Genomic DNA, 56,767 nt, shown 5'->3' on the forward strand with positions numbered 1-56,767 from the left:
GGGCCGGGAACCCGGCCCGCCGCATAGGCGGAACTGCACCAATACTTTTATTACGGGAGGACTGGAGTCCAAATGGCGAACTACACCGCTGCTGATATCAAGGCTCTGCGCGAGCGCACCGGCGCCGGCATGATGGATGTGAAGAAAGCTCTGGACGAGGCCAACGGCGACGCCGACAAGGCCATGGAGCTCATCCGCATCAAGGGCCTGAAGGGCGCCACCAAGCGCGAAGGCCGTTCCACCGCCGAAGGCCTGGTTGCTGCCAAGGTCATCGACGGCACCGTCGGCGTGATGATCGAACTGAACTGCGAGACTGACTTCGTTGCCAAGTCCGCCAAGTTCATCGAACTCGCAGACCGCGTTCTGGCCGCAGCTGTGGAGTCCGGCGCCGCTGACGCCGAAACCCTCCTGGCTTACAACGTCGACGGCAAGCCGCTGTCCGAGGTTGTTGTTGAAGAAGGCGCAATCCTGGGCGAGAAGGTTGTTGTCCGCCGCGTGGCACGCGTCGAAGGCAAGACCGTCGATGCCTACCTGCACAAGACCTCCAAGGATCTGCCGGCACAGGTCGGCGTCCTGTTCGCTGTTGACGGCGAAGGTGACGCAGCTTTCACCGCAGCCCACGACGTCGCGGTCCACACCGCTGCTTACGCTCCCACCTACCTGACCCGCGACGAAGTTCCCGCGGACATCGTAGAGAACGAGCGCCGCATCGCTGACGAGACCGCACGCGCCGAAGGCAAGCCGGAAGCTGCACTGCCGAAGATCGTCGAAGGCCGCCTGACCGGCTTCTTCAAGGAGATCGTGCTGCTCGACCAGCCGTTCGCCAAGGACGCCAAGAAGACCGTCGCCACCGTTCTGGACGAAGCCGGCGCCAAGCCGACCGCCTTCGCCCGTTTCCGCGTCGGAGCCTAAGGCACCGAAACGGCGCGCACGCACAGCGGACGCGAAATGATGGCATAGAGGGGGTGGCCACCGAAAGGTGGCCACCCCTTTTGCCTGTCCAAATCCCCTTATTACCCTTGAATTAGCTGACAAGTTCACGCACCAGCACTGCCCCGGGAGGCATCATGGACCACGCCCTGACAGAAACCGACACTCCGCGCCGCCGCGTGCTGCTCAAGCTTTCCGGCGAGGTGTTCGGCGGCGGGAAACTGGGCGTCGATCCGGAGACTGTCCGTTCCGTAGCAAAGCAGATCGCCGCAACCGTCGGAGAAGTTGAAACCGCTATCGTGGTGGGCGGCGGCAATTTCTTCCGCGGAGCAGAGCTTTCCCAGAGCGGCATGGACCGTTCCCGCGCAGACTACATGGGCATGCTTGGCACGGTGATGAACTGCCTCGCTCTCCAGGACTTCCTGGAGCAGGCAGGCGTGGAAACCCGCGTGCAGAGCGCCATCACCATGGGCCAGGTTGCCGAGGCCTACATCCCGCGGCGGGCCATCCGCCACCTCGAAAAGGGCCGGGTTGTCATCTTTGGCGCCGGCGCCGGGCTGCCGTACTTCTCTACGGACACCGTGGCCGCACAGCGAGCCCTGGAAGTACACGCTGACGAAGTGCTGATGGCCAAGTCCGGCGTGGACGGCGTCTACACTGCGGACCCGAACAAGGACCCCAACGCACAGCGGCTGGAAACCCTGACCTACGACGACGCCCTCCGCCAGGACATCCGGGTCATGGACCAGACTGCCATGACCATGTGCAAGGACAACGACCTCTCCATGGTGGTCTTCGGCATGGAAGGCGAAGGCAACGTCACCCGCGCCATCCGCGGCGAGAAGATCGGTACCGTCGTCTCTAACTAGAGATTCCTTCCGGTGCGGCTTCCGTACCGGCACCCGCGCCGGCATCGCCGCAGGTGCCGGCCCGGGAGCCGCGCGGGTTAGGATGGTAGAAGAGCCCAATTACGCCCCAATTAAGCCACTGCACGGGAGGATTCCGGCACTGGCATTTCCCTGCAATGAGGAGACACCGTGATCGAAGAGACCTTGAAAGAGGCAGCCGACAAGATGGACAAGGCTGTGGAGGTTGCCAAGGAGGACTTCTCGACCATCCGCACCGGCCGCGCCAACCCCGCACTCTTCTCCAGAGTCCTGGTGGACTACTACGGTTCCCCGACGCAGCTGCAGCAGCTGGCCTCCTTCGCGACCCCGGATGCCCGCACCCTGCTGATCACTCCGTACGACGTAACCGCGCTGCGCGCCATTGAGCGCGCCCTGAGCGACTCCGAAGTGGGAGCCAACCCGTCCAACGACGGCAAGGTCATCCGCGTGATCATGCCGGAACTGACCCAGGACCGCCGCAAGGAGTACGTGAAGATCGTGCGCGGCAAGGGCGAAGACGCCAAGGTCTCCGTGCGCAACATCCGACGCAAGGCCAAGGACGCCCTGGACCGCCTGGTCAAGGACGGGGAGATCGGCGAGGACGACGGCAACCGGGCCGAAAAGGACCTGGACGCACTGACCAAGGCTCACACCGACTCCATCGATGAGCTGCTTAAGCGCAAGGAAGCCGAGCTGCTCGAGGTCTGATGAACCAATCCCAGCCTTCCACCCAGGCTGGCGGTACCCCGTCTCCTGAGGCAGACCCGGCAGCGAAGGGCACGGACATGAGCGTTCCCGACGGCCGCAGGGCCCGCAGCGCGGCTGCCCGCACCCGCAAACCACGCAAGCCCTCCAAAGCAGGACGGAACCTGCCCGCGGCCATCGCCGTCGGCGTCGTCCTGCTTGGAGCGCTGCTGGTTGGCCTGCTGTTCTCCCCGGTGGCGATCGCAGTGATCGCCGCCGGTTTCTCCGCCGTCGGCGTGTGGGAGGTTTCCCGTGCGCTGGAGGTGCGCGGTATCAAGGTTCCGCACGTGCCGGTGCTGGTGGGAGCGGTGGCTGTACCGCTGGCTGCCTACTTTGGCGGCACCGAGGCGCTGGCTATGGCCCTTGCCGGAACCGGCATAGCAATCCTGCTCTGGCGCACCATCGACACGGCACAGGACGCGCTGCGCAGCATCCTTGCCGGGGTGTTTGTGGTCCTGTGGATCCCGTTCCTGCTCAGCTTCGCGCTGCTGCTGCTCCGTGAACCCGAGGGGCAGACCCGCGTCGCCGTCCTGCTGCTGCTGGTGGTCTCCAACGACACGTTCGGCTACCTGGTGGGTGCCATCTTCGGCAAACATCCGATGGCGCCGAAGATCAGCCCCAAGAAATCCTGGGAAGGCTTCGGCGGATCCGCTGCGGGGGCCACCGTGGTGGGTATCCTCTCATCAGTGTTCTTCCTGGACCAGCCGTGGTGGTTCGGCCTGGTGCTGGCCGTGGCCACCGTTGCCGCTGCAACGGCCGGGGACTTCTCCGAGTCCATGATCAAGCGAGAGCTCGGCGTGAAGGACATGTCCAACCTGCTTCCCGGCCACGGAGGCGCCATGGACCGCCTGGACTCGGTGGTCTTCGCCTCGCCCGTGGTGTTCCTGCTGTCCGTGCTGCTGGTTCCGGGCGCAATGTAGCGTTCCCCGGGGAGTCCTGCCGGGTCCCGGGCCGGCCAACACGTAAGATATTTTCGACGGTCCCGCATCCCGTGGCGGAAGAAGACTTGACACCAAAGGATTAGCTGAACATGAACGATGCGCGGCAGGCCAGTGCCCCCTTTGAGCGTGTGAGCCGCAGGGAGTACGGCTACAACGTCCGCCAGGTCGACGACTTCCTGACCAAGGCCCGGAACTATTACAACTCAGAGACACCGGGAGCAAAGGTCATCACCAGCCGCCACGTCCGTTCCATGGCATTCGATCCGGCCAAGGGAGGCTACGAGGCCCAGGCCGTGGACGCCGCCCTGGACCGGCTGGAGGATGTCTTCGCCCAGCGTGAGCGCGACCGCCTGATCCAGGAGAAAGGCGAAGAAGCCTGGCTGCTGCAGATCGGCCGCACCTCCGCCGTGCTGCGCGCCCGCCTGCACCGCAAACCGGGGGAGCGGTTCCGCCGCCCCACGAAGAAGCGCGCGCACAGCTACAACGTGCGGGACGTAGACGCGCTCTGCAACGAACTGCTGGGCTACTTTGAGCACGACCGGCCGCTGAGCGTCGACGTCGTCCGCCGAGCCGTGTTCCGCGAAGCCAAGGGCGACGCCGGGTACGAGGAAACGCAGGTTGACGCGTTCCTGGACCGCGTCGTCGAACTGATGGCTGCGATCGACTAACACCGTCCCAAACCTTCGAGAGGCCAGTTACGGCTCGTATCAGCACTGAAACGAGCCGTAACTGGCCTCTCGGCGTGTTGGCGAAAGGGATCAGGGGCGGAGGATGCGCTCGGGGGTGTGCAGGCGGGCCAGGAATCTGCCGGTGCCGGCCGGAATCCCCCCGGGACCGCGCAGCGATACCAGGACCGTGACGGCGAACGCCGCAGGAACGGTCCACGCCGCAGGCTGCTCCAGCCAGACCGGCACAGCGGTCCCGCCGACGGAGATCACACCGCCGGCGATGATTGCCCCGCCGCACAGCACCGCACCGGTGAGCATCCCCGACACCGCACCTGCAGCAGTCAGGCGGCGCCACCAGATTCCCATCAGCAGCAGCGGGCACAGGGTGGAGGCCGTAAACGCGAAGACCATGCCCACGCTGCCGGCCAGCGCCTGCGTGTTCGTCAGCAGCGCCAGGCCCAGCGGTACGGCGCCGGCCAGCAGCGTTGCCATGCGGAAGCCGCGGATGCTGCCGCGGAAGAACTCCTGGCTGATCACCCCTGCCAGGGATACGATCAGCCCGCTGGACGTGGACAGGAACGCGGCGAAGGCCCCGGCGGTGACAAACGCCGCCAGCAGGTCGCCGAGCGCTCCGTCGAACACCTGCGCCGGCAGCAGCAGTACCGTCGCATCGGCATTGCCCTGCTCCGCCAGCTCCGGCAGATACGTGCGGCCCAGGATGCCGTAGAGCGTCGGGAAAACGTAGAAGATGGACAGCAGCCCCAGCACGATCAGGGTGGTGCGCCGCGCGGAAACCCCGTCCGGGTTGGTGTAAAAGCGCACCAGCACGTGCGGCAGGCCTAGGGTGCCGCACAGCAGTGCGATGCTCAGCGAGACGTTGCGGTACACCGAATCCGCCACCGCGGCGTCGGACCCAAAATCGAAGGCCGCCCCGCCGTTGGTCCAGGACACGCCGTCCGCTCCCAGCCGGAAGAGGATAAAGAGCACCGGCACTGCCAGCGCCACGAGCTTGAGCCAGTACTGGAACGCCTGCACGAAGGTAATGGAGCGCATCCCGCCGCTGAGCACACTCAGGCAGACAATGACGACGACGGCGGCAGATCCTGCCCAGCCCGGCAGTCCGGTGGTCAGGCCCACGGTCAGGGCCGCGCCGTGCAGCTGGGGCACGATGTACAGCCAGCCGACGGCCACCACCAGCAGGCTGGTCACCCTGCGTGCCGGGAGCGAGTCGAGCCGGGCACGGGCGAAGTCCGGAACCGTGTAGGCCCCGGACCGGCGCAGCGGAGCGGCGACGAACAGCAGCAGCATCAGGTAGCCGGCCGTGTAGCCGATCGGAAACCACAGGGCGTCCGCCCCGGAAACAAGCACCAGCCCGGCAACGCCCAGGAAACTGGCGGCGGAGAGGTATTCACCGCCAATAGCCGAGGCGTTCCACCACGGCTTGACCGTGCGCGAGGCGACGTAGAAATCCCCGGTGGTGCGGGATATCCGCAGCCCGTACGCGCCGATGAGCAGGGTTGCTGCGGTGACGGCCGCCAGTGCGGCATAGCCCACGCCGGGGCTGACCTCCCAGTTCACTTACCTGCTACCCCTCATCCAGCAGGTCCTGGAAGCGTTTCTCGTTCCGGTTGGCGCTGCGCACATAGAGCGCTCCGCTGATGATCACCAGCGGGTACACGCCAAAACCCAGCAGAACCCACGGGACCGGAATCCCGAACAGCTCCAGGGCACCGATCTGCGGGTAGGCAGCCAGCAGCAGCGGCACGCCCAGCAGGATCAGGCCAAACCCGCCTGCCACCACCAGGGCCAGGCGCAGCTGGGAACGGATCAGCGAGGAGAGGAACACCTCGCCCACCTCAGACTGCTCGTCCAGCTCCCGGGCCACCGGAAATGCGGGCGGTACGGCACCGGGACGCGGGGGAGCGGTAACCCGGACACGCTGCGGACGGTTCTCGTTCATGCCGAGGGCCGGACCCGTCCGGAGGCGAGGGTGCTGCGTACGGTCGGCAGGTGCCGGCGGCTGACCGGCAGCTCGTCGGCACCGATCCGGATGCTGGCCCGTCCGGCGCTCAGGCGCACCTGGGTGATCTGGCCCCGCGCAACAAGGTAGGAACGGTGAATCCGCAGGAACCCCGCGTCAGCCCACTGTGCTTCCAGCTCCGCCAGCGGAATCCGGACCAGGTAGCTGGTCTCGGCGGTGTGCAGGCGGGCGTAGTCGCCCTGCGCCTGCACGTAGCGGATGTCCTCCCTGCGGATCATCCGGGTTGTGGCGCCCTGGACCACGGTGACGACGTCGCCCTCCTCGGCACTGTCCGTCCCGGCGGCGGCCAGGGCATCGCTGATCCGGCGCACCGATTCGGTGAGCCGTTCCTGCCGCACGGGTTTGAGCAGGTAGTCCAGGGCGGCCAGTTCAAAGGCGGCCAGGGCGTGGTCTTCGTCAGCAGTGACAAAAACGACGGCGGGCGGGCGCTCCTTGCGCGCCAGCGCGCGGGCTATGTCCAGGCCGGAAAGAGCCGGCATATGAATGTCCAGGAAAACGGCGTCGACGTCCGAATTCTCAATGGCGTGCAGCGCCTGGGCACCGCTTGAGGCGCGCAGTACGGTACCGATGCGGGAGTCCCGGCCCAGCAGGAAGGCCAGCTCTTCGACGGCCGGAGCTTCGTCGTCGGCCACCACCACGGTCAGCAGCTTTGCGGATTTCGGCATGGAAGACAGACTACTTCCTTCACGTCTGGTGGCCCGGCTGCGACTTGGGGATCCGCATGGTGATCAGCATGCCGGCACCCTCCGCAGTGTCGATGACCAGACCGTGGGCGTCGCCGTAAACCTGGCGCAGCCGCAGGTCCACGTTGCGCAGCCCCACATGGTCGCCGTCGGCATGCCCGGCGAGCAGATCCTGGAGTTTCTGCGGGTCCATGCCCACCCCGTTGTCCTCCACCGTGATTTCCGCCAGGGCACCGGCGTCGCGCGCGGAAATGGTGATGTGGCCTTCGCCGTCGTTTGAATCCAGGCCGTGCCGCACCGAGTTCTCCACCAGCGGCTGCAGGGACAGGAACGGGATCACGGTGCCGAGGACCTCCGGGCTGATCTGCAGACTGACCTTCAGCCGTTCGCCAAAGCGCGCCCGCTCCAGGAGCAGATAGCGGTCAATTGACTGCAGCTCCTCCGCCAGCGTGGTGAAGTCCCCGTGCCGGCGGAAGGAGTACCGGGTGAAGTCAGCGAACTCCACCACCAGCTCCCGGGCCCGCTGCGGATCGGTGTTGATGTAGGAGGCAATCGCGTTCAGCGAGTTGTAGATGAAGTGCGGGCTGATCTGCGCCCGGAGCGCCTTCACCTCAGCTTCCATCAGCAGCGCCCGGGAGGTGTCCAGCTCCGCCAGTTCCACCTGGGCAGCAACCCAGTCGGCGACGTCGTTGGTGGCCCGGATCAGCCCGGCGCTGATCGAAGGCGCAAAAACGCCCAGCGTGCCCGCGGCCTGGGAATTGACCCGCAGCGGGCAGATGAGCAGTTCCCCGCCATCCTGCAGGCCCAGTGCGCGCAGCGCCGGACCGCGGAAGACCTTGGTCCGGCCGCTCTCCAGGACGCCCCGGGCTGCCAGCAGGATCCGTTCCCGCCGTGCCGGTGTGTCAGCCAGGCTTCCCTCCCATGCCAGCACTGCCGCAGTGTCCGTCATCAGCAGCGTTTCGCAGCGCAGCAGCCCCCGCAGATGCCGGCTGGCGCGGGAAGCTCCCGCCGGAGTCAGCCCGGACCGCAGGTGACGCGAGGCCAGCGAGGCGGTGTGCAGCGTGGCATACGCCGCGCGTTCGGCGTCGGAACCCAGATCGCGCTGGGAGCGGCTGAGCCGGTAGCCCAAAGCAGCCACTGCTGCGAGCGTCAAAACAGCAACGGCGCAGACCAGAGCGACTTCGACGGCAGCGGGCATGGAACCCAGAGTACCGACTTGGCGGACCGTCCGAAGGCACCAAACGTGCCGTTTGGCGCACGGATTGCCCCGTTCACCGACGCAGGGGCGGGATAAGTGGCACCAGATGCGTCCGCATTGGAAAAGTGATCCCCATCACAGCCGGCGTGCTGGCGGCCCGGGTTCCCGATGGACCTGCGGTTTTTATGCCGTACCGCCGCACGTGCCCCTACCCAAGGAGGAGAGATGGCTGAACACCAGCCACAATCACACCCCGAAAGCGAGGCGCCGGTCGACTTCCGGGAAGTCCAGCGGTCCCCGCAGTTCCAGGAGCTGCGCAAACGCCAGCGCAGCTTCATCTTTCCCATGGCCGTGGTCTTCCTCGTCTGGTACTTCGCCTACGTGCTGCTCGCTGACTACGCTCACGACTTCATGTCCACTCCGGTCATTGGCAACATCAACATCGGTCTGATCCTGGGCCTGCTGCAGTTCGTCAGCACCTTCGGCATCACCATGTGGTACGTCAGCTACGCCAACCGGCGCCTCGATCCGATCGCCTCTGAACTGCGCGGCGAGCTGGAGGCCAAAGGCGTGTCCCTTCCCGAGGAGACCAAATGAACACCCTCTACGTCCCCGCCGCCGTCACCGCCGACGCCGTCCGGGAAACCGGCTGGCTGAACATGCTGATCTTCGGCCTGTTCGTTGCCGTCACCCTTGTGGTGGTGCTGCGCGCCAGCCGCAACAACAAGACAGCCGCCGACTATTACGCCGCCGGACGTTCCTTCACCGGTCCGCAGAACGGCACCGCCATTGCCGGCGACTACCTGTCCGCTGCTTCCTTCCTCGGCATCGTCGGCGCCATCGCCATCAACGGTTATGACGGCTTCCTGTACTCCATCGGCTTCCTGGTGGCCTGGCTCGTGGCACTGCTGCTCGTAGCCGAAATGCTGCGCAACACCGGCAAGTTCACCATGGCCGATGTGCTTTCCTTCCGGCTTAAGCAGCGTCCGGTCCGCATCGCCGCGGCCACCACCACGCTGGCTGTCTGTTTCTTCTACCTGCTGGCCCAGATGGCCGGTGCCGGCGGACTCGTGTCCCTGCTGATGGGCATCGACTCCAAGATCGGCCAGTCCCTGGTCATCACCGTCGTCGGCGGCCTCATGATCATCTACGTACTGGTCGGCGGCATGAAGGGCACCACCTGGGTTCAGATCATCAAGGCCTGCCTGCTGATCGCCGGTGCCGGTGTCATGACCGTGTGGGTCCTGGCAATCAACGGCTTCAACCTCTCCGAGCTGCTTGGCTCCGCCGTCGAGATGTCCGGCAACGCCGCGATCCTCGATCCGGGACTGCAGTACGGCAAGTCTGAAACCTCCAAGCTGGACTTCGTCTCCCTGGGCCTGGCCCTGGTGCTTGGCACTGCAGCCCTGCCGCACGTGCTGATGCGCTTCTACACGGTTCCCACCGCCAAGGAAGCCCGCCGCTCCGTGGTCTGGGCCATCTGGCTGATCGGCCTGTTCTACCTGTTCACCCTGGTCCTCGGCTACGGCGCCGCGGCCCTGATCGAACGGGAGACCATCATCGGGGCACCGGGTGGCGTGAACTCCGCTGCTCCGCTGCTGGCCTTCGCCCTGGGCGGTCCGGTGCTGCTGGGCCTGATTGCCGCCGTCGCGTTCGCCACCATCCTGGCGGTTGTGGCCGGCCTGACGATCACGGCAGCTGCGTCCTTCGCCCACGACATCTACGCCAACGTTGTCCGCAAGGGCAAGGTGGACGCCGACGGCGAGGTGAAGGTTGCCCGCCGGACCGTGCTGGTGATTGGTGTGGTCTCGATCCTCGGCGGCATCGGTGCACAGGGCCAGAATGTGGCCTTCCTGGTGGCCCTGGCGTTCGCCGTCGCGGCCAGCGCCAACCTGCCCACGATCATCTACTCGCTGTACTGGCGGCGCTTCAACACCCGCGGCGCCATCTGGAGCATGTACGGCGGCCTGGGCTCGGCCATCGTGCTGATCATCTTCTCGCCGGTTGTTTCCGGTGCTGAAACTTCGATGATCGCCGGAGCCGACTTCGCGCTCTTCCCGCTGAATAACCCGGGACTGGTCTCGATCCCGCTGGCGTTCTTCCTGGGTTTCCTGGGAACGGTCACCAGCAAGGACAACGAGTCCCCGGAGAAGCAGGCAGAGATGGAAGTCCGCTCGCTCACCGGCGTCGGAGCAGAAAAGGCCGTGGACCACTAGGTCCACAGCACTGCCGAAGGGCGTCTCCCCGTCACGGGGAGGCGCCCTTTTCCGTGTCTGGCGGGTTTGGGGGATCGGGATGGGGGCTTCCGGGGCAGCGGGCTGATGAGGCGGGGCGAAAGGGATCTGGCTGGGTGGCGCGTGAAGCCCCGTTCAGGGGACCCATCGGCGCATGACCGGGACGCGGGCGGCGCGGGGTGGGAGCACAGGCATCCTGTGCTGAGTTGGAATCCTGTGTCGTGGTAACGCTGTTTAGCGGCCCGTTCGGCGTCCTGTGTAGCGATAACGCAGTTCTGATCGATTCAGAGGGCCGATAATGCGACACAAGTTGGAAGGGCGCAGGCTGAAGGGACGGTACTGCGACACAGGATGACGCCGCCAGCGATCAAGGGCTGGCCTGGGATCTCTCGGTGAGGTGACGTTGCTTATGGGCCGCGCCTGGAATCCTTTGGTGAGAAGCCGCTGTTTCGGGCGCTGGAAAGGGACGTTATCTCCCCACACGATGACGGGAATCGGCGCTAAGGGACGTTATCTCCCCACTGGATGCTGACGGGAAGCTGCAACCGGGGGCACCCGCCGGGCACGCCGGCACGAGGTCTGGTCTCAACCTCGAGGCGCCTTCCCCACTACGGCGCCAGCGAACCGGCAACTCCCTGGTCCAGCAGGGGAGTGACCCGGTAGGGGATCAGCTCGCCCATCGCCAGGGTGGTGTCAGAGCGTTCGACGCCGGGCACGGCGAGGATGGCCTTGTTGATTCGGAACAGGTCCTCGGCGTCGACCGCCACAATGCGCAGCAGCAGGTCAGCAGCGCCGGTCAATCCGTGCGCTTCGATTACCTCCGGCACGGCGGAAAGGTCTGCGGTGATCTCCGCCAGCCGCGGCTGCTGCACATGAACATGCACAAACGCCATCAGCGGATAACCCAGCGCCACCGGATTGATCCGCCGCTCAAAGGAAAGGAACGCGCCTTTCTTCTCCATCCGGGACAGCCTGGCCTGCACGGTGTTGCGCGAGATCCCCAGACGCTGCGCCAGGGCAACCACCGTCCGGCGCGGATCGGTGGCCATGGCCCGCAGAACGCGGAAGTCGGTGCTGTCCAGAATCTGCATAGTGCGCAACGCTAGCACGGCTCCACACGCCGATGCAGGGCAGGATGCCCAATCGGATCGGGTGCAGTTGTGCCGCATGCTCGGTGTGAGTAGGGTCACATCTATCTGGGCAAAGGCGCCCGGCATCAGGTTCGGACCCCACCACCCCCGGGGCCCCAACACGGAAGGATGCGTATCAAAGTGTCCCTGCATATCCCGGTAAACCATCCCGAAAACACCGGGACGGAACCCACCGACCCGTACGTCCAGCTCATCCGCCCCGACGGGGCCCGCGTCGACGACGCGTTCTACGGCCGCTGGGTCCAGGACGTCGACGCCGATTCCCTGCGCGGCCTGTACCGGGACATGGTCCTGGTCCGGCGCATTGACACCGAGGCCACCTCGCTCCAGCGCCAGGGCGAACTGGGGCTCTGGCCCCCGCTTCTTGGCCAGGAAGCAGCCCAGATCGGCTCGGCCCGCGCACTGCGTCCGTCCGACTTTGTCTTCAGCAGCTACCGCGAGAACGCAGTGGCATGGTGCCGTGGTGTCGGGTTCGCCGACCTGATGCGCGTCTGGCGCGGCAATGCGGCAGGCGGCTGGGATCCCTATTCGGTGAACATGGCACCTACCCAGGTGATCATCGGCGCGCAGGCGCTGCACGCGGCCGGGTACGCCATGGGAATTGTCCAGGACGGTGCGGACGACGCCGCGATCAGCTACTTCGGAGACGGCGCCACCAGTCAGGGCGACGTCAATGAGGCCATGGTCTTCGCCGCGAGCTTCCAGGCTCCGGTCATCTTCTTCTGCCAGAACAACCAGTGGGCCATCTCCGAGCCGGTGGGGCTGCAGGCCTCCATACCGGTGGCCAACCGGGCACCCGGCTTTGGCATCCCCTCCATCCGGGTAGACGGCAACGACGTGCTGGCTGTACTGGCCGCCACCCGGGAAGCCCTGGACCGTGCCCGCACCGGCGGCGGCCCCACCTTTATTGAAGCCGTCACCTACCGGATGGGCCCGCATACCACCGCCGATGACCCCACCCGCTACCGGGACCCCGCTGAGCTTGAGGACTGGCGCCGCCGGGACCCGATCAGCCGGCTCGGTGCGCTCCTGCAGAACGAGGGGGAAGCTGATGACGCTTTCCTTGCGTCCGTGGAGGCCGACGCCGATACCCTCGCCGCCGCGCTCCGCGAAGCCTGCCTGACCCTTCCGGACCCCGGCCCGGAAGACGTCTTTGCGCACGTCTACTCGGAACCGAACAGCTGGCTGGACCGGCAGCAGGAGCAGTACACGGCTTACCTGGCCATGATGGACGGGCCCGCGGAAGGAACCACCCGATGAGCAGCATGACTTTCGGCCGCGCGATCACGGCCGGACTGAACGACGCACTGGCCCAGGACCCCAAGGTAGTGCTGATGGGAGAGGACATCGGCAAGCTCGGCGGAGTCTTCCGGATCACCGACGGGCTGCAGGCCGAGTTCGGACCCAAACGGGTGATGGACACCCCGCTGGCCGAATCCGGCATTGTGGGCACCGCCGTCGGCCTGGCCTACCGCGGCTACCGGCCGGTGGTGGAGATCCAGTTCGACGGCTTTATCTACCCCGCCTTCGACCAGATTGTGTCCCAGGTTGCCAAGATGCACTACCGCACCCGCGGAGCGGTGAAACTGCCGCTGACCATCCGGGTGCCGTTCGGCGGTGGAATCGGTTCACCGGAACACCACTCCGAATCCCCGGAAGCGTACTTCACACACACCTCCGGCCTGCGGGTGGTCAGCGTGTCCAATCCCCAGGACGCGTACACCATGATCCGCCAGGCCATTGCCTGCGATGATCCGGTGCTCTACTTCGAACCAAAGCGGCGCTACCACACCAAGGATGAGGTCCAGCGGACCCTCGACGGCGCCCTGCCGATGGGTGCGGCCCGCGTGGCAGCTGCCGGAACCGACGTCACCCTGGTGGCTTACGGACCCCTGGTGATGACTGCCCTGGACGCAGCCACCGCGGCAGGGGACGAAGGCATCTCCGTGGAAGTGATCGACCTGCGCTCGCTGGCACCGGTGGATTACGCAGTGATCGAAGCCTCGGTGCGCAAGACCGGCCGGCTGGTCGTCACGCACGAGGCAGCACAGTCCGGCGGGCTCGGCGCGGAAATCGCCGCCAGCATCACCGAACGCTGCTTCGACTACCTGGAGCACGCACCGGTGCGTGTGACCGGCTTCGACATCCCATACCCGCCCGCCCGGCTGGAGAAGCACCACCTGCCGGACCTGGACCGGATCCTGGACGGGGTGGACCGGGCCATGCGCCGGCCCAACTCCCTGGAGCAGGCCGCTGTGCTGGAAGGGGCGGGCCGATGATCCGCGAATTCCGGCTCCCGGATCTGGGCGAGGGACTCACCGAATCCGAAATCCTGTCCTGGCGGGTCACCGAAGGACAGGCAGTGACGCTGAACCAGGTCATTGCCGACGTCGAAACTGCCAAGGCCGTTGTTGAGCTGCCCTCGCCGTTCGAAGGTGTGGTGGCCCGGCTGCACGAGGCCGAAGGCACCGTGGTGGAAGTCGGCTCACCGATCATCAGCTTCGATGTGCCGGATGCTCCCGGTGTGCCGGCCCCCGCAGCGCCTGCTGCGGAAGCCGGGGAACAGCGCCGGCAGCCGACCCTGGTGGGATACGGTGCCGAACCCGACAAGGGCGGACGGCCGGCGCGCCGGGCGCGCCGCGGGTTCGCAGGCGCTCCGGTCTCCGCGGCAGCTGCACCGCCGGCCCCGGCGCCGGTTGCGATGGCCCCCGCACCGGACGCCCCCGCAACGGACGCCGCCGCACCGGACGCATCCATGCTGCCGGAAGCTCAGGTTCGGGAACGCCCGCGGTCCACGCCGCCGGTCCGCAAACTTGCCCGCGACCTCGGCATCGATCTGGCTACGCTGGACGGAACCGGACCGCAGGGCAGGATCGTGCGCCACGACGTGGAAGCCGCGCTGCTGCGCTCTTCCGGCGGGCCCGCCGGTGCACCGGAGAATGCCCAGCCCGTGGTGGCAGACGCACCCCACTTGGGCCAGGGCCGCGAGGAACGTATTCCGATCGCGGGAATCCGGAAGCACACCGCCGCGGCCATGGTGGCCAGCGCCTTCACGGCACCTCACGCCACGGTCTTCCTCACCGTGGACGTCACGTCCTCCATGAATCTGCTGGATAAGCTGCGCAGCCGCAAAGAGTACGACGGCGTCCGACTGACACCGCTGGTCCTGGCCGCCAAAGCGGTCTGCCTGGCGCTGCGCCGGCACCCTGAGCTGAATGCGCGCTGGGATGAAGCGGCCCGGGAGATCATCCGCTACCGCTATGTGAACCTGGGCATCGCCGCCGCCACTCCGCGGGGACTGATGGTTCCGAACATCAAGGATGCGCAGGACCTTGGCCTGCGCGAACTTGCCCTGGCCATTACCGATCTGGCTGTCACCGCCCGGGAAGGCCGCACACCTCCGGCCGCCCTGAGCGGCGGCACCGTCTCCATCTCCAACGTGGGTGTCTTCGGAGTGGATGCCGGAACCCCCATCCTCAACCCCGGTGAGGCGGCAATCCTGGCCCTGGGTGCGGTCCGCCGGCAGCCGTGGGAGCACGAAGGCGGAATCGCACTCCGCCAGGTTACGACCCTGAGCCTTTCCTTCGACCACCGGCTGGTGGACGGAGCTGAAGGCGCCGCATTCCTGCGCGATATCGGTGACGTGCTCGCCGAGCCCGCGATGGTCCTGGCGATGGACTGAGGCACCACCGCCATTAAAGGGCAGCAGGGCCCCTTTCCGCCGTCCGCGGGTAAGGGGCCCTGCTGCAGTTACTGCAAAATACTAGGCGAGCTCGAGTTCGAGCTCCCGCACCACGGCACCGCGGGCGTTGGCAAAGGTCTGTGCCTCACCGATGACCTTGAAGCCATAGCGTTCCAGAATGCGGATGGAGCTCACGTTGTCTGCCACGGCGCGTGCCCGGATGGGGCGCTCAGGGAACTCTTCGAGGAAAAGGCCCACGGCCGCCGTCGTAATTCCCTGCCCCCAGCGCGAGCGGTCGATCCAGTAGCTGATCTCCGGAATGCTGCCGTCGCGGTAAGCCAGGATGGAGCCAACTACGTCGCCGTCGGCAACGATGGTGCGAACGGTGATGCCCGAGTCGCTGAGGATCTGCTGCCAGTGGAGGTCAAAGACACCCCGGTCCGAGGGATTCTTGGCGGCAAAGGCAGCCATATGGTTGGCGCCCGGGTCCAGCTGATGGCTGAAGAACTCATCAACGTCGCCCGGTTCTACGGCACGAAGCTCAATCACGGCAGGTCTTTCTGCTCGGGGGTTTTTCTTAGCCTACTAGGCATTCAGTGCTGCCCACGCCATGCGTTCAAGCAGCGCCCGCAGTTTGACGGTCTCGCGGGCAGTGGTTTTGCTGGTCAGGGTGTGGGAAGTGGAGTTGATCAGCCCAAAGATTGCCTGCGCCCGGTGGCGCAGCAGCGGCAGATCGGAGTTTGGGTGCAGTGCCGAAATGGCGTCCACCCAGACCTCCACGTACTGGCGCTGGAGCTGGCGGACGGCGCGTTCGTCTGCCTCGGGAAGGCTGGCGAGGTCCCGGTCCTGGACCCGGATGACGTTCGGCTGGCGCAGCGCGAAGTCCACCTGGAACTCGATCAGCCCGCTCAGCGCGACCTCGGCCGTGTCGGATTCAGCGACGACGGCGATCCCGCCTTCCAGCAGATCCTTGCTGACCCCGATCAGGAGGGCGGAGAGTACGGCGGACTTGCCGCTGAAGTGGCGGTACACGGCTGGTCCGCTGACTCCGGCGGCGGCACCGAGCTCCTCGATGGAGACACCGTTGTAGCCCTTCTCGGCGAAAAGCGCAGCCGCGGCGTCCAGCATCGCCGCACGCCGGGAGGCTTTGGCGGCACTCCTGCCGGTAACTGTGCGCGGTGTGCTCTTGGTGGAGTCCATGCCTGCCTTTCCGGATTTCTTCTTGGCAACCCTTCCATTGTGGTGGACAGGTCAGTTAATAGCCACTAACCTAATTTGAGTTAGCGGGCATTAACTGACGTCGGCACTCCGGCGCACGCTGCCAAAGACGCTCAATCAAAGGAAGTCGATGGAGACCCTTGCCACAGCGCTGAATCCGGCATCCGCGCAGTACGCCGCAAATGAGGCAGCCCAGCGGGTGCTGGCCGGCGAACTGCACAAACGCCTTGCCGAAACGGCACAGGGTGGCCCGCCCCGGTCCAGGGAGCGGCACACTGCACGCGGCAAGCTGCTTCCGCGGGAGCGGATTGAGGCACTGCTCGATGACGGCAGTCCCTTCCTGGAGATCGCACCCCTGGCCGCCAACGGCATGTACGGCGATGAATGCCCGGCTGCCGGGCTGATCGCCGGAATCGGTCTGGTCCACGGACGCCACGTGATGGTGCTCTCCAACGACGCGACGGTCAAGGGCGGCACCTACTATCCCATGACGGTGAAGAAGCACCTGCGGGCCCAGGAGATAGCCCTGGAAAACCGGCTTCCCTGCATCTGCCTGGTGGACTCCGGCGGAGCGTTCCTGCCGCTGCAGGACGAGGTTTTTCCCGACCGGGAGCACTTCGGCCGGATTTTCTACAATCAGGCCCGCATGTCAGCGGCGAAAATCCCGCAGATCGCAGCGGTGCTGGGCTCCTGTACTGCCGGCGGCGCGTATGTGCCTGCCATGAGCGATGAAACCGTGATTGTGCGCAACCAGGGCACCATCTTCCTGGGCGGGCCCCCGCTGGTGAAAGCAGCCATCGGTGAAGTTGTGACCGCTGAGGAACTGGGCGGCGGTGAGCTGCACTCCCGGACCTCCGGCGTCACGGACCACCTTGCCGAAAACGACGCGCACGCCCTGGAAATCGTCCGGGACATCGCCGAGACGTTCCCCGAACCGGCCCGGGCCTGGGAACCGGTGCCGGCCGTGGAGCCTGCCGTTGATCCGGAAGAGCTCTACGCCGCGGTTCCGGCCGACCTGCAGACGCCGTATGACGTGCGGGAGGTCATTGCGCGGATCATCGACGGCAGCGAGTTCCACGAGTTCAAGAAGGAATACGGCACCACCCTGGTCACCGGGTTCGCCCGGCTGCACGGACACCGCGTGGGCATCGTGGCGAACAACGGGGTGCTCTTCAGCGAATCCGCGCAGAAGGGCGCGCACTTCATTGAACTGTGCGACCAGCGCGGCATCCCGCTGATCTTCCTGCAGAACATTTCCGGCTTTATGGTCGGGCGGGATTATGAGGCCGGAGGGATCGCCCGCCACGGGGCCAAGATGGTCACCGCCGTCGCCACCTGCCGGGTGCCCAAGCTGACCGTGGTGATCGGCGGATCCTTCGGCGCCGGAAACTATTCAATGTGCGGCCGGGCCTATTCGCCGCGCTTTATGTGGATGTGGCCGGCCGCCCGGATCTCGGTCATGGGCGGAAACCAGGCTGCCGCCGTGCTGGCGACCGTCCGCCGCGACGGGCTCGAAGCCCGCGGCGAACAATGGAGCACCGAGGAGGAAGAAGCTTTCCGCGAACCCATCCGGCAGGACTACGAGTCCCAGGGCAGCCCCTACTACTCCACGGCCCGGCTCTGGGATGACGGAATCATCGATCCCCGGGATACCCGCACCGTGCTGGGTCTGGCCCTGGACGTCTGCGCCAACGCCCCGCTTCCCGAAACTTCCTTCGGCCTCTTCCGGATGTGAGCACATGACTATAACTACTGTTCTGGTGGCCAACCGCGGCGAAATAGCCTGCCGCGTGATCCGCACCCTGAAACGCCTGGGACTTCGCAGCGTGGCTGTCTACAGCGACGACGACGCCGGGGCCCGGCACGTGCGCGAAGCTGACACGGCGCTGCGGCTGGGTCCGGCGGATCCGCGGCGCAGCTACCTCGACGCCGAGGCTGTGCTGGCGGCCTGCCTGGCTTCCGGTGCGCAGGCCGTTCACCCGGGCTACGGCTTTCTGAGCGAGAACGCCTCCTTCGCCCGGCTGCTGGGAGAAAACGGCATTGCCTTCATTGGCCCCGGTATCAAGGCGCTGGAGCTGATGGGGGACAAGATCGCGTCCAAGAACCATGTGGCCGGCTACGGGGTGCCGGTGATCCCCGGGATTGCCGAACCGGGGCTGAGCGACGCAGACCTGATGTCCGCAGCCGAAGCCGTGGGGTATCCGCTGCTGATCAAGCCTTCCGCCGGCGGCGGCGGCAAGGGAATGCATGCAGTCACTGATCCCGCCGACCTGCCCGGTGCCCTCGCCTCCGCACGGCGGGTGGCGGCGTCGGCCTTTGGCGACGACACCCTGTTCCTGGAACGGCTGGTCTCCGCGCCCCGGCACATCGAGGTTCAGGTGCTCGCCGATACCCACGGGAACGTCATCCACCTGGGCGAACGCGAATGCTCCCTGCAGCGCCGGCACCAGAAGGTCATCGAGGAAGCGCCCTCGGTCCTGCTCGACGCCGCCACCCGGGAACGGATCGGCGCCGCGGCCTGCGAGGCCGCGCGCTCCGTGGACTACACCGGAGCAGGAACCGTGGAATTCCTGGTCTCCGGCGAAGCGCCCGATGAGTTCTTCTTTATGGAAATGAACACCCGCCTGCAGGTGGAGCATCCCGTGACGGAAATGGTCACCGGAATCGACCTGGTGGAATGGCAGGTCCGGATCGCCGCCGGTGAAGCGCTGGACTTCTCCCAGGAGGAGGTGCGGCTGCACGGCCATGCCGTAGAAGCCCGGGTCTATGCCGAAGACCCGGCCGCGGGATTCCTGCCCACCGCCGGACGCGTGGAGCTGCTGCAGGAGGCTGCAGGGGACGGAATCCGCACCGACTCCGGCCTGCTGGCCGGACAAACGGTCTCCTCCAGCTACGATCCGATGCTCGCGAAGGTCATTGCCTGGGGCGCGGACCGGGAGCAGGCACTGCAGCGGCTGGATACCGCGCTGGCAGAGACCGTGATCCTGGGCATCGGCACCAACATTGAGTACCTCCGCCTCCTGCTGGCCGACCCCGCCGTGCAGGCCGGGGACCTGGACACCACACTGATTGAACGGCGCCTGCCTGACCTGGTTTTCTCCGAACCCGGCGAGCCCGAACTCGCCGCCGCTGCGCTGCTCCGGCTGGCAGCGCTGCAGGGACAGCTGCCCGGGCAGCCCGGGCCGGGTGCGGTGAACCCGCCATGGGGCCGGGCAGACGGCTGGCGGATCGGCGGACGCCGCCCGCTGACCGTATCCGTTGACGCCGGAGGCACCATCCGCAGCGTGGAAGTCCAGGGCACGCCGCAGGACGCCCGGGTACGCCTTGACGGCGGGGAGGCCCTCACCGCCGGCCTGGACGTCGACGGAAGCCGCCTGCGGCTGGTGCTGAACGGCGTCGTGCATTCCCTGCACTTCTCCCATACCGGTGGCGGGGGCGGAACGCCTGTGCTCTGGACCTCCCGGGACGGATACACCGCCGCGCTGGAACTGCCCGGCCGCAGGGAGCTGCTGCGCAGCGCCCTGGCTGCTGCCGGCCGAACCGAAGGCGCAGCGGATCCGGTGCTGCGCTCGCCGATGCCCGGCACGGTGGTCACCGTGACGGCAGCGGACGGGGACACCGTTGAAGCCGGCCAGGTGCTCCTTGGTGTGGAAGCCATGAAGATGGAACACCAGCTCACGGCTCCCGTCTCCGGACGCGTAGCAATCTCCCTTCGGCCCGGAGACCTGGTCAAGGCCGGCCAGGTCCTGGCCACCGTTGTTCCCGCAGAAGAACCCGGAACCCCTACCCAAGGAGGCCGCAATGCCGAGCTTTGAACTCAGTGAAGAACACCAGGTCCTCTCGGACACCGTCCGGGAATTCGCCGAGGAAGTCGTTGCCCCGGTAGCCGCCCAGCACGACGCCGAACACTCCTTCCCCTACAAGGTGGTGGAACAGATGGGGGAGATGGGCCTGTTCGGCCTGCCCTTCCCGGAAGAATACGGCGGAATGGGCGGAGACTACTTTGCCCTGGCCCTGGCGCTGGAACAGCTGGCACGGGTGGACCAGTCAGTAGCCATCACCCTGGAAGCCGGTGTCTCCCTGGGCGCCATGCCGATCTACCGGTTCGGCACCGAAGAACAGAAACAGCGCTGGCTGCCGCCCCTGGCACAGGGCACCGCGCTCGCAGGGTTCGGACTCACCGAGAGCGAGGCAGGCTCCGACGCCGGCGGCACCAGAACCACCGCCCGGCTCCAGGACGGCCAGTGGGTGATCAACGGCAGCAAGGAATTCATTACCAACTCCGGCACCGACATCACCTCCCTGGTGACGGTCACCGCAGTCACGGGCACCACACCCAACCCGGACGGCAGCGTCCGCAAGCACATTTCCACCATCATCGTTCCCTCCGGCACCCCTGGCTTCACGGCGGAGAAGGCCTACAACAAAGTGGGCTGGAACGCCTCGGACACCCATCCGCTCACCTTTGCCGACGTCCGGGTGCCACAGGAGAACCTGCTGGGTGCCGAAGGCCGCGGCTTTGCGAACTTCCTGCAGATCCTGGACGAGGGCCGCATCGCAATCGCCGCCCTGGCCACCGGCGCTGCACAGGGCTGCGTGGACGAGGCACTGCGCTACGCGAAGGAGCGAAGCGCGTTCGGCACCACGATCGGCAGCAACCAGTCAATCGCCTTCAAGATCGCCCGCATGCAGACCCGGGCGCACAACGCCCGGCTCGCCTACTACGACGCCGCGGCCCGGATGCTCGCCGGAAAACCGTTCAAGGTGCAGGCCGCCATGGCGAAACTCGTAGCCGGAGAAGCCGCGATGGACAACGCGAGGGATGCAACCCAGGTCTTTGGCGGCTACGGTTTCATCAACGAATTCCCGGTGGCGCGGCATTACCGGGACTCGAAAATCCTGGAAATCGGGGAAGGCACCACCGAAGTCCAACTCATGCTCATTGCCCGCGAGCTGGGGCTCTAGGGCCGGAACAGGGTTAGTCAACGGCGATTAACGAACGGACACCACCATGATTGACAAGACAGTGGCCACGGCCGAAGAAGCCGTGGCAGACATCCCCAGCGGAGCGTCCCTGGCCGTAGGCGGGTTCGGCCTCTGCGGCATCCCGGAGGTCCTCATTTCCGCCCTGCATGCCCAGGGCGCGGATGAACTCGAAACGGTCTCCAACAACTGCGGCGTGGATGACTGGGGACTCGGCCTGCTGCTGGCCGACCACCGCATCCGCCGCACGGTCAGCTCCTACGTGGGGGAGAACAAGGAGTTTGCCCGCCAGTTCCTGGCCGGCGAACTCGAAGTGGTTCTTACCCCGCAGGGAACCCTGGCGGAGAAGCTGCGCGCCGGCGGTGCCGGCATCCCCGCCTTCTACACCGCGGCCGGGGTTGGCACGCAGGTCAGTGAGGGCGGGCTGCCGCAGAAGTACGACGCCGAGGGCGCGGTGGCGCAGGCATCGGAACCCAAGGAGGTGCGCAGCTTCGGCGGCCGGGATTACGTGCTGGAAGAATCCCTCACCCCGGACTACGCACTTGTCCACGCCTGGAAGGGCGACCGGCACGGCAACCTGGTGTTCCATGCTTCTGCCATGAACTTCAATCCGCTCTGTGCCATGGCCGGGGGGATCACCATTGCCGAGGTGGAGGAACTCGTGGAACCCGGGGAACTGGATCCCGGGCAAGTCCATGTTCCCGGCATCTTCGTTCAGCGGGTGGTGCAGACCGGTCCGGGCGAGAAGCGCATCGAGAAGCGGACCGTCGCGGAACAGAACCCCGTTCCCGGAACCGGCGGCACCGCAGCCAAGGAGGCAATGTAATGGCACTGACCCGCAATGAACTAGCGGCCCGCGTAGCCCGTGAGCTGACAAACGGCCAGTACGTGAACCTGGGCATTGGCATGCCCACCCTGATTCCGAACTTCATTCCCGAAGGCGTGGAAGTGGTGCTGCACTCGGAGAACGGGATTCTCGGCGTCGGCCCCTATCCGGAGGAAGCAGGACTGGACCCGGACCTGATCAACGCCGGCAAGGAAACGGTCACGGTCAACCGCGGGGCGGCGTTCTTCGACTCGGCGCAGTCCTTCGGCATGATCCGCGGGGGCCACGTGGACGTGGCCGTGCTGGGCGCCATGGAAGTGGCAGCGAACGGTGACCTGGCCAACTGGATGATTCCCGGGAAGATGGTCAAGGGCATGGGCGGAGCCATGGACCTGGTCTTCGGTGCCAAGCGCGTGATCGTGATGATGGAGCACGTGGACCGCGCCGGCCGGCCGAAAATCGTCTCCGAGTGCTCCCTTCCGCTGACCGGCCGGGGCTGCGTGGACCTGATCGTGACGGACCTGGCGGTCATCGAGGTAGGCCCGGAGGGTCTGGTGCTGCGTGAAACCGCCCCCGGCGTCTCGATTGAGGAAGTGGTGGCTGCCACCGGAGCGCCGCTGGAGGTGGCTCTTGGTGTCTGAGGCAGCCGGCGGAACCGCTCCCGGGGAAACCGCTGAGGGCAGGGTGGTGGTGCAGCGCGGACTCTTCTTCGATGAACTCGAGCCGGGCACGGTGTACGCGCACCGGCCGGGCCGCACGCTCACCGAGGCGGACAACGTGCTGTTCAGCACTCTGACCATGAACACCCAGCCGCTGCACCTGGACGCTGCCTACAGCGCCGGCCAGCCCTACGGGGCGCGGCTGGTCAATTCAATGCTGACCCTTGCGGTAATGGTGGGCCAGTCGGTCAGCCAGCTGACCCAGGGAACCCTGGTGGCCCAGCTGGGCATGACCGGCATTGCGTTTCCGCATCCGCTCTTCCACGGGGACACCCTCTATTCCCAGACCCGGATAGCCGCCAAGCGGCTCTCCGGCTCCCGGCCGGGTCAGGGAATCGTCACGTTGGAGCACACCGGCTACAACCAGGACGGCACCGTAGTGGCCACGTTCTCCCGGACTGCGCTGATGTGGACCTCGGAAGGGTTCACGCAGGCCGGTGGAAGCGCGTCCCGGGGATAAACGCCGGTACGTTGGTATGGACCCGCGAACTCGAGGCAAGGAGCACACCCGAATGACCACTTTCCCCATGGGACCTGCACTGCTGTTCTGCCCGGCGGACCGCCCGGAACGCTTCCAAAAGGCCGCCGAACGTGCTGACGCCGTCATCCTGGACCTGGAGGACGCCGTCGCCTTCGAAGACAAGGAACAGGCCCGCGAGAACCTGGCGGCATCGGCGCTGGACCCGGACAAGACCATCGTGCGGGTGAACCCGGTGAACAGCAGCTCCTTCCGGGCTGACATGGAGGCGCTCGCCGCCACGGATTACCGGTACGTGATGGCAGCCAAGGCCGAGGACCCGGGGGAGATCGGGCACGCCCTTCGGCACGTCAGCGTGGTGGCCCTGGTTGAAACAGCGCTGGGCGTGCTGCGGGCAGCCGACATTGCCCGGGAGAAGAACGTCACGGCACTGATGTGGGGTGCCGAGGACCTCCTTGCCTCCCTTGGCGGTGAATCCAGCCGCCGCGCAGACGGCAGCTACCGGCCTGTGGCAGTCCAGACCCGGGCCACGGTGCTGCTGGCTGCCGGAGCCTACGGCAAGGGAGCGATTGACTCCATCTACGGCAACATCGCGGACACCGCCGGCCTGGAGGAAGAAGCGCGCGACGGCGCGGCGTCGGGTTTCGCTGCCAAGGCCTGCATCCATCCCGGGCAGGTTGCCGCGGTCCGTGCTGCCTTCGCTCCCTCCGAAGAGGAAAAGGCCTACGCCCGGGAGCTGCTGGAAGCAGCCCGGAGCCAGGGCGGAGTATTCAGTTTCCGCGGCGAAATGATCGACGGCCCGCTGCTGCGCCAGGCCGAGCAGACGCTGCGCCGGGCCGGAATCCCGGGCTAAACACAAGCGAATCGGCCCGCAGCAGCCACGAGTTTGTGCACGTACGGGACGCTGCGGCCCGACGCCGCTGATACTTGGGCTATGCGCATAGTCATAGCTGGAGCCCACGGGCAGATTGCACGCGAAACCGGCCGGCTGCTGGTCGCCGCGGACCACGACGTCGCCGGCCTTATCCGCAACCCGGACCAAGCCGGTGATCTTGAGGCGGACCACGTGGCCCCCGTCATTCTTGACCTTGAAAACAGCACGCTTGAGGACCTCACCCAGGTCCTTACCGGAGCGGACCTGGCCGTCTTCGCGGCCGGAGCCGGACCCGGCAGCAGCATATCGCGGAAAGACAGCGTGGACCGGGCGGGGGCCGTCCTGCTGGCCGAAGCCGCCGAGCAGGCAGGGGTTGGGCGGCTGATCCAGATATCCTCGGCCGGCACTGAATCCGTCAGCGGCGGGCAGCGCCCGGAAGGGCTCCAGGACGCAATGTTTGCCTACCTCGTGGCCAAGCGTGCGGCAGAGGAAGACCTGATGGCACGGACCGACCTTGACTGGACCATTCTCCGGCCGGGCACGCTGACCAACGGCGACCCGGTGGGTCTGGTGGAACTGGGCCCGGACGTGGCCTCCAGCACGGTTCCCCGGCAGGACGTCGCAGCAGTCCTGGCTGAACTGGCGAAAACCGGACGAGGCAGCAGACAGGTCCTGGGACTGGTGACGGGAACCGATCCCATCCCCGATGCCGTGGCTGCCCTGCCGGTAGCACTTTGAGTTCCGCCGCACACCCCCGGCCGGACACTGGGACGGCAAAGCGCCAGCTAACGCTGTCTGGGTGCAGGGTGCGGGATACTTGAGAGCATGCAGCCATCTGAGCCCCTTGATCCCGTAACAGCGGCAGCCAGCGAACATCCGGAGTCCTCCGGAGAGCGGGTTCCCCGGAGAGTGGTCCTGCTGGGATCCACCGGTTCAATCGGCACCCAGGCAATCGACGTCGCCGATGCCGCGCCGGACCGGTTCAGCATCGTTGCCGTGGCTGCCGGCGGTAAGAACCTTGACCTATTGGCCCGTCAGGCCGTCCACACCCGGGCTGCCGCCGTCGGCTGTGCCGCCGTGGACCTCGCCACGCTGGAGGACGCCCTTCGCCGGGCCTGTGCCGAAGCATCCGTGACCGGCTACGACCCGGAACTTTTCGTTGGCCCCGGCGCCGCCACCGCCGTCGCAGCCTGGCCCGAGGCCGAGGTTGTCCTCAACGGGATGACCGGTTCAATCGGACTTGAACCGACCCTCGCAGCCCTTGCCGCGGGACACATGCTGGCCCTGGCCAACAAGGAATCATTGATCGTCGGAGGTGCCCTGGTGAAGCAGGCTGCACGTCCCGGCCAGCTGGTACCGGTCGATTCCGAACACTCCGCCCTGGCTCAGGCGCTGCGCTCGGGCACCTTCGAGGAAGTGGACCGGCTGGTGGTCACTGCCTCCGGTGGACCGTTCCGCGGCCGCCGCCGTGAAGAGCTGGCAGACGTCACCCCCGAACAGGCGCTGGCGCATCCCACCTGGAAGATGGGCCGGATGGTCACCACCAACTCAGCCACCATGGTCAACAAGGCACTTGAAGTCATCGAAGCGCACCTGCTCTTCGACGTGCCGCTGGAGCGGATTGATGTGGTGGTCCATCCGCAGTCGATTGTGCACTCAATGGTCCAGTTCACGGACGGTTCCACTATTGCCCAGGCATCCCCGCCGGACATGAGGCTGCCCATCGCCCTGGGTATGGGCTGGCCGGAGCGGGTTCCCGGTGCTGCCTCCCCCTGCGACTGGACAAAGGCCACCGAATGGACCTTCGAGCCGCTGGACGAAGAGGCTTTCCCGGCAGTCCGCCTCGCCAAGCAGGCGGCAGCTTCCGGCGGAACCGGCATGGCCGTCTACAACGCCGCCAACGAGGAAGCCGTGGATGCCTTCCACGACGGTCTCATTGGATTCACAGACATAGTTGATACGATCGCCGCCGTGCTGGCCGAGCACACGGAGTCCGGTGAACTGACCCTGGCGTCAGTGCTGGCAGCCGAAAAGTGGGCCCGTTCCGCAGCCCGGGCCCGAATCGGCTGAGGCTGAGCAAGTTAAGGAAGTCCGTTGAGCGTTCTACTTTTTATCCTGGGTGTGCTGTTCGTGGCCGCCGGCATCGCGGTATCGATTGCGCTGCATGAGGTTGGCCACCTGCTGCCTGCCAAAGCGTTCAAGGTCCGCGTCACCCAGTACATGATCGGGTTTGGCCCCACAGTGTTCTCCCGCCGGCGCGGGGAAACCGAATACGGCGTCAAGGCGCTGCCGCTGGGCGGGTACGTGTCCATGGTCGGCATGTTCCCGCCGAACAAGGAAACGCACGACGGCGATGTGCGCCGGTCCAGCACCGGCATGTTCCAGCAGCTGGCCGTGGATGCCCGCCAGGCAGAAACCGACCGCCTGGAACCTGGTGATGAGAACCGGGTGTTCTACAAACTGCCCGTCTGGAAGCGGATCATCATCATGCTCGGCGGGCCGTTTATGAACCTGCTCATCGGCATTGTGCTCTTCGCCGTGCTGCTGATGGGATTCGGCAGCGCACAGGCCACAACCACCCTCGCCTCCGTAAACGAATGCGTGATCAGCGGCAGCCAGGCTGCCGCCGGGCAGACCGAATGCGCAGACACGGATCCCGCGGCACCGGCCCATGAAGCAGGCCTGCTGCCCGGGGATAAAATCACCCGGTTCGACGGCCAGCCGGTTTCGGACTGGACCGAGCTCTCCGGCCTGATCCGGGAGGCTGCCGGACGCTCCGTCACCGTGACCTACGAGCGGGACGGCGTCGAAGCCGAAGCCAGCATCACCCCGCTGCTGACCGAACGCCCCGTCAGCGCAGAAGACGGCACGCCGGTCCTGGACGATGCCGGTAATCCGGTGACGGAAGAAGTCGGCTTCATTGGCGTCGGGTCGCAGACCGCCCTGGTCCGCCAGCCCGCCACTGAGGTGCTGCCCATGGTGGGGGAGAACCTGCAGGCGATTGCCGGCGTCGTTGTGAACCTTCCGCAGCGGATCGCTGACGTGGCGCAGGCGGCCTTCTCCTCCGAGGAGCGCGACCCCAACGGTCCCATGTCCGTGGTGGGCGTGGGCCGGATCGCCGGGGAAATCTCTTCCATGGAAGAAGCCCCGCTGCAGAACCGGGTAGCCACGCTGATCGGGCTGGTGGGCAGCGTGAACCTGGCGCTGTTCGTGTTCAACCTGATCCCGCTGCTGCCGCTGGACGGCGGGCACGTGGCCGGCGCGCTGTGGGAATCCCTGCGCCGCGGCATCGCGAAGCTGTTCCGCCGCCCGGATCCGGGGCCGTTCGACATGGCCAAGCTGCTGCCGGTGACCTATGCCGTCGCCGTGCTGCTGATGGGCATGGGCGCACTGCTGATTTACGCGGACATCGTGAAGCCTGTCAGTCTGTTCTAGTTTCAAAACAGTTTGAAATCGATTTAGCTTGTAAATCTTTTTGCAATCTCATACGGTTTCAACATGTTTGTACTGACGATCGATCAGAAGGACAGCCGCAACAGCACCGACCGGGTGCCGGGGCTGCTGAAGCTGCTTGGTTCCCAGGAGCTGGAGCTGCCGTTTGAGCGGACCGTCGGGGATGAAGTCCAGGCCGTTGCCTCGTCGCCCGACGCCGTCGTGGACATCGCGCTCCTGGCTCTGCGGCAGGGCGGCTGGTCGGTGGGGATCGGCGTCGGCAGTGTGGGGCTGCCGTTGCCGGCGTCTTCCCGGGAAGCCGGGGGAGAGGCGTTTATTGCAGCCCGTGCCGCCGTCGAACGCGCCAAGAAGACCGGAGACCGTCCGCCCATAGCCGTTGCCGCCGCCCCGGGGGCCCCGCCGGAGGCCGTTGAGGCGGCGGCCCATGCCGAAGCCGTGCTGGTGCTTATTGCCGCCCTGGTCTGCGGCCGCAGCGAAGCCGAGTGGCGGATCCTGGAACACGTCGACCCGCACAAATGGGGAGCCCAGAGTGCTGCAGCACGTATGCTCGGGGTCAGTTCCCAGGCAGTGAGCAACGCCGTCCAGCGGGCGGGGTGGCAGGAAGAATGGGCCGCGCGTCCGGCAGCAGCGGTGCTGCTGGACCGGGCCGACCGCGCCGCCACCCATCCGCCGAGATAGCAGAAACTGCCCGTTGCAGCGCTGGGAAGGGCAGTTTCTGCCATTTCGAAGAGGACAAGGAGTTCCATGGACCTGCTCTGGATTGTGCTCGGGCTGCTGCTTGCCGCAGTGGGCGGCTGGCCGGTCACCAGCGGTGTACTGAAGCTGGCCCGTGCCGTGGAGGCCGCCCGGCCCGGACCGGACCCCGCGCGTGACCCTGCCGCCGACCAGGTGCGCGAACCGGGCACACGTCCCGCGGTGCCCCCGCTGCCGAACCGCCGGCCGCAGCCTGCCGGCCCCGTGATTCTGCGCGGCGGACTGGTGATCGGTTTCCTGGAACGCCTCGCCGTGGCCACCGCCGTCCTCGCCGATGAACCGGTGGCCATTGCCTACGTTGTGGCGATCAAGGGGCTGGGCCGGTACGCGGAACTGAAGGAAACCCCCGCCGCCGCAGAGCGTTTTATCATCGGCACCCTGGCTTCCATGCTGTGGGCCGCAGGCATAGCCGTTGCGGTCCGGGTGGCGCTGCTGCACGGGTGACATCCCTTAGGGTGGGAATCATGAGTATTTATGCAGTTGAGTACGTGTACGACGCCGAATCAGCCGCGGTGCGCGACGAGCACCGTCCGGCCCACCGCGAGTGGCTGGCATCCCTGGTTGAAGAGGGCAAAGTCCTGGCCAGCGGCCCGTTCACGGACGGCGCGGGGGCGCTGCTTATCTTCACTGCGGCGGACGAGGAAGAGCTGAACAACCTGCTCAAGCAGGACCCGCTCGCCGTCGGCGGCGGCATCTCCGGGCTGAAGACCACCGAATGGAAGCCGGTTACGGGTGCCTTTGCGCACCTGGCGGGCTAAGCCCTGAGTGATATTCCACCTGCCTGCGGCACATGGTGCTGCAGGCAGGTGGATAATAAGACAGGCGCGCTTATCCCCGCCGCCACAGACTAATACCGGCCCCTTGCGGGGCACATGGAGGATGTTTTGACCTCGGTCAACCTTGGAATGCCAGCAGCACCGCCGCCCGTCCTTGCCCCGAGGCGCAAAACCCGCCAGATCAAGGTGGGCTCCGTCGGCGTCGGCTCCGACTTCCCGATCAGCGTGCAGTCGATGACCACCACGCCGACCACGGATATCAACGCCACGCTGCAGCAGATCGCCGAACTGACGGCGTCCGGCTGTGACATTGTCCGCGTTGCCTGCCCCAGCGCGGATGACGCCGCCGCGCTGCCCATCATCGCCAAGAAGTCACAGATTCCGGTCATCGCTGACATCCACTTCCAGCCGAAGTATGTCTACGCCGCGATCGAGGCCGGCTGCGCCGCTGTCCGGGTGAACCCGGGCAACATCCGCAAGTTCGATGACCAGGTCAAGCAGATCGCCAACGAGGCCAAGGCTGCCGGCGTTTCCATCCGCATCGGCGTCAACGCAGGTTCCCTGGATCCCCGCCTGCTCGCCAAATACGGCAAGGCGACGCCCGAGGCGCTGGTTGAATCCGCCGTCTGGGAAGCATCCCTGTTCGAGGAACACGACTTCCACGACTTCAAGATCTCCGTGAAGCACAATGACCCGGTGGTTATGGTCCGTGCCTACGAGCTGCTCGCTGAACGCGGCGACTGGCCCCTGCACCTGGGCGTGACCGAAGCAGGTCCCGCGTTCCAGGGCACCATCAAGTCCGCCACCGCTTTTGGTGCGCTGCTCTCCAAGGGCATCGGCGACACCATCCGTGTGTCCCTCTCCGCTCCGCCGGTGGAGGAGATCAAGGTGGGCAACCAGATCCTGCAGTCGCTGAACCTGCGGCCCCGCAAGCTCGAAATTGTCTCCTGTCCCTCCTGCGGCCGGGCCCAGGTGGATGTTTACACCCTCGCCGAGCAGGTCACCGCCGGGCTGGAAGGCATGGAAGTGCCGCTGCGCGTCGCCGTTATGGGCTGCGTCGTAAACGGCCCGGGTGAAGCACGCGAAGCCGATCTGGGTGTAGCCTCCGGTAACGGAAAGGGTCAGATCTTCGTCAAGGGCCAAGTCATCAAGACCGTTCCGGAAGACCAGATTGTTGAGACCCTGATCGAAGAAGCGATGAGGATCGCCGAGGATATGGGGGAAGCCGATGGCGAGGATGCTGGCACGGGTGGCCCCATGGTTACCGTCGGCTAGGACAGAGACGATGCGCAGCGGACACATAACAGGAACGCTGCGCGTCCTCGGTGCTGCCGATACCGCGGCCCTCACCGAACTTGCTGCCGCAGACCCGGTGGCCAACACGTTCCTGCTCTCGCACCTGGAAACCACCGGCACCGCCGCTCCGACGGCGTCCGGCGGCCAGGTGCTGGGCATGTTCGACGGCGGGAAACTCACCGCTGCCTGCTGGGCCGGAGTAAACGTGGTGCCCACTGCCGTCACAGCTGACACCGGGCCCGAATTCGGCGCCTACCTGGCCAGCACCGGACGGCGCTTTTCCTCCCTGTTCGGCCCGGCCGAGGCCGTGCTGTCCCTCTGGTCCCAGCTGCAGCACACCTCGCCGCGCCCTTTTGACGTGCGCAGCGACCAGCCGCTGCTGGAAATCACCGGTCCATCTCCGGTTCCGCCGGCACCGGGACTGCGCCGTGCCCGGCCTGCGGACCTGGACCGGCTGCTGCCGGCCTGTACAGCCATGTTCGAGGAAGAGGTTGGCTACTCTCCCGTGGCCGGGGGAAGCCGGCACTACCGGCAGCGGGTGCTTTCGCTGATCCAGCACGGGCATTCACTGGTGGAGTTCGATCCCTCCGGGCAGGTCATCTTCAAAGCCGAGCTGGGCACGGTATCCAGCAGTGCCGTGCAGGTCCAGGGAGTCTGGATGAACCCGGCCTACCGCGGCCGCGGCCTGAGCGCGGGCTACATGTCCGCCGTGGTCCAGTTCGCCCAGGAGCTGGCGCCCATCACCACGCTGTACGTAAACCACTACAACGCCCCTGCCCGTGCTACTTATGAAGCAGTGGGTTTCCGGCAGGTCGGCACCTTCGCAACGATTCTCTTCTGACCCTCACCAACCCGCGCGGCAAGGCAGCCTTACGCTCCCCGCCGGGGCGCCCTAGGCTGGGACCACCATGAGAACACCCCTCCGCGTTTCCTGCCTCCTGGCCGCAGCCGTGCTGCTGACGGCCTGTTCCGGTTCGCCCGGGAACGGCCGGAGCGCTCCCTCCGTTACTGTGCCCGCCGGACCGGAGCCCACGGCGAGTGCGGAACTGCCGCGTTCCGAAGAGCCGGGGACTGGTTCCAGCGCAAACGCGGAACCGGACGCCACCTCCGGCATCGAAGGCACCTCGGGCATCGAAGGCACCCCCGGCGGCGTGCCGGCCTCCGGCACGGCTTCCGGGAAGCCGGCCTTCAGCCCAGCGCAGCTTGAAGCGGCGGTCACGGCGGCAGACCGTTCCCTTGCGCTGGGCGGGGAGCTCCTCAGCGAGGAAACGCTCCGGGCCGTGCTGCCGGAAACCGGGGCAATTGGCTCGGAAGTGACCTTTGATCCGGCAGCCTGCGCTCAGATCGCCGCGACTGATTCCGTTACCGCCGTCCAGGACGCCTCCCTGGCCGGGCTCGCCTACGGCGCGGAGGCAGAAGCGGCCAGCGTCCTGAATGTCGCCGCCTACAGCGATACTTCCGTTCTGGACACTCTTGACTTCATTGACGAATCCGTTCTGGCCGACTGCTCGGAAGTCCGGATGTCCAGGGACGGCTCCGCCGTAACGGTGACCAACACCCGGCTGGATGTGGCGAGCACCGCCGAGGAGACACTGGCGCTGGATACGGTGGTGTCCTCACCGGCCGGCGAAACACGCCTGGTGGTGGTCAGCGCACGGACCGGGAACGTGCGCCTGGTTGTCTCCATGCCGGCGCCCCGGGACCCGCAGGAGGCGGCCGCGGAGGCCGGTCTGCTCATCGATGCCGTGCTGGCCGAACTGGACCCCGCTTCGCTGTAGCCACAGCCCCTCCGCCACGCGGCCGGCGTGTCCGGCGCATGCCCGGCCAGGGGGCTAGATTAGTAGGGAGAAACTTCTTACTTAGCGTGCAGCCTGCGGCTGCAGAAACGGATTCGACGCGTGGTCCTTCGACTTTCCACCCTTTTCCTGCGTACCCTGCGCGAAGACCCGGCAGACGCCGACGTCGCCAGCCACCGCCTGCTGGTGCGTGCCGGCTACATCCGCCGTGCCGCACCCGGCATCTACTCCTGGCTGCCGCTGGGCCTGCGCGTGCTGGGCAAGGTGGAGACCATCATCCGCGAGGAAATGGCCGCCATCGGTGCCCAGGAAGTCCACTTCCCGGCCCTGCTGCCGCGCGAACCTTATGAAGCGTCCAACCGCTGGACCGAATACGGTGAGAACCTCTTCCGCCTCCAGGACCGCAAGGGTGCGGACTACCTGCTGGCACCGACCCACGAGGAAATGTTCACCCTCCTGGTCAAGGACCTCTACAGCTCCTACAAGGACCTCCCGGTCTCGCTGTTCCAGATCCAGAACAAGTACCGCGACGAAGCCCGCCCGCGTGCCGGCCTGCTCCGCGGGCGCGAGTTCATCATGAAGGATTCGTACTCCTTCGACATTGATGACGAGGGCCTCGAGGCCAGCTACCAGGCGCACCGCGGCGCCTACCTGCGCATTTTCGAACGCCTGGGGCTCGACGTCGTGGTGGTCTCCGCTGTCTCCGGCGCCATGGGCGGCTCCAAGAGCGAGGAATTCCTGCACCCGACCCCGGTCGGCGAGGACACCTATGTCCGTTCGGCCGGCGGCTACGCAGCCAACGTCGAGGCCGTCACCACGGTCGCCCCGGAAGCCATCGACTACACCGGCGCGCCCGCAGCGCAGGTAGTGGACACCCCGGACACCCCGACCATCGACACCCTGGTGGCGGACGTCAACGCCCGCTTCCCGAAGGACGACGGCGTCTGGACCGCCGCAGACACGCTCAAGAACGTGGTGCTCGCCGTGAGCCTGCCCACCGGAGAGCGGCAGATCGTCGTCGTCGGTGTTCCCGGTGACCGCGCCGTGGACCTCAAGCGCATCGAAGCCAACATCGGCTCGCACCTTGAAATGTCCGGCGAACTCGGCGTTGAAGCCGCTACGGATGAGGACCTCAAGAAGCACCCCGGCCTGGTCAAGGGCTACATCGGCCCGGGCCTGACCACGGAAGAAGCTGTCCTGGGCACAGAGTCCGCCACCGGCCTGCTCTACCTTGTTGACCCCCGCGTGGTTGCCGGCACCGCCTGGATCACCGGCGCCAATGAGCCGGGCAAGCACGTCATTGGTCTGGTTGCCGAGCGCGACTTCGGCTGGGACGGCGTCATCGAGGCCGTCGAGGTCCGTGAAGGCGACGAGGCTCCGGACGGATCCGGACCCCTGGAAGCAGCCCGCGGCATCGAAATGGGCCACATCTTCCAGCTCGGCCGCAAGTACGCCGAAGCGCTGGGCCTGAAGGTCCTGGACAAGAACGGTAAGCTGGCCACCGTCACCATGGGTTCCTACGGTGTGGGCGTTACCCGTGCCGTCGCAGCGCTGGCCGAGTCGCACCGCGATGACAAGGGCATCATCTGGCCGCGCGCCGTCGCACCGGCAGACGTCCACGTGGTGGCCACCGGCCGCGGCGATGAGATCTTCGAAGCGGCTGCCAAGCTCTCCGAAGACCTCGAAGCAGCCGGCCTGGAGGTCATTTACGATGACCGTCCCAAGGTCTCCCCGGGCGTGAAGTTCGGCGACGCCGAGCTGATCGGCGTTCCCACCATCCTGGTGGTCGGCCGCGGCCTGGCTGACGGCGTCGTCGAAATCAAGGACCGCGCCACGGGCGTTGCCGAAAACGTTCCGGTTGCCGAGGCAGTGGAGTACGTGCTCCGCGCTGCCCGGGCCTGAGCCCTTCGGTGGTCTCAGGGCTTGAGGACATAACGCTCGCCACCATCGCCTTAGTGGTGGTGGCGGGCCTCGCCGCAGGCTGGATCGACGCCGTCGTAGGCGGCGGCGGTCTGCTGCAGCTGCCGGCCCTGCTCCTGGTTCCCGGCATCACGCCCGTGGAGGCGCTGGCGACGAACAAGATGGGGTCGGTCTTTGGGACCACCACAAGTGCCGTTACGTACTACCGGCGGGCCCACCCGGACCTGAAAACGGCACTGCCCATGGCCGGTGTTGCGCTGGCGGGCAGTTTCGGCGGGGCGGTGCTGGCGGCGTCACTGCCGTCGTCGGTCTTTAAGCCCATCATTGTTGCGGCACTGATCGTCGTCGCCATCTTCACCGCCACCAAGCCGACGGTGGGGGAGCTGACCAAGCTCCGCCACACCGGGAACCGGCACTACGTCACCGCCGGCGCCATCGGAGCGGTGATCGGTTTCTATGACGGCCTGATCGGCCCCGGCACCGGATCCTTCCTGATCATCGCCATGGTGACGCTGCTGGGGTACAACTTCCTGGCCGCCAGCGCCAAGGCGAAGATCGTGAACATGGCGACCAACATCGGTGCCCTGGCCTTCTTCCTGCCGCACGGTTCGCTGCTGTGGGGCCTGGGCCTGGTCCTGGGAATCGCCAACATGACCGGCGGCTACATTGGTGCCCGCATGGCCGTGAAGCAGGGCAGCAAGTTCATCCGGATCGTCTTCCTTGTGGTGGTCGGTGCGCTGATCATCAAGCTGGGCACGGACGTCTGGATGGAGAACTTCCAGGGATAGGGTGCTGCCTGTCCGCACCTAGGCGGCTGGCAGTTCGCCCACGGGCGGCAGGCCCGGATGGGGCCGGCCCGCCAGTGCCGAGGCGACCCACACGGACCGCTGCGCATCGCCGGTCAGACCGTCGCGGAGATAGTCCACGGCGTTGGCGACTTCACGCAGGATGCTCCACTCAACGGCGGCTGCCGGGTCCAGTCCGCCGGCTGTGCAGAGATCCTCCAGGCGCTGCACCAGGGCACGTTCCGGCGCGGCCGGATCCAGGTCCTGAAGCCGGTTCCAGAGCATAGGCGCCACCGCGTACTCCGCCTCGCCGCAGACAGCCTGCGGATCTATGGCCGCGTACCCGTCCCCGGGCCGGGCCAGGACGTTCCCAAAATGCAGGTCAGCATGCACCAGCACGTCACGGCTGCTGCGCCGGCCCACCGCACCGCGCGTCTGGCTGACGGCCAGCGCCTCTTCCAGCAGCCAGCGTTCAAACGGCCGGCCGAGGAACTCCCACTCGGCAGGCAGCTCGTCCGAGAGCTGCTCGGCCCGTTCGGCAGCGGAGGGGATGCCTGCCCATTCCGGGTCTTCCGATTCGGGGATGCCCAGCTCCCGGACCAGCCCGCCCCACACCTGGACTGCGTCATCCAGAGGCACCTGCAGCAGGGTCTTGTCCGGATCCAGCCGTTCGAGCAGCAGTGCGCTGCCGGCCGGGTCCCGGTCCAGCAGCCGGACGGCACCGCGGCCGGCCCAGAGCTGCAGTGCGGGCGCCTCAGAGACCGCTTCCGCGTGCGGGAACGGCAGTTTGAGCACCGCGGGGGTACCCTGCGCCGTGAGGACGGGAACCACCAGTGCTCCGTGACCGTGCCAGGTGCCTGGGGTAGAGTCATCCGGCTGGAGACCGAAGGAGCTGAATGCTGCTTCCACGAGGTCCGGGAGGCTCTCAACCCAGTCCCGGCCCTGGCGGGAGCACCGGTAACGCTGGCGCAGGGCCTCGGGTACGACGACGGCGGATGCCATAAAGGTGCCTCCTGCGGCTGGGGATTGTGGCCGGCGGTAATGCCTGCGTGCCAGGCCTGAGACAGTTGCGGCCACCAGCCCAGCCTAGGGTGCCTGCACCGCGGAGGCTATCCGGAGGTCCAGGGAAGTGCTGCGGGATCGGCATCCAGCCCGGGGGAGGCCGGGATATCAGCGGCCCCGGCGTAAAGCAGCACCGAGCTGGCCACAAGCCGGTCGATCGCCCAGGAACGCACTGCGCCGTCGCTGCTCCCGGCAAGATCGGCGTAAAGGGTGGGCATGTTCTCTTCCAGCAGCGAAAGGGAGCCCAGCGGGTCCGAGAGGAATTCCGGGGCCAGCGAGTAGGCCGGGACCGGGGCGGCTTCGGGCAGGCACAGGGCCGGCAGGAGGCCGGCACCTTCACCGCCTGCTTCCAGATGCGCTTCCCGGCGCTCGGCAGGCCGCTGGCCCAGCACCGTAAAACCTGCGCCGTACTGCGCTTCAGCCACTTCATAGGCGTAGGCGGCACCGAACTCGGCGTCGAGAACAGCCTGCAGCGACGCTGCGGCGTCCGGCTCCCCGTCCGCCACAGACCCGCCGGAACCACCGCACCTGTCCTGCGCGGCGTCGTTGAGCACCGGCGTCCAGCCGGATTCAGGCACCTGACCAGGGCTTTCGCCCAATGCCGGAGCCGTGCGCAGGGCCAGCAGCAGCTGGCCGGTACCGGTGGAGGCCAGCAGGCGTGCGGTGCCGTGGTCGGCGCGGCCGGCTGCTGCGAGGTTCTTCCGGGCCGAATCCGCCAGCGCCTGCGGCAGGGACCGGCCGTTGATTCCCTCTGCCTTCTGCAGCGCAGCGGCGCCTCCCGGACTGGTCAGAAGCAGTGCCTGCTGGTTCAGGGTGTCCGCCGTTTCCTGCACAGCGGCAGCCGATGCGCCCCGCAGGGAGGCTGCCAGGGACTCCGCTTCCGCCGCCAGGACACGTGACGTGGCGAACGCCTCATTCAGGGCCTGCTCGGAAAAGCTTTTGGGCCGCTCCGGTTCAACCTGGGTGCCCGCTGTCAGCCCCAGCGAGGCTACGACGCAGGCCAGAAGCCCCAAAGCGAGCGTACGCCGCAGAAAGCCGGCTGCTGCGGCCGCCCGGGAAGGGCGTGCAGCGGGCGGCTGCGGGGGGTTTGGGGGCTTCTCCACAACACTCGATCATGCCACGAACGGGCCCTCACCTGCGGCGGTGACCCGGGACCCCGGGAAAAGTCGGTAGGCTAGGAGCTACAACAACATCTAGTGGGAGGCAGTAATGGCGGGTCGCCCCAGCCCTAAAAAAGACACGTCGTCTAACTACCGCAAGAACGCACAGCGCGCCGAGGTAGCTGCTGAGACGCAGCGGCTCAAGGACTACCTGGCTCCCACAGTTGCCGGTGAGAACCTCTTCCTGGAGGACATCGAGATCAAGATTGCCGGCGCCCACCGCACCGTCCACGTGATCGTAGACCTGCCGGAGACGGAAAGCGGAGGCGTGAGCCTTGACCGGATCGCAGACGTTTCCCGCGTCCTTTCCGATGCCATGGACCAGGATCCGCAGGAAGACGGACGCCCCTACAGCCTGGAAGTCTCCTCACCCGGTGTCTCACGTCCGCTGACGGAGCCCAGGCACTGGCGCCGGAACACCGGCCGGATGGTCAGCGTGACCCCGGTCCGCGGGGATGGCGTAACCGGCCGCCTGCTGGAGGTCGACGAAACAGGTATCACACTGATACCCGAACTTGCGGTCAAAAAGGGTATGAAACCCAAACAGGGCGAAAAGACGCACCTGGCATTTGACCAGATTGCCAAGGGACGGGTTGAAATCGAATTCGCCCACCTTGAGGACGAACCGGCTGGCGAGGACGCCGACGGAATGGAAAGCACAGCCGAGGAGGCCTAAATGGATATTGATATGAGTGCGCTGAGGCTCCTTGAAGCGGAGCGGGAGATCCCGCTGGACAAGCTGATCCCCACGATTGAGCAGGCACTGCTCGTCGCCTACCACAAGACCACCGGGTCGCAGGAAAAGGCCCGCGCAGAACTGGACCGCAAGAGCGGCCACGTGACCATCTGGGCAACCGAGCTCGACGACGACGGCGAAGCCGTGGGCGAGTTCGACGACACCCCGGCAGGTTTCGGGCGCATTGCAGCCAGCACCGCACGGCAGATCATCCTGCAGCGCCTGCGCGACGTGGAGGATGACAACATTCTCGGCGAGTTCAAGGGCCGCGAAGGCGAACTCGTCTCAGGCCAAATCCAGCAGGGCAACAACCCGCACATGATCCAGGTCAACCTGGGCTCCGTGGAAGCACTGCTGCCGCCCACCGAGCAGGTGCCGGGGGAGAAGTACCTCCACGGTTCCCGCGTGCGTGCCTTCGTCGTCGACGTCCGCCGCGGTTTCAAGGGCCCGTCCATCACCCTTTCCCGCTCCCACCCCGGCCTGGTGCGCAAGCTCTTTGAGCTGGAAGTTCCCGAAATCGCCGACGGCTCCGTGGAGATCGTGGCACTGGCACGCGAAGCCGGCCACCGGACCAAGATCGCGGTAAAGGCCAACGTTCCCGGCGTGAACGCCAAGGGCGCCTGCATCGGTGAGATGGGCTCGCGTGTGCGTGCCGTCATGACCGAACTTCATGACGAAAAAATTGACATTGTGGACTTCAGTGAAGACCCCGCAACGTTCATCGCCAACGCGCTTTCGCCGTCTCGGGTAAACTCGGTCACCATCACCGACGCGGATACACGTTCCGCACGGGTAGTGGTGCCGGACTACCAGCTTTCCCTGGCCATCGGCAAGGAAGGGCAGAACGCCCGCCTCGCCGCAAAGCTCACGGGCTGGCGGATCGACATCGTTTCCGACGCAAAGTCCGCCTAACATTCCTGCCCGGCGGGCAGGATGAAGGCAAGAGAATAGAAACGCGGTAGAATGTACATGGCCGGGTCACCGTCCGCCTTCCAGCAACCGCAGGAGCCTGAGGAATCGGTGCGGCCTGCGGCAGGATCAGTGCATGTTCCCCAACGGACATGCATTGGCTGCAGGAAGAAGGATGACCAGGCTGCACTGATGCGGCTGGCGCTGGAATCAGGGAATGGCAGCAATGCCGTCCTCGTTGACGAGAGCCGCCGTATGTCTGGCCGGGGCGCCTGGTTGCACCCCGACACAGCATGCCTCGCAACCGCTGTGAAACGCCGGGCTTTTGGCCGCGCCTTCCGGGCGCAGGCCGATCCCTCGGCAGTCGAACAGTGGTTCGAAGCTCAAGAGGCGGGTCCCACCCGGAACCCCCTCGAAACCGTCCAACCTGAAAGCGGGTCAGAAATCTGATGGAAACCCGATGAGTACCCAGCGATGAGTACTTTGTTGTGCTCTGTGATGGGCCCTGCTGCATCCGCAGCGGAAGCCCGCAGCAAATAGACGGTTCGTGCCTGGCTCGGTGCGGACCGAGACAGGAGAAATGTGGCCAAGGTCCGCGTACACGAGCTCGCCAAAGAGCTCGGCATTACCTCGAAGGACGCAGTCGCAAAACTGCAGGAACTGGGCGAATTCGTCCGGTCGGCGTCTTCAACCATTGAAGCGCCCGTAGTCAAAAAGCTTCGCGGGGCATTCCCCGACGCAGCATCAAAGCCGGCCGCCAAGCCGGCCAGCTCTGCCCCCCGTCCGGCAGCTCCGGCACCGGCAGCCCCCGCAGCAGAAGCACCCGCTCCCGCTGCAGAGAAGCCTGCTGCTCCGGCACCGGCCGCTCCCACGCCGTCGGCTCCCGCGCCGGCAGCTCCCGCAGCCCCGGCTCCGGCCCCGGCACCGGCAGAGAACAAGCCCGCAGCCCCGGCACCCGCCCCGGCTCCCAAGACCGAAGAGAAGCCTGCCGCTCCGGCAGCCCCGGCTGATTCTTCTGCAGCACCCCGCCCGGGTGCACCGCGCCCCGGAGCTTCCGGACCGCGCCCCGGCAACAACCCGTTCGCTACCTCCCAGGGCATGCCCCGTCCCCGCGGCCGCGGCGACGGCGAACGTGGCCAGGGCGGTCCCCGTCCGGGCAACAACCCGTTTGCAACTTCCCAGGGCATGCCCCGTCCCGGCCAGCGCCGCGACGAGTCCGAGCGCACCGGAACCCCCGGTGCAGCAGGACCCCGTCCGGCAGCCGGCGCAGGCGGTCCCCGTCCCGGCGCACCCCGTCCGGGTGCACCGCGTCCGGGCGCTCCCCGTCCCGGCGCTCCGCGCCCCGGCGGCGCTTCCGGAAACCGTCCGACTCCGGGCATGATGCCCAACCGCACTGAGCGGCCCGCAGCCCCGGCACGTCCGGGCGCAGGCGGACCCCGCCGCGGACCCGGCGGAGCTCCGGGCACCGGCGGCGGTCCCGTTGGCGGCGGCTTCGGCAAGGGCGGCCGCGGACGCGGCGGCACTGCCGGTGCTTTCGGCAAGGGCGGCGCAGGACGCGGCAAGCAGCGCAAGTCGAAGCGGGCAAAGCGGCAGGAACTGGAGCAGATGTCAGCTCCGTCGCTGGGCGGCGTTTCGGTACCCCGCGGCGACGGCAACACCGTTGTCCGGCTCCGCCGCGGCGCGTCCATCACGGACTTCGCTGACAAGATTGAGGCAAACCCGGCAGCACTGGTCACCGTGCTGTTCCACCTCGGTGAAATGGCAACTGCCACCCAGTCCCTGGACGAAGAGACGTTCGGCGTACTCGGCGAGGAACTGGGCTACAAGATCCAGGTTGTCTCACCGGAAGACGAAGAGCGCGAGCTGCTCTCCAGCTTCGACATCGACTTCGAAGCCGAGCTGGAAGCCGAAGGCGACGACGAACTTGAGGCACGTCCTCCGGTAGTCACCGTCATGGGCCACGTTGATCACGGTAAGACCCGCCTGCTCGACGCCATCCGCAACACCAAGGTTGTTGAAGGCGAAGCCGGCGGCATTACCCAGCACATCGGTGCCTACCAGATCGCCTTCGAACACGAAGACACTGAGCGGGCCATCACCTTCATCGATACCCCGGGCCACGAGGCGTTCACCGCCATGCGTGCCCGTGGTGCGAAGGTCACCGACATTGCTGTCCTGGTTGTGGCAGCGGACGACGGCGTTATGCCGCAGACCGTTGAAGCCCTCAACCACGCACAGGCAGCCAACGTGCCGATCGTGGTTGCCGTGAACAAGATCGACAAGGAAGGCGCCAACCCGGAGAAGGTCCGCGGCCAGCTGACCGAGTACGGCCTGGTTCCGGAAGAATACGGTGGCGACACCATGTTCGTTGAGGTCTCGGCTCGCCAGAACCTGAACATCGACGCCCTGCTCGAGGCCGTGCTGCTTACCGCAGACGCTGCCCTGGACATGCGTGCCAACCCGGACAAGGACGCTCGAGGCATTGCCATCGAAGCGAACCTGGACAAGGGCCGCGGCGCCGTCGCGACCGTCCTGGTCCAGTCCGGTACGCTGCGCGTCGGAGACACGATCGTTGCGGGCACCGCCCACGGCCGCGTTCGTGCCATGTTCGACGAGAACGGCGACGCCGTAACCGAAGCCGGACCGTCGCGTCCGGTCCAGGTCCTCGGCCTGTCCAACGTCCCGCGCGCCGGTGACACCTTCTTCGTGACCGACGACGAGCGTACCGCCCGCCAGATCGCCGAGAAGCGTGAAGCTGCGGACCGCAACGCCGCCCTGGCGAAGCGCCGCAAGCGCATCAGCCTCGAGGACTTCGACCAGGCTGTCGCTGACGGCAAGGTTGACACCCTTAACCTCATCCTCAAGGGTGACGTTTCCGGTGCCGTTGAAGCCCTGGAAGACTCGCTGCTCAAGATCGACGTCGGGGACGGCGTGCAGCTGCGCGTTATCCACCGCGGCGTCGGTGCCATCACGCAGAACGACGTCAACCTGGCGACCGTGGACAACGCGATCATCATTGGCTTCAACGTCAAGCCTGCAGAGCGTGTGGCCGACCTGGCCGAGCGCGAAGGCGTGGACATGCGCTTCTACTCCGTCATCTACGCAGCAATTGATGACATTGAGCTGGCCCTCAAGGGCATGCTCAAGCCGGAGTACGAGGAAGTTCAGCTCGGCACCGCCGAGGTCCGCGAAGTCTTCCGTTCCTCCAAGTTCGGCAACATCGCCGGCTCGATCGTGCGCTCCGGTGTCATTCGCCGCAACGCCAAGGCACGGGTCACCCGCGACGGCAAGGTCATCGGTGAGAACCTCACCGTTGATTCGCTCAAGCGGTTCAAGGACGACGCCACCGAAGTCCGCACGGACTTCGAGTGTGGTATCGGCCTGGGCTCGTTCAACGACGTCAAGGAAGGCGACATCATCGAGACCTTCGAGATGCGCGAGAAGCCGCGGGTCTAGTACCCCGGCCAGGGGCCGCCGTCCGCGGCGGCCCCTGCCTGCGGACCTTATGAGGTCCGTTCTGCCTGATCAGGACGCGCACTTACCTGCCGTCCCAAGGGCACTTCAGCGCACGACGGCGGCCCTTCCCGGCCGCCGTCGCTGCGAACCCCACATCTTTATCTAAGGAGAGGTAATGGCAGATCCAGCACGCGCTGCGAAACTCGCTGACCGCATCAAGGTGGTAGTTGCCCAGGCGCTCGAGCGGCGGATCAAGGATCCCCGGCTGGGATTCGTGACCATCACCGACGCCCGCGTTACCAACGACCTGCAGCACGCCACTGTGTACTACACCGTTTTCGGTGATGAAGCGCAGCAGGCGGACACCAAAGCTGCACTGGATTCCGCCCGCGGCATCCTGCGCTCAGAGGTGGGCAAGAACATCACCGTCCGGCTCACCCCGACCCTCGAATTCGTCGCTGACGAGATTCCGGTAAACGCCAGCCACCTGGAAGAACTGATCCGGGAAGCCAAGAAGCGCGACGAAGAACTCGCAGCGCTGAAGCAGGGAGCCGCTTACGCCGGCGACGCCGATCCCTACCGCAGGGACGATGACGACGACGAAGAGGACCTGCAGGACGCACCGGCAGAGGACTCCGACGCACGCAGCTAGTCCATGCGCGAACAGGTTTTCACAAAAGAAAGCGGCACCCCGCACGGGGTGCCGCTTTCTTTTGTAGACGGAGTCTGTCGTCAGTCGTCGTTGGGTTCAGCCGGTGAACCGTCGGGCAGGGACAGGCCCCTGGGATCGCCGCCGCTGGTCAGCTGGATGCGGATGACCTTGCCGTCCGGCGGCGGCGCATCCGGGTCGGCCGGCATGCCGGGCTCCACGGGACCGCCGGGCGGAAGCGCATTGACGCTGGCATAGAGCGCAGATCCGCGCAGTTCGACGTCGGCGGGAAGCGGCGTTTCGTAGAACGGCTGCGCGGTGCTGCTGCCGCGGGGGATGACGGAGATGCGGTTGGCGAACAGTTCGGCCACGAAGATGTCTCCTCGGTGGCCAACCGCGATGCCGGTGGGGGTGACCAGACCGGTTGCCACTAGGGCAACGGTCCCGTTCCAGGGATTAACCCGGTAGACCGAACCCGGCCCGGTTGTTTCCCCGCCGGCCACCGCCCCGGGCAGCGAGGCAACGTAGATCCTGCCGTCGCGGCCCAGCGCCATGTCAGTGGGGACCGGTTCCGAATACCACGTGGCACCGAGGGCACAGGCCGGCAGGTTCCGCTGCTCTACGACTGCTGCATCGACCGTCACGGGGATGGGTGGAAGGACGGCGACTGTCGAGGTCCTGCCGGTCCGCTCCGACACACGCAGGATGGCGTTTGCTCCGGCGTCGGCTATCAGGATGCCGCCCCAGGTCTTGGCTGTGGCATACGGGTGGGAGTCCTGCAATCCGGTGTAGACGGCGGAGGGCGGCAGCTGCGCCAGGCACCCGGGGTCCAGGTCCCGGAAACCGTAGGTGTTCACCTGGTCGGGGTTCGCCCGCCGCTCGTACTCCGCCAGGTCGGTGATGGTTCGGATGTTCCCGCGGCGGTCCACCGACCGGAGGAGAGCGACGTTGTTTTCCGGCATCTGCAGGCCCTCGCCTGTGGTGAGGGTGTAGTAGGTGGTTCCGCCGTAGCGGGACACCGAATCCGAGATGTAGTTCTCTATTCCGGGATCGAGAGTTGTCAGTTCACCACGCGGGCCGATGCGGTCTACGCTGCCGGCCTCGGTTTGGGCGAGGAAGATGCTCCGGTGGCTGCCAAGGGCGATGTGCAGCGGAGCGGTGAGTCCGCTGGCCAGGGTGGTGACTTCTCCTGCGGCTGGCAGCGGGCTGGGACGCCAGGGGTGGTGCCTGTCTCCGCCGGCTGCAGCGGGTGCGGCTGCACCCAGGCCTGCCAGCAGTACGGATGCGGCAGTCAGCGAGATCAGCCGCGAGCATGCTCTGTTCATTCTGTGCTCCTCCGGTGCGCGAACGGTGTAAACGGTGCTTTAGACCGAATGCGAGACTCGCCGGCGCGGAACCCCTAACCCGTTCCCCCAGTGCCGAAGGCAGTCCACAGACTAGGAACGCAGGAGGGCACGTGTAAACGCGTAGCTGGGGAGAAGCTGAACTGAATGCTGAAAATTGCCGGCGCCCACGTACGGCACCCTGAAGCTGCGGGAGGCTAGCTGACCCCTGGCAGCCGGGAAACACCGGCTACCAGGTCGTCCCGCCCGCCGCACAGTGCGATCCGCACCCAGCCCTCGCCAATGGATCCGAAGGCCGTCCCCGGAGCCACCGCTACGGCTTCGTCCGCGAGGAAGGCCCTGGTCCAGGCCCGGATGTCCCCTCCGGAGACGTGGGAGAGGTCCGCCCACAGGTAGAAGGCGCCCTGCGCGGCAAGATAGGGAATGCGCTTGGCGTCCAGGACGGCCGACGCCGCATCCCGGTTTCCGCGGTAGTGTGCGGCAGCTTCGCGCACATAGTCCTGCGGCCCGGTCAGCGCGGCCAGGGCGGCGTACTGCGAGGGAGAGGCCACACAGGAGACGATTGATTCCATGACCGTGCTCAGCTGAGTTTCCAGGCCTGCAGGCGTCACGAGCGCGCCGACGCGCAGGCCGGTCAGCCCGTAGGTCTTGGAGAGCGTGTACGAAGCAACGACACGTTCGCCGCTGCCGCCGCCGTCGTCGTAAGCCAGCGGGGAAACATGCGGAACGTCGTAAGTGAACGCCTCGTAGCACTCATCGGAGAGGATCCAGAGGTCTCGGCGGCGCGCGAGGTCCACCAGCTCCCGGGTCAGCTCCGGGCCGAACACAGCGCCCAGGGGGTTCGAGGGCGAGTTCAGCAGCAGGACACGGGTCCGCGGCGTGATCCTGGACTCAATGTCCTCGATCCGCGGCTGGAATCCATGCTCCGGATGCAGCGGATACTCCACCGGTACGGCATGCAGCAGCCGGGCGGTCATGGCAAACGTGGGATACCCCGGGTTGGGGATTAGGATTTCATCTCCCGCGTCCAGAAGCATGCTCATGGCCAGGTGCAGGCCCTGCTGTGCCCCGGAGGTGACGAATACCCGGGACGGGTCAATGTCCAGCCCGGTCTGTTCTGACACCCGCTCCGCGAACGCCGCCCGCAGCGGCGCAATGCCCGCATTCGGGGTGTATCCGGTCTCATCCCGGGCGAGGGTATCCTGTGCAGCCTCCAGCACGTGCACCGGGGTAGGGAACCCGGGTTCTCCAATGCTGAGCACTATGGCGTTGGGGACAGCCCACGCTGCCTGCGTTATTTCGCGGATCTGGTTCGGGTCAACGGAACGCACGTGGGCAGCGAGCTGAGACATAACCGCATGCTACAGCCGGTGCACTCCACAGCCCGGGAAGCCGGGCCGCAGCCGTAATACCGGGCAGGGCGCCGGAGAACGGGGACCCTCACCGCGCATATACTGAAAGGCGTGAATTCCGGGCAGGTCCGTTCAGGACTGATTATTGTGGACAAACCGCAGGGATGGACCAGCCACGATGTGGTGGGCCGCCTGCGCAGGCTCGCCGGGACCAGGAAAGTCGGCCATGCCGGAACCCTTGATCCCATGGCAACAGGTGTGCTGGTGGTCGGCATCAACAAGGCCACCCGGCTGCTGACCTACATTGTGGGTACCTCCAAGACGTACGACGCCACCATTCGGCTGGGCCAGTCCACGATCACCGACGACGCCGAAGGCGAGATTACCGCCGAGACCATCGCCGCTGCGGTCACGGACGAAGAGATCCGCAGCGCCGTCGCGGCCCTCACCGGGGACATCCAGCAGGTTCCCAGCAGCGTCAGCGCCATCAAGGTGGGCGGTGAACGCTCCTATGCGCGCGTCCGCGCCGGCGGCGAGGTGAACCTGCCGTCCCGGCCGGTAACCGTGTCCCGGTTCGAGATCCACGACATCCGCCGCGAGCACGGCGGCAAGCTGCGCGACGTCGACGTCACCGTACAGTGCTCCTCGGGAACCTACATCCGCGCCCTGGCCCGCGACCTCGGTGCTGCGCTCGGCGTCGGCGGCCACCTCACCGCACTGCGCCGCACCTCGGTGGGCCCCTACAGCGAAGACCAGGCCTCCACCCTCGAACAGCTCGCCGAGGACCTCCGGCTCCTTGACCTGAACGACGCCGCCCGGGCACTGTTCCCGGTGCGTGAACTGAGCGAAGGAGAAGCCGCGGACCTCTCCCACGGGCGGCGCATCGCCGCCACCGGGCTGCCTGCCCAGGACGGGGAGCCAGTGCCCGTTGCCGCGTTCGCTCCGGACGGCGAGCTGATCGGCCTGCTCGCGGACAAGGCAGATACGGCCAAGGCGCTGCTTGTCTTTGCACCCGGAAACGAAAGGTCCTAAGTGGTCATCGACCCTCTGTTCATTGTCGGGACGATCGTCTGCCTGGTCTCCACCGTGCTGTGCGTCAGCGCTGCCGTGCTGCGTCACGGCCCGAATGACCTCACGATCCTCTCCGCCGCCGCCGTCGAACTCTTCCTGATCGTTTACGCCGTGGCTGCCGTCATCCGCCAGACCGGCGGGGAAACCCTCCACGGGCCCGCCTGGGAGTTCTGGGGCTACCTCTTCACCGCGGCAGTTATACCGATCGGCGCCGTCTGGTGGTCGCTGATGGACCGGTCCAGGTGGAGCAACCTGGTGCTGGGGGCCGTCGGAATCACCGTGTTCGTTATGTTGTTCCGGATGGAACAGATTTGGGATGGAGTGCAGCTGGGATGAAGAAACTGATCAAGCCCCGCCCCGAGGCCGATGCCGCCGCTTCAACGGCACGCAACGCCGGTCCGGGACGCCTCATTGTGGCGGTCTACGGTGTTTTCGCCCTGGCAGCCACAGCACGGGCCGCCTTCCAGATCGCCACGAAGTTTGACGAGGCACCGGTGGCCTACCTGCTGTCCGCCTTCGCCGCCGTCGTCTACATCGTGGCAACCGTGTCCCTGGCCCGGTCGGGGCCAGCTTCCTACAAGATCTCCGTGGCCGCCGTAAGCATCGAAATGTTCGGCGTGGTGTTCGTGGGACTGTTTGGCCTGTTGGACCCGGCCGCCCTTCCGGATGACACCGTGTGGTCCGGATTCGGAATGGGCTACGGGTTTGTGCCGCTGATCCTTCCGATCATTGGCCTGTGGTGGCTCTACAGGCACCGGGGCAGCCAACACGCCTAGCCGCACCGGGGTTTTTGTCAGCTCCCGGGCGTGAGACGATGTGGAAAACTGCGCTGTGACAGGTGCGCCGCTCATTCCATCAGGGGGCAGGACCATGAAAATCCCAACACCGGGCCCGGAAGAGAACTCCAGGACTGCTGCGGGCACGCCAAGACCGCCGGTCCGGCCGGCAGCGGCTGAAGCGTCTGCTGGCCCCGGCGCCGGGACAGATGCCGCCAGCGGCAAGGAAACTGATCGCAGGGGCGGCAAGCTGCGCGGACGCGGACGGAAACCGGAACCGCAGAAGGGCACCGGAACCCGGGCCTGGAAGAGCAGCGACGACTGGGGCGTTTTCCGCGCCGTTGTTGTTGCCGTGGGCGTCCTGATCGCTGCCATCGGTTTCTATTACCTCATCACAGGCACCGCAGGCGTCGCAGAAACCAGCGGGGGAGCGGTCAACGCGTCCCTGGAAAGCCAGTTCCGCTTCTTCTCGGCCATGATGGTGGGCGTTGGTGCCGCGTTCGTAGCCATCGCCATCAAATTCCAGTGGGCCAACATGCTGTGGCTGGTCTGCCTGATGGTCTTCCTGGGCGGAATCGGCCGCGTGCTGTCCTGGGCATTCTCCGGCACTCCGCACTTCACCCTGATCATCCTGATGGTCGTTGAACTGGCCTTCCCGCCCGCGCTGCTGGTTTGGCACCGGTTTATCGTCAAGACCAGTGAGCTAAGGCGTGAAATCAACCAGGGATCAGCGGGCGGCAGCGCGGCAGATGAAGCGGGTGCGTAAACTCAGCCGCCTTTCCGCCATAATGGATGAAGCTTTCGGCGCACAGCAGGTGCTGCTGCTCGGAAGAATTCATGGATGACTGTCCGCTGGTAAGGAGCTCGGGTGTATTACTGGAATGACCTTGCGGAGGTGCCGTCCGACCTAGGTCCGACAGTAGTAACGATCGGCAACTTCGACGGCGTCCACCTTGGCCATCAGCACGTGCTCTCCCGCTTGGTGAAGACCGCGCGGGACCGGGGTGCTGCCGCCGTCGCGCTTTCCTTCGACCCGCACCCGGCAGCCGTGCACCGCCCCGAAAGCGCACCCGTACTGATCATGGGCCCGGACGACCGCAGGGAAGCACTGGCGGAGACCGGCCTCGACGGACTGCTGATGGTTCACTACGACCTGGACCTGGCCTCCCTGACCGCCGAGGAGTTCGTCCGCAGGTTCCTTGCCGACGGCCTGCGTGCAGTGGCCGTAGTGCTGGGCCATGATGCCCGGTTCGGCCGGGGGAACACCGGCGACCTGGACACCATGCGGGAACTGGGCGCAGAGATGGGATTCGACGTCGTCGCCGTTGACGACCTCGATGCCCTGCCCGAAGGTCCCGGGGACACGGGCGGCCGCCGCTGCTCCTCCACCTGGATCCGCGAAGCCCTGGCTGCCGGGGACGTGCGCACGGCGGCACGGCTGCTGGGCCGCACGCACCGGATGCGCGGCACCGTGGTGCACGGGGCGGCACGCGGACGGGAACTGGGCTTCCCCACGGCGAACCTCGCACCGGAATCCACCGGACTCATCCCGGCTGACGGCATCTACGCCGGCTGGCTGGTCGACTCCGCCGGCACCCGGTGGCCCGCAGCCATTTCGGTCGGCTCCAACCCCACTTTCGACGGCGTCAGCCGCCAGGTCGAAGCACACGTCATCGACCGCCCGCAGGAGGCAGTGGAGGACTTCGACCTCTACGGGCAGGTTGTCGGCGTCGAATTCGTGGACCGGCTTCGGGGGATGGTTGCGTACACCGGTCCGGAAGCGCTTATCGAGCAGATGCGCCTTGACGTCGCGAGGAGCCGGGAAGTCCTTTCGACAGAAGGCACTGCGGACAGGTAAACTGGATCAAAATTCGGCTGCGGTCCGTGGCGGCTGAATTTCTTTGTGCCTGCCGCGTTTGCGCAGGCAAGGCACAGGGTTCCCGGCAGCGAAGTGCTGATTCGGGCCTCACGGCACAACTGTAGGAGTTACATTGGCACTCGATCCCGCCGTCAAGCAGGCGATCATCAAGGAATTCGCACTCACCGAAGGTGACACCGGATCCCCCGAGGTTCAGGTTGCTGTTCTGTCCCGTCGTATTTCCGACCTGACCGAGCACCTGAAGACCCACAAGCACGACCACCACACCCGCCGCGGCCTGATGGCCCTGGTTGGTCGCCGTCGCCGCATGCTGGGTTACCTGCGCGAGACCGACATCACGCGTTACCGTGCGCTCATCGAGCGTCTCGGCCTGCGCCGCTAGTTCTGCTTTGAGGGCGGTTCCTGTGCATCTGCGCAGGGCCGCCCTTTAGCGCAGGGTACACAAGCGGCAGACATGGACACCGGCTAAGTCCGGAAGCGCACCTGCCCAGCGGTACCGCAAGCAGTACAGCAGTAAAGAAAAACACATACAGGAGTCAGCCAGCATCGCAGCATTCGCGGTCCTCGGTAGTGGTCTCCGGGAGTTTCAGCCCGTGGACCTCGATCGAAGACCGGGTGTTGAGTTCTTTCCCCGCCAGACGGCGGCGGAACTCATGGGACGATGCTGGGTGCCTCCGAATTAACAGAAACGGAGGTGACTCTCTATGGAGGGTCCCGAAATCCAGTACTCAGAAGCAGTAATTGACAACGGCCGCTTCGGCAAGCGCGTTATCCGCTTTGAAACCGGCCGTCTGGCCGCCCAGGCCGCAGGCTCCGCGATGGTCTACATCGACGAAGACACCGCACTGCTCTCGGCCACGTCCGCCGGCAAGTCCCCGCGTGAAGGCTTCGACTTCTTCCCGCTGACCGTGGACGTCGAGGAGCGTATGTACGCTGCCGGCCGCATTCCGGGCTCGTTCTTCCGCCGTGAAGGCCGTCCGTCCACCGAAGCCATCCTGGCCTGCCGCCTGATGGACCGTCCGCTGCGCCCGGCATTCGTCAAGGGCCTGCGCAACGAGGTCCAGGTTGTTGTCACCGTTATGGCGATCAACCCGGACGTGCTCTACGACGTGGTTGCCATCAACGCATCCTCCATGTCCACGCAGCTCTCCGGCCTGCCCTTCTCCGGCCCGATCGGCGGCGTCCGCGTTGCCCTCGTCGAAGGCCAGTGGGTTGCCTTCCCGAAGCACTCCGAACTGGAGCGCGCAGTCTTCTCCATGGTGGTTGCCGGCCGCATTGCCGGTGACGACGTCGCCATCATGATGGTCGAAGCCGAAGCTACCGACAACGCCTGGAACCTCATCAAGGAAGAGGGCGCCACCGCCCCGACTGAAGAGGTTGTTGCTGAAGGCCTCGAGGCCGCCAAGCCGTTCATCAAGGCTCTCTGCGACGCGCAGTCGGACCTGGCTGCACGCGCTGCCAAGCCGACCGTTGAGTTCCCGCTCTTCCTGGATTACCAGGATGACGTCTTCGAAGCCGTTGAAGCCGCTGCCGCCGCCAAGCTGGCAGAGGTCTTCACCATCGCTGACAAGCAGGAACGCGACGCCGCTTCCGACGCCCTCAAGGACGAAGTCAAGGCTGAACTGGCCGAGCGCTTCGAAGGCCGCGAGAACGAAGTTTCCGCAGCCTTCCGCTCCGTGACCAAGCAGGTTGTGCGCCAGCGCATCCTCAAGGACCAGATCCGCATCGACGGCCGCGGCCTGACGGACATCCGCCAGCTCACCGCCGAGGTTGAGGTTCTGCCCCGCGTGCACGGCTCCGCCATCTTCGAGCGCGGCGAAACCCAGATCCTGGGCGTCACCACGCTGAACATGCTGAAGATGGAACAGCAGATCGACTCGCTGTCGCCGGTAACGCGCAAGCGCTACATGCACAACTACAACTTCCCGCCGTACTCCACCGGTGAAACCGGCCGCGTGGGCTCGCCCAAGCGCCGCGAAATCGGCCACGGCGCCCTGGCCGAGCGTGCGCTCATGCCGGTGCTGCCCTCGCGTGAAGAATTCCCGTACGCCATCCGCCAGGTCTCCGAGGCACTGTCCTCCAACGGCTCCACCTCCATGGGTTCGGTCTGCGCCTCGACGCTGTCCATGCTCAACGCCGGTGTGCCGCTGAAGGCTCCGGTTGCCGGCATCGCCATGGGCCTGGTTTCCGACCAGGTTGACGGCGAGACCCGCTACGCTGCCCTGACGGACATCCTCGGCGCCGAAGATGCCTTCGGTGACATGGACTTCAAGGTGGCCGGTACTTCCGAGTTCGTCACCGCGATCCAGCTGGACACCAAGCTCGACGGCATCCCCGCCTCGGTCCTGGCCGCAGCCCTGAAGCAGGCCCGCGAAGCACGCCTGCACATCCTCGGTGTCATGGACGCCGCGATCGATACCCCGGATGAGCTCTCCGAGTTCGCTCCGCGGATCATCTCGGTGAAGATCCCCGTGGACAAGATCGGCGAGGTCATTGGCCCGAAGGGCAAGATGATCAACCAGATCCAGGAAGACACCGGCGCTGACATCTCCATCGAAGATGACGGCACGGTCCTGATCGGCGCCACGGACGGCACGTCCGCCGAGGCTGCCCGGGCCGCAATCAACGCGATTGCCAACCCGATGGTTCCGGAACTGGGCGAGCGTTACCTGGGCACCGTTGTGAAGACCACCACCTTCGGTGCCTTCATCTCCCTGACCCCGGGCAAGGACGGCCTGCTGCACATCTCCGAGCTGCGCAAGCTCTCGGGCGGCAAGCGCGTGGACAACGTTGATGACGTTGTTTCCGTCGGCCAGAAGATCCAGGTTGAAATCACCAAGATTGACGACCGCGGCAAGCTGTCGCTCTCGCCGGTTGTTGCTGAAGACGACGCCGAGGCCGAAGCGGCTGCTGAGACAGCAGAGTAGATGCCTGAAAACACTGCAGACAGCCGTTCCGGCGCGGGATTTTCCCGCACCGGGACGGTTGTCCCATTTCCCCTGACATCCCATGCGGGCGAACCGGTGCTGGAAATCGGAGACCCGGCCGGCGCCGTCGTCCGCCGTTCCGTCCTTCCCGGCGGCGTGCGTGTACTCACCGAGTCAATGCCCGGCCAGCGCAGCGCCACGATTGGTTTCTGGGTTGGAGTGGGCAGCCGTGACGAGGCCGAAGGCCGCCACGGCTCCACGCACTTCTTGGAACACCTGCTGTTCAAGGGCACGTCCCGGCGCAGCGCCATGGACATCGCCTCAGCGTTCGACGAAGTGGGAGGGGAGTCCAACGCCGCGACGGCGAAGGAAACCACCTGCTACTACGCCCGGGTGCTGGACACTGACCTGCCGATGGCTATTGACGTCATCGCGGACATGGTGACCTCAGCCGTGCTGGATGCCGAGGAACTGGAGCAGGAACGCGACGTCATCCTCGAGGAAATCGCGATGGACGCCGATGACCCCGCGGACCTGTGCCACGAGAAGTTCGCCGAAGCCGTGCTGGGGGACCATCCGCTGGGCCGCCCGATCGGCGGCACTCCCGAAGCGATCAAGTCCGTACCGCGCGAAGCCGTGCTGGAGCATTACCGGCGCCACTACCGTCCGGAAACCCTGGTGGTTACCGCTGCCGGCGGGCTGGAACACGAGATTGTTGTTTCCCTGGTCCTGGACGCGCTCAAGCGTGCCGGCTGGGAACTCGACGAAGCTGCCGAACCTGCGCCCCGCCGGGACACCACCCCGGCGAAGATCACCGGCACCGGCGGCGTGCAGGTCATCAACCGTCCGGTGGAGCAGGCCAACATTGTGCTGGGCTGCCCGTCGCTGACCGCCACGGACAGCCGCCGGTTCGCCATGAGCGTGCTGAACGCCGTCCTCGGCGGGGGCATGTCCTCCCGGTTGTTCCAGGAGATCCGCGAGAAGCGGGGACTGGTCTACTCGACCTACTCCTTCGCGGCGTCCTACACCGACGCCGGATACTTCGGCATGTATGCGGGCTGCTCTCCGGCCAAGACCCGGCAGGTCATCGACCTGCTGCAGTCTGAGCTTGAGCGGCTGGCGTCCGACGGGCTGGAACCTGGGGAACTGGCCCGTGCACTGGGGCAGATTTCCGGGGGACTGGTGCTGGGCATGGAGGACACCGGTTCGCGGATGTCCCGCCTGGGCAGCGCCGAACTGGTCCGCGGCGAATACGTGGACATTGAAGAATCCCTGGCACGGATCCGTGCCGTCACGGCCGAACAGGTCCAGGAGCTTGCGGCGGAACTTGCGGCCGCTCCGCGGACCATCACCGTGGTGGGTCCCTTCAACTCTCCGGCGGACCTCGGCTTCTAGCCGGCTTCCCCTCATCGAAAGGCCAGTTACGGCTCGTTTCAGCCCTGAAACAAGCCGTAACTGGCCTTTCGTTTGTTCTAGGGGAGGGACGGGTCAGCTGACCGGATCCCGGGCGATCGGGCAGGTCATGCAGTGGCCGCCGCCGCGGCCGCGGCCAAGCTCGGCGCCGGCGATGGTGATGACCTCCACCCCGGCCCTGCGCAGGGCAGCGTTGGTCAGCGTATTGCGGTCATAGGTGAAGACAACTCCCGGCTGAAGCGCCACCGCGTTGTTCCCCGAGTCCCACTGCTGCCGTTCGGAGGCATAGGCGTCGCCTGCAGTTTCGACGATCCTGAGCCTCGGCAGCTCCATTTCCCGAGCCACGACGTCTGTGAAGGGCACACCGGTCTCGGCAGTCACCTCGATTCCGGGCTGCCGATCGCTGGGGTGCAGCACATACGGATGTATGCCGTCCACGATCCGGGGATGCACGGTCACCAGATCAACATCAGCGAACGTAAAAACTGTGTCCAGATGCATCGCGGCCCGCAGCTTTGGCATCCCGGCAACAACCACAGTGTCCGCCGCTCCGGCGTCGAACAGTTTCCGGGCCAGCTGGGTGATGGCCTGGCGGGAAGTGCGTTCGCTCATTCCAATGAGGACGACGCCGTTGCCCACGGGCATCACGTCGCCTCCTTCCAGGGAAGCCTGTTCCCACTGCTGTTCCGGATCCCCCCACCAGATTGTGGACGCACTGTAATCCGGATGGAAGGAATAGATCGCTTTCATCAGGAGCGTCTCTTCCTTCCGTGCCGGCCAGTACAGCGGGTTCAGTGTCAGACCGCCGTAGATCCAGCAGGTGGTGTCACGGGTGTACAGGGTGTTCGGCAGGGGCGGCAGCAGGTACTCCCGGGTGTCGGGCGAAGCATGCGCCAGCGACACATAATCCGTGCGGTAGTCCTCCGGAAGATCGGCGGTGGAGAACCCTCCGATGAGGAACCGCGTCAGTTCCGCAGGCGGGAGCGTCTCAAGGTACGCCCGCGTACCTTCCACCAGCCCCAGCCCTACACGGTTAGGGACCACCACGCGGTCCAGCACCCAGCTCCTTGCCTCCGGAAGAGCGAGAGTCTGCGCAAGCAGATCATGGAGCTCGATGACTTCAACCCCGCGGTTGGAGAGCTTGTTGACGAAGTCGAGGTGGTCCCGCTGGGCTGCCTCGACCCACAGCACGTCGTCAAAGAGCAGTTCGGCAGAGTTCGTTGGAGTCAGCCTCTCGTGTGCCAGGCCGGGGCGGCACACAAGCACCTTGCGCAGCTGTCCCACCTCGGAATGGACGCCGTAGTCCTGTGCTGGTGAAGCATTCATCGGATTCCTTTCAGCAGGGTTTGCGGGTCCTGCCCGGTCCGGCCGGCGGCTAGACGGAGATCCAGCCGGTTGCCAGGCCCGCTGCGGCTGCGGCTGCCAGGAGCAGTACGGCTGCGAAGAGGATCAGCTCGCGGCGGCTGAACACTCGCCTTTGCTGCTCGCGGCGGGTCATGGCAAACAGGATGGTGACGGGTGCGTAGAACAGGAAGGAGATCAGGAGCAGTCCTGCCCCCGCGGCATACACCAGGAAAGCGGCGTAGACCGAGGCCAGTACTGCAATGATCAGGTCAGCCCGCAGCGTGGAACCGGATGAGCCGGAATAGGTCTCCCGCGTGAGCCGCAGCTTCAGCGCATAGAGGGCTGCCAGCAGGAAGGGAATGAGGGTCATCACGGCGGTCATGTCCAGGGCGAAATCGAACGCATTCTCGGAGAAGTACGTGAGGACCAGCACCACCTGTGACAGCAGGGTGCTCAGCAGCAGGGCGTTCACCGGAACGTCACGGGTGGACTGCCGCGACAGGAAACGGGGCATGTCCCTGTCTTTGGCAGCGACGAAAAGCACTTCTGCGGCCATCAGCGTCCATGCCAGATAGGCGCCCAGCACCGAAATGATCAGGCCGACCGACACGAAGACGCTGCCCCAGGGGCCGACCGCCTGCTCCAGAACCCCTGCCATGGACGGCTGGCGGAGCTCAGCGATCTGGTCCATCGGCATCACACCGTAGGAAACAATGGTGACGGAGGCAAAGATGGCCAGCACGCTCAGGAACCCCAGCACCGTGGCCCGTCCCACATCTTCCCTGCGCTTCGCGTGCCGTGAGTAGACACTTGCCCCTTCGACGCCGAGGAACACGAAGACCGTGACCAGCACGGTCCCGCGCACCTGCTCGAACAGCGAACCTGCGTAATCCGCGCCGCCGAAGTTGGCCTGGAAGGCGGCGGGGTCAAAGACAAACAGGGCGAGCAGGACAAAGACGATGATGGGGATGACTTTTGCCACCGTGACAATCCGGTTGATCGACGTAGCTTCCCTGGTCCCGCGCCTGACGAGGAGGAAAAACAGCCACAGCCCTGCAGAGCTGCACACAATTGCCGTAATGGTATCTCCGGCTCCCAGCGCGGGTATCCACTGTCCCAGGGTGGATGTGATGAGTACCCAGTAGGTCACGTTCCCAACGCAGGCGCTTGCCCAGTAACCCGCCGCCGAGAAGAATCCGGTGTATTCACCGAAACCGGCTTTGGCGTAGGCATAGACTCCGGCGTCCAGGGCGGGTTTGCGTACGGCCAGGCGCTGGAAGACGAAGGCCATCATGAGCATTCCGGCACCGGCGATAATCCACGCGACCAGGGCGCCGGCGACGCCCGTTTCCTGTGCAAACCGGCGCGGCAGGGAAAACACACCTGCCCCAACCATGGATCCGACAACCACCATGGTGAGCGTCAGCAGGGAGATCTTCGCGGTGTTCGAAGCAGGCTGCGCCTCGTTGACTGCCATCCGCGCTCTCCTTCGTCCCGGGATGCGCTGGAGGATGCTTCACCTATCCACTTAACGCCGAGGGCATCCGAACGGCAACGTATCCCGGGGGCCGGCCTGTCTGCCGAACGGGAAAACCCGAGGAAAGACGCCGGCGCGTGAGCGCTGCCGGGAAGGGTTGGCCGCTAGCCTCCGGCA

Annotated in this window: 55 protein-coding genes (1 of these 55 cut by a window edge); 41 read left to right on the forward strand and 14 right to left on the reverse strand. The window is 66.1% G+C overall.

Annotated elements, in window-relative coordinates; genetic code table 11:
- Positions 1–72: 72 nt before the first annotated feature.
- From tsf to ACWGQ2_RS16310, 5 genes are all read left to right on the forward strand, one after another.
- Positions 73–912, forward strand: coding sequence for a translation elongation factor Ts (gene tsf, locus ACWGQ2_RS16290; protein ID WP_452019119.1), 840 nt, complete (start codon positions 73–75; stop codon positions 910–912).
- Between the two features lie 155 nt (positions 913–1,067).
- Positions 1,068–1,799, forward strand: coding sequence for a UMP kinase (pyrH, locus tag ACWGQ2_RS16295; protein ID WP_452019121.1), 732 nt, complete (start codon positions 1,068–1,070; stop codon positions 1,797–1,799).
- A 168-nt stretch (positions 1,800–1,967) separates the two neighbouring features.
- Entirely contained in the window at positions 1,968–2,525 is a 558-nt protein-coding gene (gene frr / locus ACWGQ2_RS16300) for a ribosome recycling factor (protein WP_055240405.1), read from the forward strand.
- Between the two features lie 77 nt (positions 2,526–2,602).
- Entirely contained in the window at positions 2,603–3,481 is an 879-nt protein-coding gene (locus tag ACWGQ2_RS16305) for a phosphatidate cytidylyltransferase (RefSeq protein WP_452019379.1), read from the forward strand.
- Between the two features lie 110 nt (positions 3,482–3,591).
- Positions 3,592–4,170, forward strand: coding sequence for a DivIVA domain-containing protein (locus tag ACWGQ2_RS16310; protein WP_418910654.1), 579 nt, complete (start codon positions 3,592–3,594; stop codon positions 4,168–4,170).
- 90 nt (positions 4,171–4,260) lie between these two features.
- Here ACWGQ2_RS16310 and ACWGQ2_RS16315 read toward each other — a convergent pair whose 3' ends face one another.
- Genes ACWGQ2_RS16315 through ACWGQ2_RS16330 form a run of 4 tightly spaced genes read right to left on the reverse strand, consistent with a single transcriptional unit; the run spans position 4,261 to position 8,092 of the window.
- Positions 4,261–5,748 (reverse strand): sodium/solute symporter, encoded by a 1,488-nt coding sequence (locus ACWGQ2_RS16315; protein WP_452019124.1) that lies wholly within the window; start codon positions 5,746–5,748, stop codon positions 4,261–4,263.
- Positions 5,749–5,755: 7 nt separating this feature from the next.
- Positions 5,756–6,130 carry a hypothetical protein gene (locus tag ACWGQ2_RS16320; protein WP_452019126.1) on the reverse strand — a complete coding sequence of 125 codons (375 nt, stop codon included), beginning with the start codon at positions 6,128–6,130 and terminating at the stop codon, positions 5,756–5,758.
- On the reverse strand, positions 6,127–6,858 hold the full coding sequence (locus tag ACWGQ2_RS16325; protein WP_452019381.1) for a LytR/AlgR family response regulator transcription factor: 732 nt from the start codon (positions 6,856–6,858) through the stop codon (positions 6,127–6,129). Before ACWGQ2_RS16325 ends, ACWGQ2_RS16320 begins: the two co-directional genes overlap by 4 nt.
- A 37-nt stretch (positions 6,859–6,895) precedes the next feature.
- Positions 6,896–8,092 (reverse strand): sensor histidine kinase, encoded by a 1,197-nt coding sequence (locus ACWGQ2_RS16330; RefSeq protein WP_452019127.1) that lies wholly within the window; start codon positions 8,090–8,092, stop codon positions 6,896–6,898.
- A gap of 225 nt (positions 8,093–8,317) precedes the next feature.
- On the opposite strand from ACWGQ2_RS16330, the gene ACWGQ2_RS16335 reads away from it, so the two are divergent.
- Positions 8,318–8,689 (forward strand): DUF485 domain-containing protein, encoded by a 372-nt coding sequence (locus ACWGQ2_RS16335; protein ID WP_422400424.1) that lies wholly within the window; start codon positions 8,318–8,320, stop codon positions 8,687–8,689.
- On the forward strand, positions 8,686–10,308 hold the full coding sequence (locus tag ACWGQ2_RS16340; protein WP_452019129.1) for a solute symporter family protein: 1,623 nt from the start codon (positions 8,686–8,688) through the stop codon (positions 10,306–10,308). The genes ACWGQ2_RS16335 and ACWGQ2_RS16340 overlap by 4 nt, the downstream gene beginning before the upstream one ends.
- Positions 10,309–10,934: 626 nt before the next feature.
- Here ACWGQ2_RS16340 and ACWGQ2_RS16345 read toward each other — a convergent pair.
- The gene (locus ACWGQ2_RS16345; RefSeq protein ID WP_452019131.1) at positions 10,935–11,417 is read right to left on the reverse strand and encodes an Lrp/AsnC family transcriptional regulator; all 483 of its coding nucleotides are present in this window, start codon (positions 11,415–11,417) and stop codon (positions 10,935–10,937) included.
- Between the two features lie 168 nt (positions 11,418–11,585).
- Here ACWGQ2_RS16345 and pdhA point away from each other — a divergent pair, with 168 nt between their 5' ends.
- From pdhA to ACWGQ2_RS16360, 3 genes are read left to right on the forward strand one after another with little or no spacing between them, the layout of a single operon-like run.
- Entirely contained in the window at positions 11,586–12,737 is a 1,152-nt protein-coding gene (gene pdhA / locus ACWGQ2_RS16350) for a pyruvate dehydrogenase (acetyl-transferring) E1 component subunit alpha (RefSeq protein ID WP_452019133.1), read from the forward strand.
- Entirely contained in the window at positions 12,734–13,756 is a 1,023-nt protein-coding gene (locus tag ACWGQ2_RS16355) for an alpha-ketoacid dehydrogenase subunit beta (protein WP_452019135.1), read from the forward strand. The genes pdhA and ACWGQ2_RS16355 overlap by 4 nt, the downstream gene beginning before the upstream one ends.
- On the forward strand, positions 13,753–15,159 hold the full coding sequence (locus ACWGQ2_RS16360; protein WP_452019137.1) for a dihydrolipoamide acetyltransferase family protein: 1,407 nt from the start codon (positions 13,753–13,755) through the stop codon (positions 15,157–15,159). The genes ACWGQ2_RS16355 and ACWGQ2_RS16360 overlap by 4 nt, the downstream gene beginning before the upstream one ends.
- Positions 15,160–15,240: 81 nt before the next feature.
- Here the strand turns inward: ACWGQ2_RS16360 and ACWGQ2_RS16365 are convergent, their stop codons facing one another.
- Both ACWGQ2_RS16365 and ACWGQ2_RS16370 read right to left on the reverse strand, forming a co-directional pair.
- Positions 15,241–15,708 carry a GNAT family N-acetyltransferase gene (locus tag ACWGQ2_RS16365; protein WP_422400418.1) on the reverse strand — a complete coding sequence of 156 codons (468 nt, stop codon included), beginning with the start codon at positions 15,706–15,708 and terminating at the stop codon, positions 15,241–15,243.
- Positions 15,709–15,744: 36 nt separating this feature from the next.
- Complete coding sequence (locus ACWGQ2_RS16370) at positions 15,745–16,359, reverse strand: TetR/AcrR family transcriptional regulator (protein WP_452019139.1); 615 nt, start codon at positions 16,357–16,359, stop codon at positions 15,745–15,747.
- Positions 16,360–16,507: 148 nt separating this feature from the next.
- Between ACWGQ2_RS16370 and ACWGQ2_RS16375 the strand changes: the two genes are divergently transcribed.
- From ACWGQ2_RS16375 to ACWGQ2_RS16460, 18 genes are all read left to right on the forward strand, one after another.
- Complete coding sequence (locus ACWGQ2_RS16375) at positions 16,508–18,112, forward strand: carboxyl transferase domain-containing protein (protein WP_452019141.1); 1,605 nt, start codon at positions 16,508–16,510, stop codon at positions 18,110–18,112.
- A gap of 4 nt (positions 18,113–18,116) precedes the next feature.
- Positions 18,117–20,192, forward strand: a complete 2,076-nt coding sequence (locus tag ACWGQ2_RS16380) for an ATP-binding protein (RefSeq protein WP_452019143.1) — start codon at positions 18,117–18,119, stop codon at positions 20,190–20,192.
- Positions 20,179–21,342 carry an acyl-CoA dehydrogenase family protein gene (locus ACWGQ2_RS16385; protein WP_452019145.1) on the forward strand — a complete coding sequence of 388 codons (1,164 nt, stop codon included), beginning with the start codon at positions 20,179–20,181 and terminating at the stop codon, positions 21,340–21,342. Before ACWGQ2_RS16380 ends, ACWGQ2_RS16385 begins: the two co-directional genes overlap by 14 nt.
- A 46-nt stretch (positions 21,343–21,388) precedes the next feature.
- Positions 21,389–22,186: a CoA transferase subunit A gene (locus tag ACWGQ2_RS16390; protein WP_452019147.1), complete on the forward strand. Its 798-nt coding sequence runs from the start codon at positions 21,389–21,391 to the stop codon at positions 22,184–22,186.
- The gene (locus tag ACWGQ2_RS16395) at positions 22,186–22,827 is read left to right on the forward strand and encodes a CoA transferase subunit B (RefSeq protein ID WP_452019149.1); all 642 of its coding nucleotides are present in this window, start codon (positions 22,186–22,188) and stop codon (positions 22,825–22,827) included. The genes ACWGQ2_RS16390 and ACWGQ2_RS16395 overlap by 1 nt, the downstream gene beginning before the upstream one ends.
- Positions 22,820–23,365: a MaoC family dehydratase gene (locus ACWGQ2_RS16400; protein ID WP_452019151.1), complete on the forward strand. Its 546-nt coding sequence runs from the start codon at positions 22,820–22,822 to the stop codon at positions 23,363–23,365. Before ACWGQ2_RS16395 ends, ACWGQ2_RS16400 begins: the two co-directional genes overlap by 8 nt.
- 52 nt (positions 23,366–23,417) lie before the next feature.
- Positions 23,418–24,236, forward strand: coding sequence for an HpcH/HpaI aldolase/citrate lyase family protein (locus ACWGQ2_RS16405; protein ID WP_452019153.1), 819 nt, complete (start codon positions 23,418–23,420; stop codon positions 24,234–24,236).
- Positions 24,237–24,317: 81 nt separating this feature from the next.
- Complete coding sequence (locus ACWGQ2_RS16410) at positions 24,318–24,995, forward strand: NAD(P)-binding oxidoreductase (protein ID WP_452019155.1); 678 nt, start codon at positions 24,318–24,320, stop codon at positions 24,993–24,995.
- 87 nt (positions 24,996–25,082) lie between these two features.
- A complete protein-coding gene (gene dxr / locus ACWGQ2_RS16415) occupies positions 25,083–26,327 on the forward strand; it encodes a 1-deoxy-D-xylulose-5-phosphate reductoisomerase (RefSeq protein ID WP_452019157.1) in 1,245 nt (414 codons plus the stop codon).
- 24 nt (positions 26,328–26,351) lie between these two features.
- The gene (locus ACWGQ2_RS16420) at positions 26,352–27,692 is read left to right on the forward strand and encodes a M50 family metallopeptidase (protein WP_452019159.1); all 1,341 of its coding nucleotides are present in this window, start codon (positions 26,352–26,354) and stop codon (positions 27,690–27,692) included.
- A 63-nt stretch (positions 27,693–27,755) separates the two neighbouring features.
- On the forward strand, positions 27,756–28,388 hold the full coding sequence (locus ACWGQ2_RS16425) for a MarR family transcriptional regulator (RefSeq protein WP_452019161.1): 633 nt from the start codon (positions 27,756–27,758) through the stop codon (positions 28,386–28,388).
- A gap of 66 nt (positions 28,389–28,454) precedes the next feature.
- Entirely contained in the window at positions 28,455–28,907 is a 453-nt protein-coding gene (locus ACWGQ2_RS16430; protein ID WP_452019163.1) for a hypothetical protein, read from the forward strand.
- 20 nt (positions 28,908–28,927) lie between these two features.
- Positions 28,928–29,221, forward strand: coding sequence for a YciI family protein (locus tag ACWGQ2_RS16435; RefSeq protein WP_452019165.1), 294 nt, complete (start codon positions 28,928–28,930; stop codon positions 29,219–29,221).
- Between the two features lie 126 nt (positions 29,222–29,347).
- The gene (gene ispG, locus ACWGQ2_RS16440; protein ID WP_452019167.1) at positions 29,348–30,514 is read left to right on the forward strand and encodes a flavodoxin-dependent (E)-4-hydroxy-3-methylbut-2-enyl-diphosphate synthase; all 1,167 of its coding nucleotides are present in this window, start codon (positions 29,348–29,350) and stop codon (positions 30,512–30,514) included.
- 10 nt (positions 30,515–30,524) lie between these two features.
- Positions 30,525–31,376 (forward strand): GNAT family N-acetyltransferase, encoded by an 852-nt coding sequence (locus tag ACWGQ2_RS16445; RefSeq protein WP_452019169.1) that lies wholly within the window; start codon positions 30,525–30,527, stop codon positions 31,374–31,376.
- Between the two features lie 67 nt (positions 31,377–31,443).
- On the forward strand, positions 31,444–32,313 hold the full coding sequence (locus tag ACWGQ2_RS16450; RefSeq protein ID WP_452019171.1) for a hypothetical protein: 870 nt from the start codon (positions 31,444–31,446) through the stop codon (positions 32,311–32,313).
- 120 nt (positions 32,314–32,433) lie between these two features.
- Positions 32,434–34,233, forward strand: a complete 1,800-nt coding sequence (locus ACWGQ2_RS16455; protein ID WP_452019173.1) for a proline--tRNA ligase — start codon at positions 32,434–32,436, stop codon at positions 34,231–34,233.
- Between the two features lie 8 nt (positions 34,234–34,241).
- Positions 34,242–35,039: a sulfite exporter TauE/SafE family protein gene (locus ACWGQ2_RS16460; protein WP_452019175.1), complete on the forward strand. Its 798-nt coding sequence runs from the start codon at positions 34,242–34,244 to the stop codon at positions 35,037–35,039.
- A gap of 18 nt (positions 35,040–35,057) precedes the next feature.
- On the opposite strand, the gene ACWGQ2_RS16465 is transcribed toward ACWGQ2_RS16460, so the two are convergent.
- Both ACWGQ2_RS16465 and ACWGQ2_RS16470 read right to left on the reverse strand, forming a co-directional pair.
- The gene (locus tag ACWGQ2_RS16465) at positions 35,058–36,113 is read right to left on the reverse strand and encodes an aminoglycoside phosphotransferase family protein (protein WP_452019177.1); all 1,056 of its coding nucleotides are present in this window, start codon (positions 36,111–36,113) and stop codon (positions 35,058–35,060) included.
- A gap of 32 nt (positions 36,114–36,145) precedes the next feature.
- A complete protein-coding gene (locus tag ACWGQ2_RS16470; protein WP_452019179.1) occupies positions 36,146–37,201 on the reverse strand; it encodes a DUF4439 domain-containing protein in 1,056 nt (351 codons plus the stop codon).
- Between the two features lie 106 nt (positions 37,202–37,307).
- Here ACWGQ2_RS16470 and ACWGQ2_RS16475 point away from each other — a divergent pair, with 106 nt between their 5' ends.
- The 5 genes from ACWGQ2_RS16475 to rbfA all read left to right on the forward strand — a co-directional run bounded on the left by ACWGQ2_RS16475 (position 37,308) and on the right by rbfA (position 43,011).
- Entirely contained in the window at positions 37,308–37,934 is a 627-nt protein-coding gene (locus tag ACWGQ2_RS16475; RefSeq protein WP_452019181.1) for a ribosome maturation factor RimP, read from the forward strand.
- Positions 37,935–38,906 carry a transcription termination factor NusA gene (gene nusA, locus ACWGQ2_RS16480; protein WP_452019183.1) on the forward strand — a complete coding sequence of 324 codons (972 nt, stop codon included), beginning with the start codon at positions 37,935–37,937 and terminating at the stop codon, positions 38,904–38,906. It begins immediately after the preceding gene.
- Positions 38,907–38,963: 57 nt separating this feature from the next.
- Entirely contained in the window at positions 38,964–39,353 is a 390-nt protein-coding gene (locus tag ACWGQ2_RS16485; RefSeq protein ID WP_452019185.1) for a YlxR family protein, read from the forward strand.
- Positions 39,354–39,485: 132 nt separating this feature from the next.
- Complete coding sequence (gene infB, locus ACWGQ2_RS16490) at positions 39,486–42,359, forward strand: translation initiation factor IF-2 (RefSeq protein ID WP_452019187.1); 2,874 nt, start codon at positions 39,486–39,488, stop codon at positions 42,357–42,359.
- Positions 42,360–42,534: 175 nt separating this feature from the next.
- Positions 42,535–43,011 (forward strand): 30S ribosome-binding factor RbfA, encoded by a 477-nt coding sequence (rbfA, locus tag ACWGQ2_RS16495; protein ID WP_152228488.1) that lies wholly within the window; start codon positions 42,535–42,537, stop codon positions 43,009–43,011.
- Between the two features lie 80 nt (positions 43,012–43,091).
- Here rbfA and ACWGQ2_RS16500 read toward each other — a convergent pair whose 3' ends face one another.
- Complete coding sequence (locus ACWGQ2_RS16500; protein ID WP_452019190.1) at positions 43,092–44,333, reverse strand: ScyD/ScyE family protein; 1,242 nt, start codon at positions 44,331–44,333, stop codon at positions 43,092–43,094.
- A 215-nt stretch (positions 44,334–44,548) separates the two neighbouring features.
- The gene (locus tag ACWGQ2_RS16505; protein ID WP_452019192.1) at positions 44,549–45,703 is read right to left on the reverse strand and encodes a pyridoxal phosphate-dependent aminotransferase; all 1,155 of its coding nucleotides are present in this window, start codon (positions 45,701–45,703) and stop codon (positions 44,549–44,551) included.
- Positions 45,704–45,814: 111 nt separating this feature from the next.
- On the opposite strand from ACWGQ2_RS16505, the gene truB reads away from it, so the two are divergent.
- The 8 genes from truB to ACWGQ2_RS16545 all read left to right on the forward strand — a co-directional run bounded on the left by truB (position 45,815) and on the right by ACWGQ2_RS16545 (position 53,751).
- On the forward strand, positions 45,815–46,735 hold the full coding sequence (truB, locus tag ACWGQ2_RS16510; protein WP_452019194.1) for a tRNA pseudouridine(55) synthase TruB: 921 nt from the start codon (positions 45,815–45,817) through the stop codon (positions 46,733–46,735).
- Complete coding sequence (locus tag ACWGQ2_RS16515; protein ID WP_452019196.1) at positions 46,736–47,110, forward strand: hypothetical protein; 375 nt, start codon at positions 46,736–46,738, stop codon at positions 47,108–47,110.
- Positions 47,107–47,550: a hypothetical protein gene (locus ACWGQ2_RS16520; protein WP_452019198.1), complete on the forward strand. Its 444-nt coding sequence runs from the start codon at positions 47,107–47,109 to the stop codon at positions 47,548–47,550. Before ACWGQ2_RS16515 ends, ACWGQ2_RS16520 begins: the two co-directional genes overlap by 4 nt.
- A gap of 94 nt (positions 47,551–47,644) precedes the next feature.
- On the forward strand, positions 47,645–48,316 hold the full coding sequence (locus ACWGQ2_RS16525) for a DUF4345 domain-containing protein (protein ID WP_452019200.1): 672 nt from the start codon (positions 47,645–47,647) through the stop codon (positions 48,314–48,316).
- A gap of 102 nt (positions 48,317–48,418) precedes the next feature.
- Complete coding sequence (locus tag ACWGQ2_RS16530) at positions 48,419–49,408, forward strand: bifunctional riboflavin kinase/FAD synthetase (protein ID WP_452019202.1); 990 nt, start codon at positions 48,419–48,421, stop codon at positions 49,406–49,408.
- A gap of 133 nt (positions 49,409–49,541) precedes the next feature.
- Entirely contained in the window at positions 49,542–49,811 is a 270-nt protein-coding gene (gene rpsO, locus ACWGQ2_RS16535) for a 30S ribosomal protein S15 (RefSeq protein ID WP_055240444.1), read from the forward strand.
- A 322-nt stretch (positions 49,812–50,133) separates the two neighbouring features.
- Complete coding sequence (locus ACWGQ2_RS16540; protein WP_452019204.1) at positions 50,134–52,356, forward strand: polyribonucleotide nucleotidyltransferase; 2,223 nt, start codon at positions 50,134–50,136, stop codon at positions 52,354–52,356.
- Positions 52,357–53,751, forward strand: coding sequence for a M16 family metallopeptidase (locus tag ACWGQ2_RS16545; RefSeq protein ID WP_452019206.1), 1,395 nt, complete (start codon positions 52,357–52,359; stop codon positions 53,749–53,751).
- Between the two features lie 93 nt (positions 53,752–53,844).
- On the opposite strand, the gene ACWGQ2_RS16550 is transcribed toward ACWGQ2_RS16545, so the two are convergent.
- The 3 genes from ACWGQ2_RS16550 to ACWGQ2_RS16560 all read right to left on the reverse strand — a co-directional run.
- On the reverse strand, positions 53,845–55,095 hold the full coding sequence (locus tag ACWGQ2_RS16550; RefSeq protein ID WP_452019208.1) for an arginine deiminase: 1,251 nt from the start codon (positions 55,093–55,095) through the stop codon (positions 53,845–53,847).
- A 49-nt stretch (positions 55,096–55,144) separates the two neighbouring features.
- On the reverse strand, positions 55,145–56,590 hold the full coding sequence (locus tag ACWGQ2_RS16555) for a basic amino acid/polyamine antiporter (RefSeq protein WP_452019210.1): 1,446 nt from the start codon (positions 56,588–56,590) through the stop codon (positions 55,145–55,147).
- Positions 56,591–56,754: 164 nt separating this feature from the next.
- Positions 56,755–56,767, reverse strand: the 3' end of a protein-coding gene (locus tag ACWGQ2_RS16560; RefSeq protein WP_452019212.1) for a MoaD/ThiS family protein. It continues 248 nt past the right edge of the window; only the last 13 of its 261 coding nucleotides appear in the window; its start codon lies off the right edge, out of view; it ends in the stop codon at positions 56,755–56,757.

It is taken from the genome of Arthrobacter sp. NPDC055585 (genome assembly GCF_053619115.1).

Excerpts from the sequence above, each read along its gene's own strand:
- tsf (WP_452019119.1), top strand. The coding sequence starts at position 73 with ATGGCGAACTACACCGCTGCTGATATCAAGGCTCTGCGCGAGCGCACC.
- pyrH (WP_452019121.1), top strand. The coding sequence starts at position 1,068 with ATGGACCACGCCCTGACAGAAACCGACACTCCGCGCCGCCGCGTGCTG.
- ACWGQ2_RS16305 (WP_452019379.1), top strand. The coding sequence starts at position 2,603 with ATGAGCGTTCCCGACGGCCGCAGGGCCCGCAGCGCGGCTGCCCGCACC.
- ACWGQ2_RS16310 (WP_418910654.1), top strand. The coding sequence starts at position 3,592 with ATGAACGATGCGCGGCAGGCCAGTGCCCCCTTTGAGCGTGTGAGCCGC.
- ACWGQ2_RS16320 (WP_452019126.1), bottom strand. The coding sequence starts at position 6,130 with ATGAACGAGAACCGTCCGCAGCGTGTCCGGGTTACCGCTCCCCCGCGT.
- ACWGQ2_RS16330 (WP_452019127.1), bottom strand. The coding sequence starts at position 8,092 with ATGCCCGCTGCCGTCGAAGTCGCTCTGGTCTGCGCCGTTGCTGTTTTG.
- ACWGQ2_RS16335 (WP_422400424.1), top strand. The coding sequence starts at position 8,318 with ATGGCTGAACACCAGCCACAATCACACCCCGAAAGCGAGGCGCCGGTC.
- ACWGQ2_RS16340 (WP_452019129.1), top strand. The coding sequence starts at position 8,686 with ATGAACACCCTCTACGTCCCCGCCGCCGTCACCGCCGACGCCGTCCGG.
- ACWGQ2_RS16345 (WP_452019131.1), bottom strand. The coding sequence starts at position 11,417 with ATGCAGATTCTGGACAGCACCGACTTCCGCGTTCTGCGGGCCATGGCC.
- pdhA (WP_452019133.1), top strand. The coding sequence starts at position 11,586 with ATGCGTATCAAAGTGTCCCTGCATATCCCGGTAAACCATCCCGAAAAC.
- ACWGQ2_RS16355 (WP_452019135.1), top strand. The coding sequence starts at position 12,734 with ATGAGCAGCATGACTTTCGGCCGCGCGATCACGGCCGGACTGAACGAC.
- ACWGQ2_RS16360 (WP_452019137.1), top strand. The coding sequence starts at position 13,753 with ATGATCCGCGAATTCCGGCTCCCGGATCTGGGCGAGGGACTCACCGAA.
- ACWGQ2_RS16370 (WP_452019139.1), bottom strand. The coding sequence starts at position 16,359 with ATGGACTCCACCAAGAGCACACCGCGCACAGTTACCGGCAGGAGTGCC.
- ACWGQ2_RS16375 (WP_452019141.1), top strand. The coding sequence starts at position 16,508 with ATGGAGACCCTTGCCACAGCGCTGAATCCGGCATCCGCGCAGTACGCC.
- ACWGQ2_RS16380 (WP_452019143.1), top strand. The coding sequence starts at position 18,117 with ATGACTATAACTACTGTTCTGGTGGCCAACCGCGGCGAAATAGCCTGC.
- ACWGQ2_RS16385 (WP_452019145.1), top strand. The coding sequence starts at position 20,179 with ATGCCGAGCTTTGAACTCAGTGAAGAACACCAGGTCCTCTCGGACACC.
- ACWGQ2_RS16390 (WP_452019147.1), top strand. The coding sequence starts at position 21,389 with ATGATTGACAAGACAGTGGCCACGGCCGAAGAAGCCGTGGCAGACATC.
- ACWGQ2_RS16395 (WP_452019149.1), top strand. The coding sequence starts at position 22,186 with ATGGCACTGACCCGCAATGAACTAGCGGCCCGCGTAGCCCGTGAGCTG.
- ACWGQ2_RS16405 (WP_452019153.1), top strand. The coding sequence starts at position 23,418 with ATGACCACTTTCCCCATGGGACCTGCACTGCTGTTCTGCCCGGCGGAC.
- ACWGQ2_RS16410 (WP_452019155.1), top strand. The coding sequence starts at position 24,318 with ATGCGCATAGTCATAGCTGGAGCCCACGGGCAGATTGCACGCGAAACC.
- dxr (WP_452019157.1), top strand. The coding sequence starts at position 25,083 with ATGCAGCCATCTGAGCCCCTTGATCCCGTAACAGCGGCAGCCAGCGAA.
- ACWGQ2_RS16425 (WP_452019161.1), top strand. The coding sequence starts at position 27,756 with ATGTTTGTACTGACGATCGATCAGAAGGACAGCCGCAACAGCACCGAC.
- ACWGQ2_RS16430 (WP_452019163.1), top strand. The coding sequence starts at position 28,455 with ATGGACCTGCTCTGGATTGTGCTCGGGCTGCTGCTTGCCGCAGTGGGC.
- ACWGQ2_RS16435 (WP_452019165.1), top strand. The coding sequence starts at position 28,928 with ATGAGTATTTATGCAGTTGAGTACGTGTACGACGCCGAATCAGCCGCG.
- ACWGQ2_RS16445 (WP_452019169.1), top strand. The coding sequence starts at position 30,525 with ATGCGCAGCGGACACATAACAGGAACGCTGCGCGTCCTCGGTGCTGCC.
- ACWGQ2_RS16450 (WP_452019171.1), top strand. The coding sequence starts at position 31,444 with ATGAGAACACCCCTCCGCGTTTCCTGCCTCCTGGCCGCAGCCGTGCTG.
- ACWGQ2_RS16475 (WP_452019181.1), top strand. The coding sequence starts at position 37,308 with ATGGCGGGTCGCCCCAGCCCTAAAAAAGACACGTCGTCTAACTACCGC.
- nusA (WP_452019183.1), top strand. The coding sequence starts at position 37,935 with ATGGATATTGATATGAGTGCGCTGAGGCTCCTTGAAGCGGAGCGGGAG.
- ACWGQ2_RS16485 (WP_452019185.1), top strand. The coding sequence starts at position 38,964 with ATGGCCGGGTCACCGTCCGCCTTCCAGCAACCGCAGGAGCCTGAGGAA.
- rbfA (WP_152228488.1), top strand. The coding sequence starts at position 42,535 with ATGGCAGATCCAGCACGCGCTGCGAAACTCGCTGACCGCATCAAGGTG.
- ACWGQ2_RS16500 (WP_452019190.1), bottom strand. The coding sequence starts at position 44,333 with ATGAACAGAGCATGCTCGCGGCTGATCTCGCTGACTGCCGCATCCGTA.
- ACWGQ2_RS16505 (WP_452019192.1), bottom strand. The coding sequence starts at position 45,703 with ATGTCTCAGCTCGCTGCCCACGTGCGTTCCGTTGACCCGAACCAGATC.
- ACWGQ2_RS16520 (WP_452019198.1), top strand. The coding sequence starts at position 47,107 with ATGAAGAAACTGATCAAGCCCCGCCCCGAGGCCGATGCCGCCGCTTCA.
- ACWGQ2_RS16525 (WP_452019200.1), top strand. The coding sequence starts at position 47,645 with ATGAAAATCCCAACACCGGGCCCGGAAGAGAACTCCAGGACTGCTGCG.
- ACWGQ2_RS16540 (WP_452019204.1), top strand. The coding sequence starts at position 50,134 with ATGGAGGGTCCCGAAATCCAGTACTCAGAAGCAGTAATTGACAACGGC.
- ACWGQ2_RS16545 (WP_452019206.1), top strand. The coding sequence starts at position 52,357 with ATGCCTGAAAACACTGCAGACAGCCGTTCCGGCGCGGGATTTTCCCGC.
- ACWGQ2_RS16550 (WP_452019208.1), bottom strand. The coding sequence starts at position 55,095 with ATGAATGCTTCACCAGCACAGGACTACGGCGTCCATTCCGAGGTGGGA.
- ACWGQ2_RS16555 (WP_452019210.1), bottom strand. The coding sequence starts at position 56,590 with ATGGCAGTCAACGAGGCGCAGCCTGCTTCGAACACCGCGAAGATCTCC.